The sequence below is a fragment of the Paenibacillus faecis genome (genome assembly GCF_008084145.1).
Taxonomy (GTDB): domain Bacteria; phylum Bacillota; class Bacilli; order Paenibacillales; family Paenibacillaceae; genus Fontibacillus; species Fontibacillus faecis.
This window is the reverse complement of the sequence record NZ_VSDO01000001.1, coordinates 510,840-568,510: the sequence shown is the minus strand read 5'-3', so window position 1 is coordinate 568,510 and position 57,671 is coordinate 510,840. Positions and strand designations below refer to the sequence as shown.

Annotated in this window: 43 protein-coding genes and 2 pseudogenes (1 of these 45 only partly in view); 39 read left to right on the top strand and 6 right to left on the bottom strand. The window is 51.5% G+C overall.

Annotated features, from left to right (window positions below; translation table 11 throughout):
* From FRY98_RS02620 to FRY98_RS02600, 5 genes are all read left to right on the top strand, one after another.
* Positions 1 to 535, top strand: partial view of an SIS domain-containing protein gene (locus tag FRY98_RS02620; RefSeq protein ID WP_148450194.1) — the 3' portion only. 440 nt of this gene lie to the left of the window's left edge; only the last 535 of its 975 coding nucleotides appear in the window; its start codon lies off the left edge, out of view; it ends in the stop codon at positions 533 to 535.
* A gap of 38 nt (positions 536 to 573) precedes the next feature.
* Positions 574 to 1,443: a fructoselysine 6-kinase gene (locus tag FRY98_RS02615; protein WP_148450193.1), complete on the top strand. Its 870-nt coding sequence runs from the start codon at positions 574 to 576 to the stop codon at positions 1,441 to 1,443.
* 126 nt (positions 1,444 to 1,569) lie between these two features.
* Positions 1,570 to 2,886: an anaerobic C4-dicarboxylate transporter family protein gene (locus FRY98_RS02610; protein ID WP_148450192.1), complete on the top strand. Its 1,317-nt coding sequence runs from the start codon at positions 1,570 to 1,572 to the stop codon at positions 2,884 to 2,886.
* Between the two features lie 44 nt (positions 2,887 to 2,930).
* Positions 2,931 to 3,761 (top strand): sugar phosphate isomerase/epimerase family protein, encoded by an 831-nt coding sequence (locus tag FRY98_RS02605; protein WP_148450191.1) that lies wholly within the window; start codon positions 2,931 to 2,933, stop codon positions 3,759 to 3,761.
* Between the two features lie 36 nt (positions 3,762 to 3,797).
* Positions 3,798 to 4,211: a cupin gene (locus tag FRY98_RS02600; protein WP_148450190.1), complete on the top strand. Its 414-nt coding sequence runs from the start codon at positions 3,798 to 3,800 to the stop codon at positions 4,209 to 4,211.
* Between the two features lie 52 nt (positions 4,212 to 4,263).
* Here the strand turns inward: FRY98_RS02600 and FRY98_RS02595 are convergent, their stop codons facing one another.
* On the bottom strand, positions 4,264 to 4,794 hold the full coding sequence (locus tag FRY98_RS02595; protein ID WP_148450189.1) for a helix-turn-helix transcriptional regulator: 531 nt from the start codon (positions 4,792 to 4,794) through the stop codon (positions 4,264 to 4,266).
* Between the two features lie 284 nt (positions 4,795 to 5,078).
* Between FRY98_RS02595 and FRY98_RS02590 the strand changes: the two genes are divergently transcribed.
* The 17 genes from FRY98_RS02590 (at position 5,079) to xynC (ending at position 31,883) form a co-directional block, all read left to right on the top strand.
* Positions 5,079 to 6,470 (top strand): ABC transporter substrate-binding protein, encoded by a 1,392-nt coding sequence (locus FRY98_RS02590; RefSeq protein ID WP_148450188.1) that lies wholly within the window; start codon positions 5,079 to 5,081, stop codon positions 6,468 to 6,470.
* A gap of 99 nt (positions 6,471 to 6,569) precedes the next feature.
* Positions 6,570 to 9,461, top strand: a complete 2,892-nt coding sequence (locus FRY98_RS02585) for an extracellular solute-binding protein (protein WP_148450187.1) — start codon at positions 6,570 to 6,572, stop codon at positions 9,459 to 9,461.
* A 20-nt stretch (positions 9,462 to 9,481) separates the two neighbouring features.
* Positions 9,482 to 10,441 carry a carbohydrate ABC transporter permease gene (locus FRY98_RS02580; protein WP_148450186.1) on the top strand — a complete coding sequence of 320 codons (960 nt, stop codon included), beginning with the start codon at positions 9,482 to 9,484 and terminating at the stop codon, positions 10,439 to 10,441.
* Between the two features lie 2 nt (positions 10,442 to 10,443).
* Positions 10,444 to 11,319, top strand: a complete 876-nt coding sequence (locus tag FRY98_RS02575) for a carbohydrate ABC transporter permease (RefSeq protein WP_148450185.1) — start codon at positions 10,444 to 10,446, stop codon at positions 11,317 to 11,319.
* Positions 11,320 to 11,337: 18 nt separating this feature from the next.
* Entirely contained in the window at positions 11,338 to 12,798 is a 1,461-nt protein-coding gene (locus FRY98_RS02570; RefSeq protein WP_148450184.1) for a hypothetical protein, read from the top strand.
* Positions 12,795 to 13,421 (top strand): Yip1 family protein, encoded by a 627-nt coding sequence (locus FRY98_RS02565; RefSeq protein ID WP_148450183.1) that lies wholly within the window; start codon positions 12,795 to 12,797, stop codon positions 13,419 to 13,421. Before FRY98_RS02570 ends, FRY98_RS02565 begins: the two co-directional genes overlap by 4 nt.
* Before the next feature lie 12 nt (positions 13,422 to 13,433).
* On the top strand, positions 13,434 to 15,992 hold the full coding sequence (locus FRY98_RS02560) for a DUF5696 domain-containing protein (protein WP_148450182.1): 2,559 nt from the start codon (positions 13,434 to 13,436) through the stop codon (positions 15,990 to 15,992).
* Entirely contained in the window at positions 15,989 to 16,906 is a 918-nt protein-coding gene (locus FRY98_RS02555; RefSeq protein ID WP_148450181.1) for a carbohydrate ABC transporter permease, read from the top strand. The genes FRY98_RS02560 and FRY98_RS02555 overlap by 4 nt, the downstream gene beginning before the upstream one ends.
* 15 nt (positions 16,907 to 16,921) lie before the next feature.
* Positions 16,922 to 17,866 (top strand): carbohydrate ABC transporter permease, encoded by a 945-nt coding sequence (locus tag FRY98_RS02550; protein ID WP_148450180.1) that lies wholly within the window; start codon positions 16,922 to 16,924, stop codon positions 17,864 to 17,866.
* Positions 17,867 to 18,033: 167 nt separating this feature from the next.
* Entirely contained in the window at positions 18,034 to 19,719 is a 1,686-nt protein-coding gene (locus FRY98_RS02545; protein WP_148450179.1) for an extracellular solute-binding protein, read from the top strand.
* Between the two features lie 87 nt (positions 19,720 to 19,806).
* A complete protein-coding gene (locus FRY98_RS02540; RefSeq protein ID WP_148450178.1) occupies positions 19,807 to 21,558 on the top strand; it encodes a sensor histidine kinase in 1,752 nt (583 codons plus the stop codon).
* Positions 21,551 to 23,185, top strand: a complete 1,635-nt coding sequence (locus tag FRY98_RS02535; RefSeq protein ID WP_148450177.1) for a helix-turn-helix domain-containing protein — start codon at positions 21,551 to 21,553, stop codon at positions 23,183 to 23,185. The genes FRY98_RS02540 and FRY98_RS02535 overlap by 8 nt, the downstream gene beginning before the upstream one ends.
* Positions 23,186 to 23,342: 157 nt before the next feature.
* Positions 23,343 to 25,016 carry a glycoside hydrolase family 43 protein gene (locus tag FRY98_RS02530; protein WP_148450176.1) on the top strand — a complete coding sequence of 558 codons (1,674 nt, stop codon included), beginning with the start codon at positions 23,343 to 23,345 and terminating at the stop codon, positions 25,014 to 25,016.
* A gap of 952 nt (positions 25,017 to 25,968) precedes the next feature.
* Positions 25,969 to 27,276 carry an endo-1,4-beta-xylanase gene (locus FRY98_RS02525; RefSeq protein ID WP_211373244.1) on the top strand — a complete coding sequence of 436 codons (1,308 nt, stop codon included), beginning with the start codon at positions 25,969 to 25,971 and terminating at the stop codon, positions 27,274 to 27,276.
* Between the two features lie 57 nt (positions 27,277 to 27,333).
* Positions 27,334 to 28,863, top strand: a complete 1,530-nt coding sequence (locus FRY98_RS02520) for a glycoside hydrolase family 43 protein (RefSeq protein ID WP_148450175.1) — start codon at positions 27,334 to 27,336, stop codon at positions 28,861 to 28,863.
* Between the two features lie 25 nt (positions 28,864 to 28,888).
* Complete coding sequence (locus FRY98_RS02515) at positions 28,889 to 30,592, top strand: RICIN domain-containing protein (protein WP_148450174.1); 1,704 nt, start codon at positions 28,889 to 28,891, stop codon at positions 30,590 to 30,592.
* 25 nt (positions 30,593 to 30,617) lie between these two features.
* The gene (gene xynC / locus FRY98_RS02510; protein WP_148450173.1) at positions 30,618 to 31,883 is read left to right on the top strand and encodes a glucuronoarabinoxylan endo-1,4-beta-xylanase XynC; all 1,266 of its coding nucleotides are present in this window, start codon (positions 30,618 to 30,620) and stop codon (positions 31,881 to 31,883) included.
* A 46-nt stretch (positions 31,884 to 31,929) separates the two neighbouring features.
* Here the strand turns inward: xynC and FRY98_RS02505 are convergent, their stop codons facing one another.
* Entirely contained in the window at positions 31,930 to 32,823 is an 894-nt protein-coding gene (locus tag FRY98_RS02505; RefSeq protein WP_148450172.1) for a helix-turn-helix transcriptional regulator, read from the bottom strand.
* Positions 32,824 to 32,944: 121 nt separating this feature from the next.
* Here FRY98_RS02505 and FRY98_RS02500 point away from each other — a divergent pair.
* The 5 genes and pseudogenes from FRY98_RS02500 to FRY98_RS02485 all read left to right on the top strand — a co-directional run.
* Positions 32,945 to 34,659: pseudogene (locus FRY98_RS02500) on the top strand (TIM-barrel domain-containing protein); the annotation flags it as partial.
* Positions 34,660 to 34,749: 90 nt separating this feature from the next.
* Entirely contained in the window at positions 34,750 to 35,403 is a 654-nt protein-coding gene (locus tag FRY98_RS29275; protein ID WP_338114593.1) for a DUF5110 domain-containing protein, read from the top strand.
* Complete coding sequence (locus FRY98_RS02495; protein WP_249043312.1) at positions 35,400 to 36,632, top strand: SGNH/GDSL hydrolase family protein; 1,233 nt, start codon at positions 35,400 to 35,402, stop codon at positions 36,630 to 36,632. The genes FRY98_RS29275 and FRY98_RS02495 overlap by 4 nt, the downstream gene beginning before the upstream one ends.
* 41 nt (positions 36,633 to 36,673) lie before the next feature.
* A complete protein-coding gene (locus FRY98_RS02490) occupies positions 36,674 to 37,450 on the top strand; it encodes an alpha/beta hydrolase (RefSeq protein ID WP_148450171.1) in 777 nt (258 codons plus the stop codon).
* Between the two features lie 36 nt (positions 37,451 to 37,486).
* Complete coding sequence (locus FRY98_RS02485) at positions 37,487 to 38,917, top strand: family 43 glycosylhydrolase (RefSeq protein WP_148450170.1); 1,431 nt, start codon at positions 37,487 to 37,489, stop codon at positions 38,915 to 38,917.
* An 87-nt stretch (positions 38,918 to 39,004) separates the two neighbouring features.
* Here the strand turns inward: FRY98_RS02485 and FRY98_RS02480 are convergent, their stop codons facing one another.
* Complete coding sequence (locus FRY98_RS02480) at positions 39,005 to 39,964, bottom strand: NmrA family NAD(P)-binding protein (RefSeq protein ID WP_148450169.1); 960 nt, start codon at positions 39,962 to 39,964, stop codon at positions 39,005 to 39,007.
* 123 nt (positions 39,965 to 40,087) lie between these two features.
* Between FRY98_RS02480 and FRY98_RS02475 the strand changes: the two genes are divergently transcribed.
* The 11 genes from FRY98_RS02475 (at position 40,088) to FRY98_RS02425 (ending at position 53,530) form a co-directional block, all read left to right on the top strand.
* The gene (locus FRY98_RS02475; protein WP_148450168.1) at positions 40,088 to 40,969 is read left to right on the top strand and encodes a LysR family transcriptional regulator; all 882 of its coding nucleotides are present in this window, start codon (positions 40,088 to 40,090) and stop codon (positions 40,967 to 40,969) included.
* 236 nt (positions 40,970 to 41,205) lie between these two features.
* Positions 41,206 to 42,189 carry an ABC transporter permease gene (locus FRY98_RS02470; RefSeq protein ID WP_148450167.1) on the top strand — a complete coding sequence of 328 codons (984 nt, stop codon included), beginning with the start codon at positions 41,206 to 41,208 and terminating at the stop codon, positions 42,187 to 42,189.
* Between the two features lie 18 nt (positions 42,190 to 42,207).
* Positions 42,208 to 43,095 (top strand): carbohydrate ABC transporter permease, encoded by an 888-nt coding sequence (locus tag FRY98_RS02465; RefSeq protein WP_148450166.1) that lies wholly within the window; start codon positions 42,208 to 42,210, stop codon positions 43,093 to 43,095.
* Positions 43,096 to 43,157: 62 nt separating this feature from the next.
* Positions 43,158 to 44,723, top strand: a complete 1,566-nt coding sequence (locus tag FRY98_RS02460; RefSeq protein ID WP_148450165.1) for an extracellular solute-binding protein — start codon at positions 43,158 to 43,160, stop codon at positions 44,721 to 44,723.
* Between the two features lie 103 nt (positions 44,724 to 44,826).
* The gene (locus tag FRY98_RS02455; protein WP_148450164.1) at positions 44,827 to 46,593 is read left to right on the top strand and encodes a sensor histidine kinase; all 1,767 of its coding nucleotides are present in this window, start codon (positions 44,827 to 44,829) and stop codon (positions 46,591 to 46,593) included.
* Positions 46,571 to 47,278, top strand: a complete 708-nt coding sequence (locus FRY98_RS02450) for a response regulator transcription factor (RefSeq protein WP_148450163.1) — start codon at positions 46,571 to 46,573, stop codon at positions 47,276 to 47,278. Before FRY98_RS02455 ends, FRY98_RS02450 begins: the two co-directional genes overlap by 23 nt.
* A gap of 20 nt (positions 47,279 to 47,298) precedes the next feature.
* Complete coding sequence (locus FRY98_RS02445) at positions 47,299 to 48,138, top strand: amidohydrolase family protein (protein WP_148450162.1); 840 nt, start codon at positions 47,299 to 47,301, stop codon at positions 48,136 to 48,138.
* 19 nt (positions 48,139 to 48,157) lie between these two features.
* Positions 48,158 to 49,123, top strand: a complete 966-nt coding sequence (locus FRY98_RS02440; RefSeq protein ID WP_148450161.1) for an aldo/keto reductase — start codon at positions 48,158 to 48,160, stop codon at positions 49,121 to 49,123.
* On the top strand, positions 49,120 to 50,139 hold the full coding sequence (locus FRY98_RS02435) for a zinc-binding alcohol dehydrogenase family protein (protein ID WP_148450160.1): 1,020 nt from the start codon (positions 49,120 to 49,122) through the stop codon (positions 50,137 to 50,139). Before FRY98_RS02440 ends, FRY98_RS02435 begins: the two co-directional genes overlap by 4 nt.
* 44 nt (positions 50,140 to 50,183) lie before the next feature.
* Positions 50,184 to 52,460, top strand: coding sequence for a glycoside hydrolase family 95 protein (locus FRY98_RS02430; protein ID WP_148450159.1), 2,277 nt, complete (start codon positions 50,184 to 50,186; stop codon positions 52,458 to 52,460).
* A gap of 116 nt (positions 52,461 to 52,576) precedes the next feature.
* Positions 52,577 to 53,530, top strand: coding sequence for an FUSC family protein (locus FRY98_RS02425; protein WP_148450158.1), 954 nt, complete (start codon positions 52,577 to 52,579; stop codon positions 53,528 to 53,530).
* Between the two features lie 20 nt (positions 53,531 to 53,550).
* Here FRY98_RS02425 and FRY98_RS02420 read toward each other — a convergent pair whose 3' ends face one another.
* The 3 genes from FRY98_RS02420 to FRY98_RS02410 all read right to left on the bottom strand — a co-directional run bounded on the left by FRY98_RS02420 (position 53,551) and on the right by FRY98_RS02410 (position 56,110).
* On the bottom strand, positions 53,551 to 54,600 hold the full coding sequence (locus tag FRY98_RS02420) for a LysM peptidoglycan-binding domain-containing protein (protein WP_148450157.1): 1,050 nt from the start codon (positions 54,598 to 54,600) through the stop codon (positions 53,551 to 53,553).
* Between the two features lie 89 nt (positions 54,601 to 54,689).
* On the bottom strand, positions 54,690 to 55,100 hold the full coding sequence (locus FRY98_RS02415; RefSeq protein WP_148450156.1) for a hypothetical protein: 411 nt from the start codon (positions 55,098 to 55,100) through the stop codon (positions 54,690 to 54,692).
* A gap of 80 nt (positions 55,101 to 55,180) precedes the next feature.
* Positions 55,181 to 56,110 carry a hypothetical protein gene (locus FRY98_RS02410; protein ID WP_148450155.1) on the bottom strand — a complete coding sequence of 310 codons (930 nt, stop codon included), beginning with the start codon at positions 56,108 to 56,110 and terminating at the stop codon, positions 55,181 to 55,183.
* A gap of 1,139 nt (positions 56,111 to 57,249) precedes the next feature.
* Here FRY98_RS02410 and FRY98_RS02405 point away from each other — a divergent pair.
* Positions 57,250 to 57,671, top strand: a pseudogene (locus FRY98_RS02405) (IS4 family transposase); the annotation flags it as partial.

The following is a 57,671-nucleotide window of genomic DNA, read 5'->3' as shown; positions in this document are numbered from 1 at the left end:
TGAGGGATACGAGCACTACAATTCATTCCTCGATGGAGTGGCCAAAATCGATCATATTGTTAAAAGCGCTTGCAAACATGTGGCCAAACGCGCTTTGACGTTCGCGAAGAATCACAAGGACGATAACGTGATTTATACGATGGCCAGCGGGGCCGGTTACGGGGCCGCTTATATGGAAAGCATCTGTATCTTTATGGAAATGCAGTGGATCAACTCCTCCAGCATTCATTCGGGTGAATTCTTCCACGGGCCATTCGAAATTACGGATGCGGAAATTCCGTTCGTCATTCAGATTTCCGAAGGAAGCACCCGGCCGCTGGATGAAAGAGCCCTGAAGTTCCTGAACCGGTATGCCAAGCGAGTGGAAGTCTTGGATGCCAAGGATTTGGGCCTTTCCACGATCGACGCTGCCGTGGTCGATTATTTCAACCATTCCCTGTTTAACAACGTTTACCCCGTTTACAATCAAGCTTTGGCGGCGGAAAGACAGCATCCGCTTACCACCCGCAGATATATGTGGAAGGTTGAATATTAAGTTTACCTACATTAGCAGCCTTAGAGGGGATTATTTTTATGGAACAATATAAGGTTATCGGGATCGGCGACAACGTAGTCGACAAGTATGTCCACCAGGGTGTGATGTATCCTGGCGGAAACGCCTTGAATTTTAGCGCCTATGCCCGCATGTGCGGAATGAACTCGTCTTATTTGGGGAAATTCGGCAACGATCAAGTCGCTCACTATATACAGCGTGTCTTGGATGAACTGGAGATTGAACATAGCCGTTGCCGGATATTCGAGGGAGAGAACGGATACGCGCGGGTAACGTTGGAAAACGGGGACCGTGTATTTCTGGGTTCGAACAAAGGCGGCATCGCGAAAGAAAAGCCCTGGAATTTTACGGAAGACGACCTCGATTACATTAAACAGTTCTCCGTGATCCATACCAGCCTGAACAGCTATATCGAGGAGGATCTGGCGACCTTAAAAACAAGCCATGTACCGGTCTCCTTTGACTTTTCGGTGCGTTGGAACGACGAGTACTTGGAGCGGGTATGCCGGTATGCGGACATTTCCTTCCTGTCCTGCAGCCATATAACGGAGAGCGAACGGGAACGAGAGATGAGGAAAGCTCAGGCGTTCGGCTCCAAATTGGTTATCGGTACGGTGGGAGAGAACGGTTCGTTCGCGCTTTACAAAGATCAATGGATCTACCAACCGGCTGTATTGACGGAAACGGTAGACACGATGGGTGCGGGCGATTCCTATTTAACCGCTTTTCTGATAGGGATGATCAGAAGCTCGGAAAACGGCACCCTATTCGCGGATTCGGATGAGGAGATGCTGCGAAAAATCAAAGCAAGCATGGAGCAAGGGGCCGCCTTTGCCGCGAAGATTTGCCGGATCAACGGCGCTTTCGGGCATGGAACGGCCATCCTGTAGAGCAACCCTCCGACTCAAAAAGAGACACCTTTAATCGGGGATTTGTAAGCGTATGCAGAGATAGCGCAGCAGATGCCGCGATAGTTTAGACAAGTCGGCAAAATCACATAAGGAGGGTGAACCTTCATGTTTTGGTTACAGCTGTTCATCATCATTTTGCTCATCTTCTTTGGCGCCAGAAAAGGCGACGTATTTATGGGCTTGCTCGGCGGCGTGGGCGTGGCTATATTTATATTCATCTTTCACGTCCAGCCGGCGGCCCCTCCCATCGATGTCATGTTGATTATTTTGGCGGTCGTACTGGCGGCCTCCGCGCTGCAATCTTCGGGCGGGCTTAATTTTCTCGTCCATCTTGCGGAAAAAATGCTAAGTAAGTCGCCTAAAAATATTACGATTATAGCTCCGATTATTTCCTGGTTATTTACGTTCATGTCGGGGACGGGACATGTCGTCTACAGTTTATTGCCGATTATCAACGAACTGGCCATCGATAACAAAATCAGGCCGGAGCGACCGATTTCGAACAGTATCATCGCGTCCCAGCAGGCCATCACCTGCTCGCCGGTATCGGCGGCGACCGCGGCCATGATCGGATTTATGGCTCCCCTTGGGGTGGGCTTGGGAACCATCTTGGCCATTGCCATACCGGCTACCTTACTGGGCGTTGTTGCAAGTGCGCTGCTGACGATTCGCAAGGGCAAGGAGTTGGCGGAAGATCCGGAATATTTGCGGAGGCTCGCGGAAGGATTAATTGTCAAACCGGAACAGAAGACCGAGAAACAAGCCGTACCAAGAGGAGCGAAAGTTTCGGTTGTCCTCTTTTTGCTGGGTGTTCTGGCGATTGTCATCATGGGTCTGTTTAACAACCTGCGTCCATCCTGGGTGCAAGGCGGCGAGACTACGATCTTATCGATGCCGAATACGATTGAAATTATTATGCTGGTTTGCGCCACGCTGATCATTATCTTTGGCCGTCCGGCGATTGAAACGATCCTTAACGGCCCCATCTTCAGGGCCGGGGCGCTGGCGATGGTTTGCGCTTTTGGACTCGCGTGGATGAGCAGCACCTTTATCAACGGCCAAACCGCCTTTATCCAAGAACATGTCGCTACGATCGTAAATAGTTATCCCTGGATGCTCGCCGTGATCATGTTTATTGTCGCCGCCCTGACGACAAGTCAAGGTGCCACGACATTGATTATGGTCCCGATCGCCATCGCGCTTGATCTACCTCCTTACATCATTATTGGAGCGTGGATGGCCGTCAATGCCAATTACTTTTTGCCGGTCGCATCGCAGTGCCTTGCCGCTATCTCGTTTGATACCGCGGGAACGACCAAAATCGGCAGGTTTGTGCTCAATCACAGCTTTATGATACCGGGATTAATCAACACCTTGACCTCCGTCATTGTTGCTACCTTAATTGGAAGCGTTTTAGTTTAGAAGTCAGTATATTTAGCAGGACAAAATAAGGAGGCGTTCGGACTATGGTACAACTCTCTCAAGTGGCAGCCGCGAACTATCATTACAAAAGGTATTCCCTGGATTACTTTTTGGACTCCGCTGTCAGGTTGGGCTTTCGGAATATCGAGTTATGGGCATCGGGACCGCATTTTCATCTGGACTATTTTTCGCTGGAAGATGTCAAACAGTTAAACAAAAAAATCAAGGAACGCGGGCTAAAGGTCATCTGTCTGACCCCCGAGCAGTTTGTTTATCCGATCAGCATCAGCCACCCCGATCCGGACTACCGCAAACAAAGCGTGGAGTTTTTCCGCCGGCATATTGAAGCGGCGTCGCTTCTGGAATGCGACCGAGTGCTGGTGACGACAGGCATCGCTTATTTGGACGCCGATGAGACGGAAACGTGGAAATGGATCCGGGAATCTTTGGGCGAAATCTGCAAAACGGCGGAAAAAGAAGGAGTCTACCTTCCCGTGGAGGCGTTTACCTCCTTTACCACGCACGTGTTTAACAGCGCGGCGCACATCGCACAGATGATCCAAGAAGTCGGGAGCCCCAATTTGAAAGGGCTGGCGGATACGGACGTTATGGCGACTACAGGCAAAGATACAATTCACGACTTCATCAGGGAGCTTGGGGATGATTTAAACCATGTGCATTTCGTCGACGGCAATCCCGGGGGACATCTGGTTCCGGGAGAAGGCAAGCTCGACATGGCCGAGGCGTTAAAGGCGCTGAACGATATCGATTACAAGGGATATCTGGGCCTGGAACTGCTGGATCGAAGATACATTTTGGATCCGGAAAAAGCGATGCGGGATTCCTTGACCTGGTTTGAAAAGCACTTATCCTAATACCTATCTGCGAAACGCGAAAGGAATGGTAAGCCGATGAAGGCGGATATATTTATTCATGAAGGCGAAGGCATCAAATGCGTGTACAAAAATGACAAATGGCTGGTTTGCATCAAAAACTGGAAACCGGATAATGATATCGACGGCATTTATCGTCTCGAAGTCCATCGCGAAACCGATGAACAGTTCATTTTGATCCGGGGCAAAGCGATTCTGCTGGCAGCGGATCGAAAGGACGATCGGTTCGACATTGAACTGATCGAGATGGAACCGGGGAAGGTCTACAACATCCCTCAGGATACCTGGTTTTATACGATTATGCAAAAGGACACGGTGATGACGTATGTCCAAGACGCCAACACCACAAACGAAAACAGCGAATACTGCAACATGAGCGAAGCCGAGTTGGCTTTTGTCAGAACAAAGGCTCATGAAATATTGAATAAGTAAGATCGAGCTCAAAAGAGACGTTCGTTGCCGGAACGTCTCTTTTTGGCGTGTTTTAAGAGGCGGCCATCTTTCGATATTCGTTCGCGCTTACGCCGGTATATGTTTTAAACCGCTTATAGAACCAGTCGAGTTCTGTATAACCCACTCTTTTCGCAATTTCGTAAACCTTCAAGTCCGTTTGCTCAAGCAATATTTTTGCCCTTTCCATGCGCTGCATAAACAAGTATTCGTTAAAACTCATGTTTTCCTGGTGTTTAAATTTTTGGCCAAGGTAGGAACAGTTGAAATGAAATTTTCTCGATATTTCTTTTAACGTGATGTTGGTATGCAGCATTTTATCGACATATTCCTTTACTTTGTGAATCACGTTCTCGCCATGATGCTGTTTCGTTTCCGCCCCTTCCATTTGTGTACCGTTCGTGTTGATGATGACGAGCGAATAGGAGTTCTCCGCGAGCATACGCAGCAAGGCGTTGCGATCATTGCCGCACGTGTCAGGAACCCCCGGCATACTCCAATCCAGAAGGCGATCGATGTCGCTTTCGGCATAGCGGCTCAAATGGATGTACAGCACCTTAAACATAATGAATCCCTCCCAGTTCAAAACATTGTGCAAAACATTAGCAAGAAAAAAGAATACGCTTACATTATGTTTGCCGGCTTCTCTTTCCACAATGTGCTTTTTTTTGTATTGCTAGCCGTTCTTTACCTTTTATCCCTCCTGGATCAAGGATGCGGCGGAACTTACGCGCTACCTAGCTTTACACAGGTGGAACAACTCCATTTCCTCGGGTTGTTGAGCGTTCAATGTAAGCGCTAAACTTTGGATGGCGATGGCAAATTATCAACCTTTAGGGGGGATTACAGATGCGAGTTCGTGGATTCATGGTTCTGTTATTAGGATTGGCACTGCTGCTTACAGCCTGCAGCGGAGGTCCAGGAAACCCAAGCGGCGGTACCCAAGAAACGGTAAAATCGGAGACGAATGGGGGCACCGACAAGGGCACGGCGAAGGGAGCGGGCGAGACGGAAAACAGCGGCGGGGAGGAAGTCTACAGAACGCCGGAAATGGATTTTGATTTGGGCGGCAAGACGATCAAAATCGTCTCTTGGTGGGATATGACGATTCCGGAGGATACCCCCGACAATATTGAGCGCAAGAAGAACCTTGAAGACCTGATGAAAAAGCATAATTTTAAAGTGGAGTACGTGGCCATCGACTACGGCGAATATCAGCAGAAAGTTACCGCGTCGCTGCTCGCCGGCGAGCCGATCGGCGATATCGTTCGCCTTGGCAAAACCTACACGGTACCTGCCCTGGTTAAACAGGATCTGCTCTGGCCGATCGACGAATACACCAAAAATCCCGTCGCCTTTAATCAAAAGGTTACGAACGAATATTACACGTATAAAGGCAGGGGGTACGGGTTTACCGAAAACCAGGCAAACCTGGTTCAAGGCATCTTTTACAATCGTACACTTATGAACCAGCTTGGCTTAAAGCCGCTGCAAGATTACGTGAACGAAGATAACTGGAATTGGGATACATTCATACAAGTGGCTAAAGAAGCCAACAAGGATACGAACAACGATGGCAAGCTGGACACATGGGGGCTCGCAAACTCCTCGCTTATGGATCAAGCCTTGTATTCCAACAATACAAGTCTGACCAAAGAAGACAAGCAAAATCTGGATGATCCTGCAACATTGGATGCACTTCGTTTCGTTTCCCGTATTGCTACCGAGAAAATCGCAAGACCGACCGAGGGCGGTGACTGGACGGAACCCGGCCAATTTTTCCGCCAAGGCAATACGTTAATGTACGCCGGTGCCCTCCATGAGATGAGCGGCATGCAGACGGATTTGCCGGATTACGATATCGGGTTCGTGCCTTTCCCCAAAGGGCCGAATGCAACGGAATACCACTCCGCCGAAGCTCTCTTCCAGGCGTTGACCATTCCGAAAGCGGTCGGAAATCCGGAACAGTTGCTTTATATCTGGGAGAAAATCAACGACATTGATTCTGTATACGATTATCCGGACCAAGGTTGGTACGAAACGTTGTTCTCGAGCGAAGACGACTTGAACAACGCCAAAATGGTGGCGCCCAACATGATTATCCTTGACCATCATACATTCCCGAATTTGAAGTATTACGATTTCGTCGGGGAGCTGAATGAGGGGATATCTGTTTCCACCGTTGTTGAGAAGTATAAGTCAACGTTCCAAGCGGCCATCGACGAAGTATATGGTCCTTGACCTTGACGATGTGCGCCCATGAACCGATCGTCCCTGCGCAGCTCATGGCTGCGGCAGGGGCGGTCATTGGATGGATTAACCGTGTGGGAGGGTGAGCAATTGAACATTCGAAAAAAGCGTTTCCGCGGCGCCATCCTTGTCATCGTTCTGTTTTTTTTGTCTCTTTGGGCCTTCTCCGCTTCGAAGCCTTCAAACCAAGGCTTCGTTCAAGCCGAAGCCGACTTTAAAGCGATCACGGATACGGAAGGACAGGGCGGTTATAAGCAATACTTGGATGCTTATGGATCGGCAAGCCGACCGGACCGCATCGTTCGCATCGAAGGCGAGTCCTATGCGGAAACCGACGGCGAGGGCTTCCAAATCGCGGAGAATTTCCCCGGCCTTGAAGGAAAGGCCGTGATCACGCCGGAGACGGGCTCGATCTCATGGGATGTGAACGTGGATGAACCGGGATTATATCATGTACGGGTCCGCTACTACCCGATCGAGGGGAAAAGTTCGGCGATCGAAAGACAGTTTTCCATCAACGGGGAAGTTCCCTTTAAAGGCGCCGATATCGTCCTTTTTGACAGGGTATGGGGAAATCGGGACGAAGCCATCCGGCGGGATAACCGCGGAAACGATTTGCGTCCAAGACAGATCGAGAAACCGATTTGGCAGCTTGCGTCGCTCTCGGATCGGTATGGCTACTATGACGAGCCGTATTCCTTTTATTTTGAGAAAGGCAAGCAAAGGCTGACGCTAACGTCCTTGCGGGAGCCGATGGCCATTGATTATATCGAGCTGTACCAGGATCATGCCTTGAAAACGTACGAGGAGCTGGCGAATGAATATGAGTCCGAGGGCTTGGAACCGACCCGGGGCGAGTACATTCTGATCCAAGCGGAGGACGCCAAACGGAAATCGTCGCCGACCTTGTATCCAACCTCCGACAGATCCAGCCCGACCGTGGTGCCGTACGATGTTTCCAAAATCAGAATCAACGCGATCGGAGGCGTCAATTGGAAGCTGCCGGGGCAATGGATCGAATGGGAGTTCGATGTGGAAGAGGACGGTTTATACCGAATCGCTTTAAAGCAAAAACAGGACCAGCTCCGTGGCGTGTTCGCCATCCGAAGCCTGATGATCGACGGGGAGTTTCCCTTTCAGGAAATGAAGCGAATCCGCTTTCATTACGATCGTGACTGGCAGATGAATGTGCTGGGCGAGGAAGAACCTTATCTTTTCCATTTCAGCAAAGGCACGCATCGGATCCGAATGATGGTGTCTCTCGGCGAGATTGCGCCGCTCCTGCAAACGATCGAATCCAGCGTGCTGGAATTGAATGAGATGTACCGCAAAATATTGATGATCACTTCCAATACGCCGGATCCGTTCCGCGATTATCAATTGGAGAAGCGGATTCCGGATATGGTGGAGGTGTTCGCCAAGCAGGCCGAAATCATTCAAAGCGTGGCCGATTACCTGGAAGCGGCGACGGGTGAGCGAAGCGACAAGGTGGCCGTCCTGCATTCGATGGTGCACCAGCTGAACGAGCTCGCCGAAAACCCCGAAACCGTCGCCAAGCGTCTGGATACGTATAAGGTGAACGTAGGCGGCCTGGGAACCTGGATGCTGCAGATGAAGGAACAGCCCATCTCGCTCGATTATCTTGTCATTCACTCGCCGGATCGCAAGCTGCCGAAACCCGACGCATCGTTTCTCGAGGCCGCGGGCCATGAGCTTGGCGCTTACGTGGCTTCGTACACGGAAGATTATGACACGATCGGCAATGCCGGCGACGAAGAAGACGCCCTTACGGTTTGGGTCACGACCGGACGCGATCAGGCGCAAGTACTGAAAGCGTTGATCGACGACACGTTTACGCCGGATTCGGGCATTCCGGTGCATCTCCGGCTTGTTCCGGGAAATATCCTGCTGCCGGCCACGCTTGCCGGGGAAGGTCCGGACGTCGCCATGCAAATCGGCGAGGACGTGCCGGTCAACTACGCGATGAGGGGCGCTGCGGCCGATTTGACGAAATTCGACGATTTCGAGCAGGTGGTCACAAGGTTCCGCGACAGCGGGCTGGAGCCTTACAAATATAACGGCGGGGTGTACGCCTTGCCGGAGCAGCAAACCTTCCCGATGTTGTTCTATCGCAAAGATATTTTGGAGGAACTGGGTTTAAAGCCGCCGGCGACCTGGCAAGAAATCTATGACATGATTTCCGTGCTGCAGAAGCACAACATGGAATTTTATTTGCCGCTGGAAGCCACCAATGCAAGCCTGGTCCCGAATGCGACGTTTGCGATGCTGCTGTATCAGAACGGAGGACAGTTCTACCGCGATAACGGCACGAAAAGTGCGCTCGACTCCGACATCTCCATGGAAGCCTTCAAGAAGTGGACGCAGTTCTATACCAACTACAAGTTCCCGCTCCAAGCGGATTTCCCGAACAGGTTCCGGACCGGGGAAATGCCGATCGGGATTGCGGATTATACGACGTACAACATGCTGACGGTCATGGCTCCCGAGATTAAGGGACTTTGGGATTTCATATTGGTGCCGGGCACCGAACGCGAAGACGGCACCGTAAACCACGAAGTTGCCAGCCATACGACCGCGGTCATGCTGCTTCAGAATTCGAAGAACAAAGAGGGCGCCTGGGAATTTATGAAATGGTGGACCGGCAAAGAGACGCAAATGGCGTACGGGCGAGAGATGGAAGGCTTGATGGGTGAGGCGGCCCGCTATCCGACGGCAAACCTCGAAGCGCTGGAGGAGCTGCCTTGGCCGGTGAAGGATTATCGGAATTTGGATAATCAATGGCGGTGGGTACGAGGCATCCCGCAGGTCCCCGGAGGATACTTCACGGGCAGGCATTTGGACAATGCGTTTAGAAAAGTGGTGAATGCCAGCGAAAATCCGCGTGAAGCCCTATCCGATTATATTTTGTACATTAACGATGAAATCGAGATCAAGCGGAAGGAGTTCAACTTGCCATATTAACAGGGGAGGTGCGGTAGGCGATGCAAGGAGAACCGGGAATTCAAACCGTAAAGAACTCCAAAGCGAGTGTGCAGAAGAACAGCCGCTTTGTCTCCTTCATGAATGAGTTGAAACGGAGCAAGCACTACTATTTGCTGATGAGTCCGTATATGATTATTTTCTTTCTGTTTACGGTCATTCCGGTGGTCTTTTCCTTTGCCCTAAGTTTCTTTTACTTTAATATGCTGGAATTTCCGAGGTTCGTCGGCTGGCAAAACTATTCTCGACTGTTTCTGAATGACGATATCTTTATGATCGCCTTGAAAAACACCCTGATGTTTGCGGTCATTACCGGTCCCGTCAGTTATATCGCCTGCTTTGTATTCGCATGGATCATCAATGAACTGTCGCCCAAAGTGCGGGCGTTCATGACGTTGGTCTTTTATGCGCCTTCCATATCGGGAAACGTTTATTTCATTTGGCTGATCATCTTTTCCGGTGACAGCTACGGGTATTTAAACGGGTTTCTTATGAAAGCCGGCTTTATCTTGGAACCGATTCAATGGCTGCTGAATGAAGGCTACATCTTATGGATCGTCATGATCGTACAGCTTTGGCTCAGCCTGGGCACCAGCTTCCTGGCGTTTATCGCCGGTTTGCAAACGATCGACAAGTCGCTGATCGAAGCCGGAGCGATGGACGGCATCAAAAATCGTTGGCAGGAGCTTTGGTATATTACACTGCCGTCCATGAGGCCGCAGCTGATGTTCGGGGCCGTCATGCAGATCACAACCGCCTTTGCGGTTGCGGATATCTCCATCGCGCTCGCCGGGTTTCCGAGCGTGAACTATGCGGCGCATACGATCGTTACCCATCTGATGGACTTCGGCACGATCCGCTTTGAACTCGGCTACGCCTCGGCTATTGCGACGTTCCTGTTCATGCTGATGGTAGGGACCAACAAGTTGACGCAAAAAATGTTGAGAAAGATAGGTGAGTGACGTTGACTGCGAAAATCATCCGAACGCTGCGGATCCCGAGAACGCTGAACCGCTCTTTGACCGTCAGCATTTTGCTGTTTGCGCTGCTCGCCTTGTTCGGAGCTTTCATGGCGCTGCCTTTGATCTATGCAGTGAACAACGCCTTCAAACCGCTGGACGAATTGTTCATTTTCCCTCCGCGGTTTTTCGTAAACAATCCGACGATGGATAATTTTCTGGATTTGCTGGTGTTAATGGGGAATTCCTGGGTACCTTTATCGCGTTATTTCGCAAACACGTTATGGATCACTATCATTGGCACGGCCGGACATATCCTGCTCGCGTCCGCAGCGGCCTATCCGCTGGCCAAATATCGGTTTCCCGGCTCGAAAGCGCTGTTCTCCATCGTGGTCCTCGCCTTGATGTTTTCGCCCCATGTAACGGCGATCCCCAACTATATGGTCATGTCTTGGCTGGGTTGGATCAATACGCATGCTTCCATCATCGTGCCTTCCTTGGCTTTTCCCCTCGGGCTGTTCCTGATGAAGCAGTTTATGGAGCAAATTCCCGACGCGCTGCTCGAAGCGGCCAAAATCGACGGGGCCAGCGAGTATCGGATCTACTGGTCCGTCGTGATGCCGAACGTGAAGCCTGCCTGGCTGACGCTGATGATTTTGCAATTTCCGGCGCTTTGGGGCAGCGATGGCGGCAATTTTATATACAGCGAGCATCTGAAGACTTTGCATTTTGCGCTGGGACAGATCACGCAAGGAGGAATCGCAAGAGCCGGCGTCGGCGCGGCCGTTGCTTTGCTCTTGATGATCGTTCCCATCACGCTCTTTATCATCTCCCAGAGCAGCGTCATGCAGACGATGGCCACTTCAGGGATGAAGGACTAGAAAGGAGGTCTGACCCGATTGACAAACAGCTTGCGCCAACTGAAAACGCCTCTCCTGATCCTGTTCTGCTGCTTATTGGGGTTTGTCGCAGGAACGGGAAACGTCAGCGCCGAGGGCGCCACGGACTCCTACAATTATTCCTATTGGGGCGATGCCGTGGCAGCGCCGGCCGCTTATGCGGCGACAGAGTTGTTAACCGGCCCGGATTTGGGGACGAAGCCGTTCAAAGAACCGAGCGATATGCACGTTACCGGCGCTAACTACGTTTATGTGCTGGATTCCGGCAACAACCGGATTGTTGTGCTGGACGACGAATTCAAGCTGGTATCCACGGTGGAATCCTTCACGAGGGAAGGCCAGCCGGACGGTTTCCTTAATCCGCAAGGGATATTCGTCAGCGATGACGGAGATGTGCTCGTAGCGGATACGGGCCATCAGAGGGTGGTACATTTGGATTCCGATTTCCGATTGGTTAAGATTATCGATTCTCCGGACTCCGAATTGCTGAAGGATTCGTTTAAATTTGAACCTGTGCGCGTTGTGATGGATCAAGCCAAGCGGATCTATGTTATGGCTGGCGGCGTGTTTGACGGATTCATGGAATTTAACGCCGACGGCCATTTCACTTCCTTCATCGGCGCAAATCGTGTTCACATCGACCCGGTTGAGTATTTCTGGAAGCAGATCTCGACCAAGGCCCAGCGCAGCCAGATGGTCGTGTTTACGCCCACGGAGTTTACGAATCTGGATATCGACCCGGAAGGATTCATTTATGCCACTAATGGGGACCAGTGGGGGGATAACATTAAGAAGCTTAACGCCCGGGGCAGCGATATTTTAAGAAGAACAGGGTATTCCGATCCGCAGGGCGACATTCTTTACATCAGCAGCGAAGGTCCTTCCAAGTTGACCGACATCGATGTTACCGACAGCGAGATTTATTCCGTTCTCGATAGCAAGCGAGGGCGGGTGTTCACTTACAACGGGGACGGTCATCTGATGTACGTATTCGGCGGGCTGGGGAACCAATTGGGTCAGTTTCATACACCGGCCGCCCTCGATCGAATCGGCGAGGATTTTCTTGTGCTGGATAAAGCGCTTGGCGAAATTACCGTCTTTCGAACGACCGAGTACGGACGGACGCTGAATGAAGCGGTCAAAAGCTATTATCGCGGCGAGGAAGAAACCGCTTTTAAGTTGTTTAATCGAACGATCGCCATGAATGCCAATCTGGAATTCGCCTATGCGGGGATCGGAAAAGCCTTGCTTCGTCAAGGCGATTATAAGGACGCCATGAAGCATTTTAATCGCAGTTTGGATCAGAAGAACTATTCCAAGGCATTCCTGCTATACCGCAAGGAAGTCATGCGGGAACATTTTCCGGTGATCATGACGATGCTGTTCTTGGTCGGAATCGGTATATTTGCCGCGACAAGGCTTCGGAAAGTGAAAGGACGAAGAAAGGGGGCTTCCGCATGAGCAGGGACTGGATTCGATTCCCCCTAAATCTCATGGTTCATCCCTTTGAGGGCTACTGGGACCTGAAATACGATCGCAACCAGAAATTCACGTTAATCATTTCGTTTTGCGTATTGTTTCTGGTGGCCGTTACCAATATTTTGGGGAGCCAGTACAGCGGTTTTCTAGTCCATGTGTACAATCCCGAGACTATGAACAGCCTTATGGAAATTGCATATGTGATCGTGCCGGTGTTGTTCTGGTGCGTGGCCAATTGGTCGCTTACGACCTTAATGGACGGAGAAGGCAAGTTCGTCGAAATTTTTACCTCGACCTGCTTCGCGCTCCTTCCGCTCGTGATCATTCAATTTCCATGGATATGGCTCAGCAATCTCGTTTCGCTGCAAGAGACCGCCTTCTATTATTTTTCCAACTCCGTTGCGGTTCTCTGGTTCGTTTATCTGCTGTTTGTCGGCAATATGACCGTGCATCAGTTTTCCCCGTCCAAAACGATCGGAATTATGATGCTGACCCTGGTCGCCATGGGATTCATGGCTTTTATCAGTTTGCTGTTTTTCAGCCTGGTCCAACAGATTGTGGCCTTTATCTCCGTCATCTATCAAGAATTGGTCATGAGAAATTAAGGAGGAGGAAAGATGGGCAATTTCGCTAGAACCGTGCTGCTTGCTGCCAGTGTACTGACAGCGCTGATGATGGCCGGCTGTACGGTTAAAGGACCCGAAGAGGCGACAGGCGGCGAAGGCAACAGGCTCACCGAAACCTTTAGTCCGGGAGCAGCCCTGAAGTCATCTTTCGTTAATCCGAGCGTCAAAGGAATGAAAGGCATCGCCGAGAACGATCTGCTTCAGTTGCTGGCGGACGATCAGACGGGGGCGATCGCCGTCGTGCATAAGGCGAGCGGGGAAGTTTGGCACAGCAACCCCCCGGGCCGTGAGTCGGATCCGCTGGCTACAGGCGTGAACAAGAGCTTGTTGTCCTCTCAGTTGAAGCTTGATTTTTATAACAGTTTCGGACAGATAAATTCCGTCAATTCGCACGCCGATAGCGTAAACTACAAGCAAATTGGCATGGAGGAAATCGCAAATGGCGTTCGCGTAAACTACCGGTTCGGCTCGGACAAGAAAACGATCGACGATCTGCCCCAGAAGATCAGCAAGTCCCGCTTTGAACAGAACCTGTTAACCAAGCTGGACAGCGCCGGCCAGCGAACGCTAAAAATCGCGTACACCGAAGATGTCGAACAGGGGGTGTATGTCCGGTCTGACGGTACGCTCAAAGGCCTTCAGCTTGAACGGGCGCTTAAAGCCTTTGAAGCTGCCGGATATACCGAGGAAGATTTGCTGGTCGATATCAAGGAAAACCATCTGGATCAAACCAAACCGGAACCGCGCGTGTTTCATGCTTCGATGGAATATACGCTGGACGGCGACAGCCTGCTCGCCAAGATTCCGGCTTCCAGCATCGATTTTCCCGCTGAATATCCGGTGAACACGATATCGTTCCTGAGCTTCTTCGGTGCCGGAGGACCGGAAGAAAAGGGCTCGATTCTCGTTCCGGACGGATCGGGGGCGCTGATTCATTTTAATAACGGCAAGACCGGATATCCACCCTACCAGCAGCCGGTTTACGGGACAGATCGGGCCCTGAGCCGGATCGAATCGGCGGAAAGCGGCGAGGAAGTCAGGCTGCCGGTGTTCGGCATTATCCGTGAAGGCGGGGCATTTCTCGGCATCATCGAAGAAGGCGCCCCGGTCGCGACGATCCAGGCCGACGTCAGCGGTAGACTGAACAGCTATAACTACGTCTATCCGACGTTCACGGTGATCAACAAAGGCGACTTAAGCTTGGATGCGAACGGCCAGCAGCGCTCGATTCCAAAATTTCAGGAAGAGCCGATGCAAAGCGATTTTTCGGTCCGATATGCGTTCGTGGGCAAGCAGTCGGCTTCCTATCCAGGACTCGCCGCCTACTACAGGAGTTATTTGGAGCGACATGGCGGCCTCCCCGAAATCGCCGAGAGGAAGGGGGAGAATACACCTTTTTATCTCCAGCTTGTCGGCGGCATCAGTAAGAAAAAGCACTTTGCGGGAATTCCGTATCAAGCGCTGGAACCGCTGACCACGTTTGAACAGGCGGAGCGTATCTTAACGGAATTAAAGGAACGAGGCGTTCACGACATCAAATTGAAATATAGCGGCTGGTTCAACAAGGGGCTGGATCACGAAGTTCCGGCCGGTATTTCGGTGGACGCTAAGATCGGGGGAGAGAAGGGGCTTCGGCAGCTCGTATCCTATACTAACAAGAACGGGATATCGCTATATCCGGATGTCGCCATCCTCACCGCGTTGTCCGGTTCGGGGTTCAACGAAGCGAAGGAGGCGGCCAGAACGCTGCGAGGCGTTCCCGCCGAGATTTATCCTTTGAACCCCGCGTTAAATCGGAGGGATCGTAGCGGGTCACCGTCCTATGTCGTATCCCCGCGGCTTATAGGCGACTACACGGCAGCTTTTCTGAAGGACTTCGGGAAATATGATGCGCTCGGCGTTTCGCTCTCCGATTTGGCCGCCGAATTGGACAGCGATTTTCGCAAAAATCGCCAAATTGACCGTACAGCGTCCGAGCAGTTGTCTCTCGATGCGCTGAACCAGATTTCCGGTGCCGACCTCCAGGTCATGGCTGACGGTGGAAACGCTTATGCGCTGCCTTTCTTAAGCGATATCACCCATGCGCCTATGTCAAGCAGCGGCTTTAAGATCGAAGACGCGGAAATTCCGTTCTTTCAAATGGTCGTGCGCGGGAGTATCGACTATACCGGAGCGCCGTACAACCTGACCTCTTACACCGACGCAAACCGATATATTTTGCGGTGCTTGGAGTACGGTTCGGGGGTGTACTTCGCATGGATCTATGAACCCAATCACAAAGTGAAGGGTACGGAGTATGACGATCTGTTCTCCGCGAATTACGAGTTCTGGATGGATCAAGCCGTCGATATTTACGGGGAAGTGAACGCCTTCCTGCAAAAGGTTCGCCACGAGCGCATCATCGGACATGAGGAATTGAGCGACCGCGTGTTCAAGACGGTTTACGAAAGCGGCGCTTACGTTATCGTCAATTACAATCGCGTCCCGGTGACGGTGGACGACGTTACGATTGAAGCCGAAAGCTATTATACGGGTGGTGAAGCGTCATGAAATCCTTAACGCGGCGATTTGGGGCGAAGCCAAGAAACTATGGGAAACAGAAGGCTTTATGGGGCATCGCCTATGTGACGCCTTGGCTGGTCGGCTTTATCTTTTTTTTCCTGATTCCCTTGCTGTCTTCCCTGATCTACAGTTTCAGCGAGGTAACCGCGAATTCCCAAGGAATCAGCATTTCGCTCAAGGGGTTAACGAATTACGTAGCGGCATTTACGGTCAACACCAGTTTTAACCGATTGCTGACCGAGGCGATTGTCGATATGGTGGTGAACGTACCCCTCATCGTTATTTTCAGCTTGTTTCTGGCTGTCGTCCTGAACCAAAAATTTCTAGGCCGTTCCTTTGCCAGAGCGATCTTCTTCCTGCCTGTTATCCTTGCTTCCGGGGTGATTCTGACCCTGGAAAGCGGCAGCCTCGTTCAGGCTGTCAATGCGCAAAATGCCGGTTCCAGCGGGCTGATCAACGCATTGGGAAGTTTTGAACTTGAACGGCTGATGCTTCAAGCCGGCGTGAGCGAGACGATCGTAAACTATTTGACCGGAGCTGTGGATCGGATCTATGAAATCGTGAGTCAATCCGGAGTGCAGATCCTCATCTTCCTGGCCGCCATACAGACGATATCGCCGCAATTGTATGAAGCGTCCAAGATGGAGGGAGCCACGGGGTATGAGGCCTTCTGGAAAATCACGTTTCCGATGGTTAGCCCGATGATCCTGGTCAATATGATTTATACGATTATCGACTCGTTCTCGCGAAATGAACTGACGGACTTGATCCGAACGACGGGCTTCGTTCAATTCGATTTCGGCCTGAGTTCCGCCATGGCTTGGATTTATTTCGCCGCCATCTCCCTCATCCTGTTGATAAGTACGTACTTTGTGTCCAGCAAGGTCTTTTATCATGAATAGAAGAAGGTGAAAGCAATGTCGGTTTCCCGATGGTTGTCGCTTGAGAATTGGAAAAGAGGCTTTTGGTCCTTGATCCGGTTCACCTTGATTTTTGGACTGTCCTTCGTCATTCTGTATCCGATTCTGCAAAAGATTTCAACGGCGTTCAAAGACAAGAGGGATCTCTACTCACCGGTCGTCGTCTGGATTCCGGAAAATTTCACGATGAGTAATTTCCTGGACGCTATCCGAATTATGGATTATTGGCCAACGCTGTTTAACACCTTCGTGCTATCGGCCATGACGACTCTTCTGACCGCAGCCTCCTGTGCTCTGGCCGGTTACGGTTTTGCGCGGCTGAAGTTCAAGGGAAGCGGGCTTTTGTTTGCTTGCGTCATCCTTACGATCCTGGTACCGCCCACGACGATCCTTATTCCCATTTATTTAAACCTGAAAGAGTTTACGCTGTTGGGCCTGATACCGCTGATCACCGGCAAGTCCGTCAATTTGTTGAACAGCTATTGGCCGTTCATCCTGACTTCGCTGACGGCCAATTCGCTCAAAGCCGGTTTGTATATCTTTATCTTCCGACAATTTTTCCGCGGGATTCCGAAGGAAGTAGAGGAAGCGGCCTATATTGACGGCGCCGGCATAGGAACTACGTTTACCCGCATCATGATGCCAAACGCAATCCCTGCCATCCTGACCACGGCGTTGTTCTCCTTTGTCTGGCAGTGGAACGACAGCTTCTACACGACGACTTACCTGACATCAAGCAAGGTCATGTCCACGCAGCTCTCGTCGCTGCCGTACAACCTGTCCATTATGCTCGGCGGAGATCCGTCGAAGGCGGATCCCTTTTATTTGAGCATGGTGCAGGATACGGGGATTTTACTGGCCATCCTCCCTTTAATTATCATCTATTTGTTCGTGCAACGTTATTTCGTAGAGAGCATCGAGCGTACCGGCATCGTAGGTTGACATTTCATGATGATGACCGCCGCCCCGTGTCTGGGGGATGGCGGTTTTTTGCGCGCATGCGGCGTCCAACAAGTAAATGACGGGATGGGAAGTAAAAAAATGGCTATTGTGGGCCTTGGTGGATAAAGTATAATAATACAATTAATCGATAGAAAGGGTGTTATCTGTTGCGGATCATCGTAAAGAACTTGTCCAAGGTCGTGTTAAGTACTTTACTGTTAGGTTCAACAATGGCGTCTTGTCACCAAAGCAGCGGTATCGTCCATCATCGGGAGCCGGAAACACAGGGGGAGGGCGTATACAGCGATAAGTCATTAAGCGAATTTTATCCGCCGATCGAGGTTGAGTTTGTAAGAGAAATCGACGATGGTTTGGAAGATATGCTGAAGGCATTGCCCGATGAAACGCTGGAGGACAACCGTTGGATCCGGTTGTACGAACAAGTTCTGGGCATTCAAATCAAATACAAATGGGCTGTGAGAAGCGAACAGTACCACAAGAAGCTGGATATTATGCTGGCTTCAGGAGACATCGCCGATATCGTTAAGGTGAATGCCCAACAGCTGAGGCAACTTAGCCATGCCGGTCTGATTCAGGATCTGACGAAGGTTTACAAGGAATATGCTTCACCGTTGACACAACAAGTTCATCGCCAAGAAGGAAGCGGCACCCTGGAATCCGGCATGATCGACGGCAAGCTGATGGGCATACCGGAGACCGATTCCTCTGTCGAAAAGGCGATGTTCTTGTGGCTTCGAACGGATTGGCTGGATCGACTGGGATTACAGCCTCCGAAAACGATCGATGACGTCTTGGAAGTTTCGAAAGCGTTTACAGAACGGGATCCCGACGGGAATGGTCAACAGGACACTTTTGGAATCGCGGCTACCCAGTATTTGTGGGACCCCGTCATGGGCTTAACCGGATTCATGGCCGGATATGGAGCTTACCCGAACATATGGCTTGAAGACGAGAGCGGCAAACTCGTATACGGAGGCGTTCAGCCCGAAGTAAAACAGGCGCTCAAAACGCTTCAAGAGATGTATCGTAACCATGAAATCGACAGTGAATTCATTTTTAAAAACGGCAGCAAAGCAAAACAGCTCGTTGCCGATGGGAAGATCGGCATGGCTTACGGTGAGCAATGGGGATCGTTCTTGCTTCAATCCAGCCGAAACGGCGATCCGGATGCCGAATGGCAAGCTTACCCCATCGTTACCGACTCCGGGAAGGCGGCGAAGGTTCCCCTTAAATTCACCACAAGTTATTTTTACGCCGTAAGGAAGGACTTCGCTTACCCCGAGGCGATTCTTAAAATGTTCAATCTGCATCTTGAAAAAAATTGGGGCAAAACGGCCGAGTACGAGACTTACTACAACAATGTTATGCCCGTGTGGGGATTGTCTCCAGTGACTCCTTTCCCGGCTGATAAAAACCTCAAGGCATACCGGCAAATCGTCGAAGCGCGTCGTGAGGATACGACGTCACAGTTACAAGGGGAGCCCGGATTTATACAGGACCGGATCGATCGGTATTTAAATAGGGAAGAGGACAGCGAATCCGGCTGGGGATGGGAAAAGATCTATGGGGCTTCCGGTGCGATGAGTATCCTGGACCATTACGAAAAAAACAATCAATTGTTGTTCGATGCTTTTGCCGGCGCACCGACCGAAACCATGATCGAAAGACAAACCTTGCTGGACAATCTTCAGCATGATTACTTCGTTAATATCATACTTGGCGAACCCATAGAACAATTCGACCGGTTTGTCGAGGAATGGAATCGGCTTGGCGGTGCGGATATTACGGCCGAGGTGAATCAATGGCAAAAGGACAAGAAAAGCCGTCCGTAAAAACATGAGCCGCACAAGCGCGATTGGCTTCAAAGGCCGGCAGGCGGTTAATCATCACGCATATTCACACGCATCGGAGGAGTTGAATTGCTTAAGTTACCCGTGAATTCCATTCGTAATACCATCTTTATCCGGTTGATAGCTACCTATCTCTTCGTCATTCTTCCGCTCATCATTCTCGGTATTTATCTGTATAACTGGAGTTATCGATACGCTAGCCAAGAAATATCCAAAAATTCGCAAGCGCAACTGTCGGCTTACCTGGACGGGTTGAACCGGGAAATCGAATGGTTGGAAATTCAGCAATACGACATTTTGCAGGATGGGGAACTGAACAAAATGGCGCTGACATGGGAGATGATGAGCACGGTCGAAAGAAAAGAAAGCCTCCATTACTTGCTGCCGCGGCTGGTATCCATCAAAAACAGCAGCGTCTATATAAAAGACGTATTCGTTCATATCCGCGGCATGGATAAAACGATTTCGGCCATGACCGGGATGAATGCATTCGACTCGGAACGTTATAACCACGTCTATGCGGGAAAGGACCGCGGCAATCCGAGACTCTTGCAGATCGACGATACTCTCCAGCTTGTGGCGGCCAAATACGGAGCTAGAAAAGGAGAAGAGTCACTCCTGATCGTCCAGATCGAGCTGGATTCGAGCAAACTAAAGGAATCCCTGACGCAAATCAGCGTATATCCGGAAAGCGGGGCTTTTATCGTCTCCGAGCCGTCCGGATTTGCTCTAGCCAGCCACGAGGAGGCGGATCGTTTAATGAGAGGGGCCATGCAGACCATCCAAAATACGAATCGTCAGATTCTAAGTATCGGCACAGGCAGGTACCTGATCGATAAGGCGTATTCCGACAAATTGAACTTATCCGTGTTTTCCTACTTGCCCACCGGGGCGGTGAAGCGGCCGCTAAGTAAATTCTATGTCTGGGCCTGGCTGTTTGCAGGAACGACGCTCTTAGCCATCGCCATCTATGCCGTATCGACATACAGGCTGGTTCATAAACCGCTGCTCCTGCTTGTCCAAAGCTTCAGAAAAATGGAAGATGGCTTGTTTAATTTTCGAATTCGACACGGACAAAAGGATGAGTTCGGATATTTGTACGATCGATTCAATCAGATGCTCATCAAACTTCAGCATTTGATTGATCAGGATTTCAGGCATAAGCTCATGATGCAAAGGGCGGAGCTGAAACAGCTCCAATCCCAGATTAATCCCCACTTTTTATATAACAGTTTCTTCATCTTGAGCTCCCTGGCCAAAACGGGGGATGTCACGCAAATCGAGTTGTTCACGAACATGCTGGGAGAATATTTCAGGTTCATTACCCGCAATGGCGCAGACAATGTTCCATTGCTGGAAGAAACGAGGCATTCCCGGATTTATACAGAGATTCAAAAGCTCAGATTTTCAAGGCGAATCCGCGTTCAATTCGGCGATCTGCCGAAGGAAATGGAGACGATCAAGGTGCCGCGACTGATCATCCAGCCTATTATTGAAAACGCTTATGAGCACAGCCTCGAAAAAATGCAGGATGAAGGCTTGCTGCGTGTGACGTTTCATTTGGATGAAGACGAAGCTTCCATCGTGATTGAAGAAAATGGAAACGGGCTGACGAATAACGAAATCGAAACGCTCAACAAGCGGCTTGAACAGACGTCGGAATCCGCTGAATCCCCTGAAGTGACGGGCCTTATCAACATTCATCGGCGAATTGTCCTGACCTATGGGGAAAGCAGCGGGTTAGTTCTGTCAAGAAGTCCGTTGAATGGACTGCGGGTCCAGATTCGAATCAGGCTGACGGAGGGGAATGGACATGTATAGACTGCTGGTCGTCGATGATGAAGAGATTATTACGAACAGTTTGTACGAAGTATTTCATCAATGGATGCCCGATAAGCTTGATGTTTGCCGGGCATATTCCGGCAAGGAAGCGCTGAATTGGATGTCGCGCACGAGAATAGACATCGTTCTGACGGACATACGTATGCCCGGCATGAGCGGATTGGAAATGACGGGGAGCATCCGGGCTCTTTGGCCAAGGTGCAGAATTGTCTTTCTGACCGGTTACAGTGATTTTGATTACGCCTATCAAGCGATTCAGATGCCAAATGTTCGCTATTTGCTGAAGACGGAAGGCTTCGATAAGGTCATGGAGGTCGTGAAGGAAGTTATCCATGAAATCGAGAGCGGCAACCGCATCAATGAATGGTTGGAGCATTCCCGCATGCGGATTGAAGCGCTGGAATGGATGGAGCAGGGGGAATACTTCCGGCAATTCGTAGCGGACAGCAGCGTGCTTGGAGCGGATAACGATGCGATGAATGACGATTTCCGAACCTTGAACATCGGGCTGGATCCGAAACTCCCTGTACTGCTGGCACTTGGGCGCGTTGCTTATTCAGCGGGCAAAGCCTATGCGGAAAAGAAAAATGACCATCGATCGGTAAGGTTGATATGGGATTCTTTTATGGAGGAGCATGTTCGCAGCATCGGCGTCGTGGACAGACACGGGGATTTATTATGGATGCTTCAGCCGCGGTCCGAGAACCCATCCGGTGATCGTCTTGTTCTTTATTTGGAAGGGACGCTCGAACTTATCCAGGAGGCCTGCCTGGATTCTTTGGGGCTTGTCGTATCGTTCACCATAAGCGGTTTCCCTTGCCGGTGGGAGGATGTGACACCTCAATATGAACGGCTGCGAAGGCTGCAGCAGTTAAAGCTGGGGGACGGGATTCCGATGATTCTGAAGGATCAAGTCGACTCCGCCAAATCGCCGCACTGCAAGGAAGGAGTGGAGACGAGTCACAGGGCGGCTATCCTGGAATCGCATTTAGAGGCCGGAAGGGAGAACGAATTCATGAATGAATTGGAGCGGTTGTCGGCAATCGTGCTGAACGGAGACGACCTTCATCAGCACGCTGCCCAAGCCTATTATTCTATTGCTCTTCTGCTGTATGCGAAGCTGACCCGGCTAGGGCTTCAGGGTCCGACAGGAGAACGTGGAATGGAATGGGGAAAGCTGTTGGACTTGGAAGGTCATGATTCCATGAAAGAAGCTTTTCGGTATTTGAGGCGAACGGCCGAAGACATCTTCGATTTCAAGCGAATGGATGAACGAGGCAAAACGGCGCATGTCATTGATCGGGTGTGCCAATATATCGAGGAGCATCTGGATCAAGACATAACCCTCGTGCATCTTGCCGAACGTTATTATTTCAATCCGTCCTATCTCTCGCGTTTGTTCAAGCAAGAACGGGGAATCAACATCTCCGAATACATCGAAAAGTGCCGAATACGAAGAGCCAAGGAGCTGCTTAGGGAAGGGGATTTGAAGGTAAGGGACGTGGCGCCTCTAGTCGGATACGATGCCGCCCATTCCTTTACCCGCTTCTTCAAGAAGGCGACGGGTTTAACGCCGCAGGAGTACCGGGACAATCTCGTAAAATAGCCCGGCAAGCCATCATTTGCCCGGTGTTTTCAGTATGGAATGTCGGGTTGTTGCCTTGCTTGGCTAAAGGTACACTTTTTAACGAGCGTTCCGGAACGTTGACCCGCTATAGGAATGACAGGTCACCAAGTAACGATGGAGGAGGGCATGCTCAGGGATGGAGCCCGGAAAGCCGTTACTGGTCATATCTACTTTGTTTGCTTTCGTTAGCATAATCTTTGTTTTGGCAAACCTAGCGAATCGCGGCCAAGACGATTTAAAAATGTTAAACCGGGAGTTGAGTGACAAGATGAGCGATGAAATCAAAGTCAAAGCGGGCAAAACGGGAACTGAAAGGATGGACCGGGGAAGCGGCGATTATGATGCGAGCCGGGATGCGGACAGCACCCGCGGCGAGGCGTATGCGGCCGCCATCGGCAAGATCCCTCCGAACGGGAATCCGGTCGTCTCCCATAAATTCGGCGCGGATCCCTATGTGCTGGCAGTGGACGGACGTGTTTATCTTTATAACACGTACGACGCATTGGAGTATGACGGTGAGGGGAATGTCAAGGACAACAGCTACGGAACGATCAACAGGCTGTCCGTCATCTCTTCCGCGGATCTGATCAACTGGACCGATCACGGCGCCATCCAGGTCGCAGGACCGGCCGGCGCTGCCGCATGGGCAACCCAATCATGGGCCCCGGCCGTAGCGCACAAGGTGATTGACGGGGAGGACCGCTTCTTTCTGTATTTTGCCAACAACGCCAGCGGCATCGGCGTGCTGACGAGCGACAGCCCCGTCGGCCCGTGGACGGATCCCATAGGAAAGCCGCTGATCACAAGGAACACGCCGGGCGTGAAAGGCGTCACATGGCTGTTTGATCCCGCCGTACTCGTTGACGACGACGGTAAAGCTTATATCTACTTTGGCGGCGGCATTCCGGAAGGCAAAGCCGAAATGCCGGATACGGCCCGCGTCATGCGGCTTGGCGACGATATGGTCAGCGTGATCGGCGAAGCTGTCACGATTCCGGCTCCTTATATGTTCGAGGATTCAGGCATTAACAAATTTAACGGAAGGTACTATTATACCTACTGCTCCAACTTTTCGGAAGGAATGCGCCCGGAGAACAGTCCCCCTCCCGGCGAGATCGCTTATATGGTCAGCGAGCATCCGATGGGCCCCTGGACGTATCAAGGGACCATTTTGAAAAATCCGGGGCATTTCTTCGGGGTCGGAGGAAATAATCATCACGCCATTTTTCAGTTTCAACAAAACTGGTATATTGCCTATCATGCCCAAACGTTGGCGAAGTCCATGGGGATTCCCAAAGGCTATCGCTCAACCCATCTGAACCGCGTTCATTTCGAGCCGGACGGTACCCTCAGGGAGATTGCCGCAGACATGGAAGGCGTGAAAGGGACTCAGCCGTTCAATCCTTTCCAACGTACGGAGGCGGTGACGATGGCATGGAATGCCGGAATTCAAGTCAATCCGTCTTCTGTTGTTGAAGACGAGCAGGGCAGTCCAACCCTGGCGGTCACGGACATCCACGACCGGGATTGGATCGCAGTGGCCAATGCTGATCTCGGAAAAGGAGCATCCGTGTTTACGGCTTGGGTCTCGGGAATAGAAGGGGGAGGGCGATTGGAGCTTCGACTGGATTGTCCGGATGGAGAACGGATAGGCACAGTGAACGTACCGCCTGCATCTGCTGCGAAACAACGTATGGAAATTTCCATTGAGGTTTCGGGCGCATCCGGCATACGTCATCTCTACTTCGTGTTTACCGGGGAGCGGGATCAGAAGCTATTTGATTTCGAAGCATGGCAATTTTATCGGTGATTGCTTCCTACTCAGCGGAGACCGGTTTCCCTTTGAAAGCCAGGTTGGTGAATTGTGATAAGAGCCTTTTTACGCCTGATTTTGTCAAATTTGGCTTAACTCTGCAAATTTGGCTTAGCTCTGGGAAATAACGACTTTTTAAGGCTCTATTTTAGGAAAAAGCGGGTCAAATCGTGATTATTTGGCCCCACACCGTTGCAGGAAATAAGGCCTTTTTGGCACTAGCGTTGCATTAAACCTGACATGGTGCTGCCCACCCCGCAATCTCACTTACCGCACATTATGATAGCGGCATTTTGGGCTGCTATTTCGCCCAGATATGCTTTTTCGGGAAAAATAGCGGCTAAAAAGGGCCTTATTTCTCTGGTGCGAGTACAGAAATCAGGTTTTGGCCCGATTTTTTTCAAAATAAGGCCCTAAATGACCTCTATTTCACACCAAAGGGCCGGATTCGACAAAATAGCGCCGTAAAAGGCGCTATCCACCTGCCCGGTTTCAAAGGGAGGCGGTTACGGCCATTAGATCCCTCGAGTTAATGCAATGCTAGTGCCTTTTTGGCCCGCTATTTTCTCGGTAAAGGCAAATTAGGCCGGAATAACGGCCCAAATGGCCGCTATTGTAGCGGCAGCGAGCGCTTAGAGAAATTGTGGTTGGGCATGCAAAATTAAGCACGCTACGCCATGGCGAAGAGTTTTAGAACTCCCACTACGATGGCTGATGGGGCACTAGGCACTTTGATCACCGCGGGCCTCATATGATTTGGTTATCTGTAAGCGAGGGAATACATTCTCCATTTTCTAACTTTGGCAACCTGAGATCGGACAGGTGAAATACCCTAAATTTGACAGGTTGTTCCAAAATAATGTAAGCGCTAATATAGAGTTGTAACCATTCGGGCCGGTGCCATACCGGAACCCTCATCTTTTGCTCGAAGTGGAAAGGAGGTCAGGCTTTGCTTCGTATGCCGAAGGGGGGCCGATGGGCGGCAACGGCAGTGGCAGCAGCGGCGGTAGTGTCCTTTGTCCTGCTTTTGATCGTGTCCTATATGGGCAGTCGTGACAAGCAGGTTGCTGGAAGTCAGAAGCCAAATATACAGGAGGTGGGAGTCGTGGAGCTAAGGGGGAACTCTGAAGCGACGAACGGGAAGTCGAAATCCGAATCTCCAGCCCTGATTAACAAATTCGCACCAACTGAGCCGCGGGCACAGACGTCCGGAAGGCGGGATATTCCCTCGCTTCTTATGCTCTTTGAGGAGGACTTTCCGATCGGCGCGGCGGTTGAACCGAATCAGATCAACAGCCCATCGGCGGAATTGCTGAAGAAGCATGTCCGTTGGCTGGTGGCGGAGAACGCCATGAAGCCGGAGGCGATGCAGCCAACGGAGGGCCACTTTCAGTGGACGAATGCGGATCGAATCGTAGAATTTGCCAAGGAGAACAACATGCGGGTTCGTTTCCATACGCTGGTTTGGCATAATCAAACTGGTGCGTGGTTCTTCCGAGATGCGGAAGGCAAGCCGATGGTGAATGAGACGGACCCCAAGCGTCGCGAGGCGAACAAAAAATTGCTGCTGGAACGCCTGGATACCCACGTCAGGACGATCGTCGGCCGATATAAGGACGAGATTACGTCTTGGGACGTGGTGAATGAAGTCATTGAACCGGGGGATCCGGACGGGATGCGCGCTAGCGAATGGTATAAAATAGCCGGTACCGATTACATCGCAACGGCATTTCGAGCCGCCCGGGAAGCCGGGGGACCCGAAGCGAAACTTTATATTAACGATTACGGTACGGATAACCCCGTGAAAAGAGACCGTTTGTTTTTGCTAGTGAAAGAATTGCTGGAACAAGGTGTTCCGATCGACGGGGTCGGACATCAGACGCATATTGACATCTATGGTCCATCGGTGGATTCCATCATCGCCTCGATGCGGAAATTCGCGGACCTCGGCCTCGACAATCTCGTCACCGAGCTCGATATGAGCATTTATGCCTGGAACGATCGCAGCGACTACGGCCAAGTGCCCCCGCAAGAAATCCTGAGCCTGCAAGCCGATCGGTACGGCGAGCTGTTTAAGGCTTTCCGTCGAAACAAGGACATTCTTGGCGGCGTCATCTTTTGGGGCATCGCCGACGATCATACCTGGCTTCATGGTTTTCCGGTCGCACGCACCAATGCGCCTATGCTGTTCGATCAACAGCATCAGCCCAAACCGGCGTTCTGGGCCGTTGTGGAGGCGGCGAAGGCTGAGTTATAAACGGGCGTATCCGGATATTTCTATCTGTCGCCATGGATTGAAAGGAGAATTCATCAGATGAACAAGACGCAGATTACGAACCCGATCATTTGGGCGGATGTGCCGGATGTGGATGTCATCCGTGTAGGGGACGCCTACTACATGGTCAGTACGAGCATGCATTCGATGCCGGGCTGCCCGATCATGAGGTCCGAGGATTTGATGCATTGGGAAATCGTTAGTTACGCATACGATACGCTCGAAGACAACGAGGCCCATCGTCTGGAAGGCGGCAAAAATATATACGGGCAAGGCGCTTGGGCGGCCAGCCTGCGCCATCATCAGGGCAAATTCTATGTTTGTTTCTCTAGCAACGATACCAGGAAATTTTACGTGTACCGTACGGACAATATCGTGCAGGGGTCGTGGCAGAGATCCGTCATCGACGGACTGCGGCATGATCCGGGCCTGCTCTTCGCTGATGACCGGGTGTTCGTGATCTACGGCAACGGGGATATTTACATCACCGAGTTGACCGGGGATGCCACGGCCCTTAAGCCGAACGGAATCAACCAGCGGCTGTTCGAAACGGAAGCGGAAGGTATCGGTCTGCGCTGCGAAGGTTGCCATGCCTACCGCATCAACGGTTACTATTATCTGCTGTTTATCGAATGGCCGAAGCCCGGTGTCGGTAACGGCCGGCGCAGACAAATCTGTTACCGGTCACGGGAACTGCTCGGCCCTTATGAACGAAGAATCGTATTGGACGACGATCTCGGCTACCGCAACAAGGGAATCGCCCAAGGTGGACTGTTCGATACGCCGGATGGCAAGTGGTACGCGATGCTGTTCCAGGATCATGATGCCGTCGGGAGAATCCCGTGCTTGGTGCCGGTGGTTTGGGAGGAGGATTGGCCCGTGTTCGGCATGGAAGGCAAGGTGCCGGAACGGTTTGAAGTCGACTTGCCGCAAGCCGAGGCGAAGCCGCTCGTGATCAGCGATGAATTCGAATATGCATCGGATAAGCTGGCTTTGAATTGGCAGTGGAACCACAACCCGGATCATCGGCTATGGTCGGTGACCAAACGCCCCGGTTTCCTAAGACTGACGACGGGCAGCTTGGCTGCAGGCGTGCTTCAGGCGCGAAATACGCTGACACAGCGTACGGAAGGGCCGGCATGCTCGGGGAGTGTCTTATTGGACACGGGGCGGATGAATCCCGGCGATCATGCGGGGCTTGTTGCCCTGCAAAGCCAATTCGGCACCGTCGGCGTTAAAGTTGCGGAGAACGGCGACAAGTTCATCTCGATGAGTGTGAACGATGGAAATGGCGAAGAAATGGAGCTGGAAAGGGTTTCTTTTCGCGGCAGGGATGTATATTTGAAGATCGACTTTGATTTTGAGAACAGCAAAGATGTGGCTATCTTTTATTATTCCGTCGACGGGACGGAATGGTTGCCGATCGGAGGGGAGCTGCGCATGCGCTATACCTTGGATCACTTTATGGGTTATCGCATCGGGCTTTATTATTATGCGTCCAGGCAAATCGGCGGTCATGCCGACTTCGATTTTTTCCGTTACGAAAAAGCCGAGCGATCAGTGACGTAACCAAAATGAGAGGAGTTGATCGATTATGAAAAGAACCGGATGGACGCTCAAGCTGTTATTGGCGGTGCTGCTCCTGTTGCCGGCAACGCAGGGACTCCATCATGGCGCGGCCGATGCATGGTCGGGCATGCCGATGTCCAAGCTTCACGTCAGCGGCAACCAACTGGTAAACAGCGAGGGGCAGCCCGTTGTCCTGAGCGGATGGCACCAGCCCGGTGGCTCGTACTGGACTTATCAGGGAAGCAATTACTACCTGAACCGGAATGGGGGGAATCGTCATGCTGCCATTTTGGAGTATTTAAAGGATATTACCGACACATTCTCCGATCCCTCTCCGAAGTACGGCAACAATCACGGCTGGTATATGAACCAGGTTAGGCTCTTTATCGACCGCGAAGACATGGGCGACGTGGCGGCCGGAACGTATAATTTTGCGGGCTTGCAGTCCTTTACGAAGAATGTCGTAGTGCCTTATATCCAGTATGCCAAGACCAAAGGAATCTACGTTACGCTAGGCCTCGACTTCACACTCCAGGATAATCGGGCCACGACGCAGGCCAATCTCGAGAAATTCAATCAAATCTGGGGATATCTTGCCTCGCAACCGGCGATCAAAAGCGCGGACAACGTTATGTTCGAGATCATTAATGAACCGGTTCTGTCCTATGCGAACGGACGTTGGGGAGGCAACCCTTCCGATCCTGATTTCCCGGCGTTTTGGGACTCGCTGCGCCATTTTCAAAATTCCATCATTTCCACGATCCGCAGTCAAGGGGCGGATAACGTGATATGGGCCGCCGGCCTAGGATGGGATCAATATTATCAGCTATGCGCCACCCGTCCGTTAACCGATCCGCTGAACAACATCGGATACGCTGTCCATTGGTACCCGGGCTACGGAGCAAAGGATAACGCTTCGATACTTCAGCAGCAATGGGATACCAGCATCAAGCCTTGCGCAGACAACTATCCGATCAATATTACGGAAACGACCTGGTTTAAACGGCTGCCGGGTGACTCGGAGTACTGGGAACTGTTCAACGGATCGAGCGAAGGTTTCGGCAAAAACACCAAAGCCATATTTACGGCAGCCGGAAACGTCAGCATCGCGGTCCACATGAACGGTTTTCTCCTTCAGCCGGGGGCAAGAAGCACGTTTGCCGATCCGACGGCAGGGCTGCTCTACGACGGCGATCCGGCACGGGACGGCATGGCCCGCTTTATCTTCGAATGGTACTATGAACGTGCGCAGCTTCATCCGTGGAACGGGATGTGGAACGGGATTACGTCGGGGGAAACCTATAAAATCGTGAATCGCGCCTCGGGCAAGGTGATCGACGTCCCCGGCGGTCAAAACAGTAATTCACTGCAGCTGCAGCAATGGCCAGACAATAACGCTACGGCGCAGCGATGGATTGCCGATGATATGGGAGCATACAACAATCTGTACCGGCTTCGCAGCGTCAGCTCGAGCGACGGCAAGGTGATGGATGTTAGAAACGGTTCGAAAAACAACGGGGAAGCGATACAGCTCATGGAGGATTACGGAAATTCGGCGCAGCGATTCCGCCTGATCAAGCTCAGCAACGGATATTGGAGCATCCTTAACGCGAACAGCAATAAAGCCGTCGAAGTGGCGGGGGGGTCGTCCGCCGACGGGGCGAAGCTCCAGCAGAACCCTTATCGCGGGGATTTGCATCAGCAATGGCAGTTGATCCTTGTGAATTGACGAAAATTCAAGGAGGAGCAGTCTCATGAATTTACGGTTTAAGAAATCCATATACGCATGTTTGGCCCTTGTCATGGCATTGTCCATCCTGGGGGCACCTGGAAAAATTGCCGCAGCCAGCGACGCCATCGTAAATATTTCGGCGGAAAAACAAGTGATTCGTGGTTTCGGGGGGATCAACCATCCGGTCTGGATCGGGGATTTGACGGCGGCACAAAGAGAAACCGCCTTCGGGAACGGAAATAACCAACTGGGTTTCTCGATTTTGAGAATCTATGTACACGAAGACCGAAATCAATGGTACCGGGAAGTGGAAACGGCCAAACGAGCGATTGCCCTCGGAGCCATCGTATTCGCATCGCCATGGAATCCGCCCGCCGACATGGTCGAGACCTTCAACCGAAACGGCGATCCGTCGGCAAAGCGGCTCCGTTATGACAAGTATGCCGCGTATGCCCAGCATCTTAACGACTTCGTGACGTATATGAGAAACAACGGCGTGAATCTGTATGCGATTTCCGTCCAGAACGAGCCCGATTATGCCCATGACTGGACGTGGTGGACGCCGCAGGAAATGCTTCGTTTCATGAAAGAAAATGCCGGATCGATTAATACGAGAGTGATCGCGCCGGAATCGTTCCAGTATCTGAAAAATATGTCGGACCCGATACTAAACGATCCGCAGGCGCTAGCCAATATGGATATTCTTGGCGCTCATCTGTACGGGACCCAGGTCAGCAATTTCGCTTATCCTTTGTTCAAACAAAAAGGAGCGGGCAAAGATCTCTGGATGACGGAGGTATACTATCCGAACAGTGACAACAACTCGGCGGATCGTTGGCCCGAAGCCCTGGATGTGTCCTACCATATCCACAATGCGATGGTAGAGGGAGATTTTCAAGCTTACGTATGGTGGTATATCCGCAGATCGTACGGTCCGATGAAAGAGGACGGCACGATCAGCAAACGCGGTTACGCTATGGCGCATTTCTCCAAATTCGTCCGTCCCGGGTATGTCCGGGTTGAAGCGACGAAAAATCCGGAAACGAACGTTTATGTATCCGCCTATAAAGGTAATAAGAAGCTTGTTATCGTTGCCGTCAACAAAAATAACTCCGGGGTAAATCAGAACTTTGTCCTGCCCAATGCATCGGTTTCGAAAATCTCCAGATGGATCACTAGCGGCAGCAGCAATCTTCAGCCGGGAACGGAGCTTACGATGACGGGTGGAAATTTCTGGGCTCATCTCCCGGCTCAAAGCGTGACCACCTTTGTCGCTGATCTTGGCTAAGCTTCGGGTAACGCAAGGGGCCTAGGAAGGTAAGGGATTCAAACCGTTAAAGACCGGTAGAATAGTAGGCCTTGTATTCGGACGGCGTCATGTTCATATAGAACTTAAACCACTTGGAAAAGTAGCTGGCATGCTGATATCCGGACTCCAGCGCGGCTTCCAAAACATTGTACGATCCGGTGCGCAGCAGGTTGGCGGCTTGATTGATTCGAATGAAATTCAAGTATTCCATCGGCCGCATCCCGGTTTGCGTTTTGAAGAACTTGCAAAAATGGGAGCGGCTGAGGGACACCACGGCCGCCAATTGATCCAAATCCAGCTTGTCCCGGGCGTGTTCTTCCATATAAGCGAGCAGTTTCTTTATCTGCTGGTTCGCCTCGCGTGCGGGGCGTTTTCCCTGGTCTTCATTTCTCTTTATCAGTCCGTATTGGCAAATATCCGCAATCAGCAGGAACAACAGGCCTTTTATACTCATCTCATAGCCAGGTGAGCGCTGCTTGTAGCGAATCAGAAGCTGCCGGACATGGTCCAGCAGTACGGGAGGCGTCCCCACCGATGTGGATAACAAGGCGGGGAGCCTCGCTTTTTCCAGCAAAATCGGACCCAAGAACAGCTCCTCGATTCGATCCGCTTGGAATGAAGACAACCAGGATAATTTGAATACGATGGAGTAATAGCAGATCACTACACCCTGATCGTTAATTCCCGAATGCAGCTCCCCCGGATGAACGATCAGCGCTTCTCCCGCCGAGACGGCAAACCTCCGGTCTTCGATGCGGAATTCGGCCTTTCCTTCAGCCAGATAAATGATTTCCATTTCGCTATGCCAATGGACGGGAAGGATGGAATAGGCGTCGGCCGGGTGCTCCACCTTGTAAATATCCAGCGGGAATTCGGGAACACCGTGCAGCTTGTCCTCCCGGTAACGATGCTCAAACATAATGCCCTCCCACAAAACCGTAATATAGTGATCAAGAAACGTAATTATCTGCTAGATATTACGAAAACAACAATAATATCATTATATTAATTCAAATCCATCGGGAAGGGGAGCGGTAATTTTGGAGCTGGTTCAATATCAGATCGAATCGAACGGCGTTAAGTTGGACACCTCCGATGGGATCATCCATATCGCTTTTTGCGCGGCGGGCATCGTAAGAATTCGTTACACCTTGGATTCGGAGTTTGGCAGCAAACGGAGCCTAGTAGTTGTGGAGCATCAGGAGAGGAAGGATGTTCCATGGACGGTTACGGAACGATCCGGGGATCTGGAACTGACCACCGATGTGCTCACGATTCGGGTGGACAAATCGACCTGCGCTTTCAGCTATTGGGATGCGAGCGGCGGACTGTTGGCGAAAGAACCGTCCAGAGGAGGCAAGACGCTTGAGCTCACCGACGTTTACCGGACGATCTTCGACGTTTCCAAGGATTCTGTTGAGAATAATCTCGGAGCGGATGGGCTTCGGGCAAGAGTTGAAGGCATGAACCGCATTTTCGATAGGCGGGCCTATCATACCAAGCTGGAGTTCGAGTGGCAGCCCGGGGAGGCACTGTACGGGCTTGGCTCGCATGAAGAAGGGATGATGAACCTTCGGGGCAAACATCAATACTTGTACCAGCAAAATATGAAAGCGGTTGTACCCGTGCTGTTGTCCACGCGCGGCTACGGAATTTTGGTGGACTCCTGTTCGAATCTAAGCTTTCACGACGACTCCTTTGGTTCGTACATCTGGACCGATGTTGACGACGAGATGGATTATTATTTTATTTACGGTCCGGAATTCGATCGGATTGTAGCCGGCATTCGCTTTTTAACGGGCGAAGCGCCGATGCTGCCGAAGTGGGCTTACGGCTATGTGCAGTCGAAAGAAAGATACGTGTCCCAGGAGGAATTGATCGCTATCGTACAGGAGTATCGGGAGCGCAAACTGCCGCTGGATTGCATTGTATTGGACTGGCAGTCGTGGGAAGGCGAACTGTGGGGACAAAAGACTCTGGATTCACGGCGTTTTCCGGACCCCTCGGGTATGATGCGCAAGTTGCATGAAATGAACGCCAAATTGATGGTATCGATCTGGCCGACCATGAGAAAAGGGGGTGACAATCATCGCGAAATGAGCGAGTCCGGTTTTCTGCTCGGAAACCAGCCACATACGACCCTTTCAAGGAGGAAGCTCGCCGATTGTATTGGAAGCAAGCGGATGACGGACTGTTTTCTCATGGTATAGACGCGTGGTGGTGCGACTGTACAGAGCCGTTCGAAGCGGACTGGAAAGGAGCGGTGAAGCCGGAGCCCGAATTGCGAATGCTGACCAACACGGCCGAATCCAAGCTTTATCTTGACCCGGAGTATATCAATGCCTATTCGCTGCTGCATTCCAAAGGTATCTATGAAGGACAACGATCCGTAACCGCCAGTAAACGGGTTGTGAATCTGACGCGTTCCGCTTTTGCCGGGCAGCATCGCTACGGCACGATTACATGGTCGGGTGATATATCGGCCAATTGGGAGACGCTCAGAAAGCAAATTGCGGACGGTCTTAACTTTTGCATGACGGGGTCTCCTTACTGGACGCTTGATATAGGAGCGTTTTTCGTTCACAATAAGCCGGACCTTTGGTTTTGGAACGGGGATTTTAACGAGGGAGTTGCGGACCTGGGGTACCGCGAGCTTTATGTCCGCTGGTTCCAATGGGGAGCATTTCTGCCCATGTTCCGTTCGCACGGTACGGATACGCCTAGGGAAGTTTGGCGATTCGGCGAGCCGTTTTACGACACATTGGTGAAGTATTTGAAGCTCCGATACAGGCTGATACCTTACATCTATTCACTTGCGGGGGCGGTCGCGCATCAAAGCTATACGATGTTTCGGGCGCTGGCTTTTGATTACCGGGAAGATACGCGTGTGCACAACATCGATGATCAGTTTATGTTCGGCCCGGCGTTCCTTGTCGCGCCTGTCACAACGGCGATGTACTACGGTCCCGGCTCCTGCAAGTTGCATAACGTCAGTAAGTTTCGCAATGTCTATTTGCCGGCCGGTGAATGGTACGAATATTGGAGCGACGAACGAATCGAGGGCGGCAAGACGATCGAGGCGAAAGCCGATTTGGAGACGCTTCCGCTCTATGTCCGCGCCGGCTCGATTATTCCTGTCGGACCGGATCTCCAATTCGCCGACGAACTGCCGAGCGCGCCCATACGCCTGAAAGTATACCCCGGCAAGGATGCCGAATTCACACTTTATGAAGATGAAGGGGATACCTACAATTACGAGACCGGTTCGTACTCCTTGATTGAGATGCACTGGTGCGAAGCTGAGCGCACCCTAACGATAGGGAGACGGAGCGGCAGTTTCGACGGTATGCCTGACGAAAGAGAATTCTTGGTTGAAATCGCCGGCAAAGCTGGTCAATGCATCGTTTTTTACCGGGGTGACCCTGTGGTCGTGAGAGAAGATCAAGTTGAAAACGCTGTACTATTTCTAGACTCTTCGATGGGAAAGGAGGATGGATGATGACCGGACCTTCATCGGATGCCGTTGATGGAACAGGAGCTGAGACGGCGCCTCAGGAATCGGCTTATCGCAAGATGATCGCGAAATCGCTTTTAAATCAAGGCAACAACCAAAGATTGAAGAGGGCCATCGAGAAAGCGAAAAGAGGCGAGCAAGTTGCGATCGCTTATATCGGGGGTTCAATTACGCAGGGGGCGGGTGCGGAGCCGCTGCCGACGAATTGTTACGCTTACCGGTCGTACCAGCTCTTTAAGCGAATGTTCGCGCCCGCCGACGGCAGCTCCATTCACCTGGTCAAAGCAGGGCTGGGAGGTACACCGTCGGAACTCGGGGTCGTCCGTTATGATCGAGATGTGACCAGGGACGGTGCGGTAAAGCCGGATATCGTCGTCGTGGAGTTTGCCGTCAACGATGCGGACGACGAGACCGAAGGGAATTGTTACGAAAGTCTGGTGCTTAAAGCCCTTGGCGCCGACAACAAGCCCGCGGTGATCCTGCTGTTCAGTGTGTTTGAAAACGACTGGAATCTCCAAGGCCGGCTCGCCCCTGTCGGTTGGCATTATCAGCTTCCGATGGTCAGTATAAAAGACGCCGTCGTGGAGCAGTTTCTATGGACCCGTGAGCAGGGCAACATCGTGTCCAAGGAGGAATTTTTCGCCGATATGTATCACCCTACTAATCGGGGACACGAGATTATGGCCGATTGTCTGGGGCATTTATTCGATGTAACCGACCGGGCAGTCTCGGACGAGGAGGATATATCCATCCACAAGCCACCGGCCATTGGCAACGACTTTATCGATATACGGCTGCTGGACCGACTAAATGGCCCAAGTATCGCACGAATAAATGAGGGGAGCTTTCGGGAGACCGATGCCGTGCTGCAGTTGGCGGAAATGGACGATCATTCCTTGGGGACACCTCAATTCCCCAATAACTGGATGCACACGGCCGAAGCAGGGGATGCTCCGTTCAGGATGACCCTGAGGAGCAAACGGCTCATTTTGGTTTACAAGGATTCGGGGGACGCGGAATTTGGCAGCGCAAACATAGGGGTGGACGGGAAAATGGTAAGGGTAGCCGATCCGCATCAAGTGAACTGGACTCACTGCCATGCCGTGATCCTATACAATGAGCGGGAGTCCGCCGAACACACGGTGGAGATTGCAATGGCGGACGGACAACAGAATAAGCGGTTTACAATCTTGGGATTTGGCTATTCGCCGTAATGAATTCATTTTTGAAGGAAAATACGAAAGGAGAGAATGGAATGGGAACGACAGCTCCGGAAGGCTTCGATCGGTACCGGGAAAATATTGCCCGCGGAAATGTGGAGATGGTGGAGTATTTCTCCGAAACGGTAGGGAATTCCCGAAAAACGCGGATATATACGCCCCCAGGATATTCCCCAAACCATACTTATAACGTATTGTACCTTTTGCACGGTATTGGAGGGGACGAAAACGAATGGTTCAACCATGGGCAGCCCCAGATCATCCTGGATAACCTCTACGCCGACGGCATGCTGGAGCCTATGATCGTCGTGTTTCCCAACGGCCGAGCGATGCCGGACGACCGTCCCGTTGGAGATATTTTCGACCCCGAGAAGATTCGGGCGTTCGAAAGATTCGAATCCGACCTGCTCCAGGATCTGATCCCGTGGATCGAGTCGAAATACTCGGTATCGCCAGACCGGGAGAGCCGTGCGATCGCAGGCTTGTCCATGGGCGGCGGGCAGTCCTTGAACATCGGCTCGAACCATCTCGACCGGTTTGCCTGGATCGGAGCCTTTTCCCCGGCGCCTAATACCAAAACTCCCGATCGGCTATTTCCCGATCCGCAGGAAGCCGCGGCCCTTCTCCGACTGCTGTGGCTTTCTTGCGGAGATCAGGATGATCTCAAGCATATCAGCGAACGGACGCATGCTTATTTGGCGGAGCACGGTGTACCTCACATATGGTTTGAGGAAAGCGGAGGCCACGATTGGTTCGTGTGGAAAAACGATCTGTATCATTTTTCCCAACGGTTATTCAAAGCTGCAAAATGAGAAGAGTGCCGCAGTTGATGAGGAGGACGTCGTGAAATGAAACAGCAAGGATTAAATCCCTACCTGCCGTCATGGGAATATGTACCTGACGGAGAACCCTATGTTTTTAACGGCAGGGTTTATGTGTACGGCTCGCACGATCGTTTCAACGGAGACGTGTTTTGTATTAACGATTATGTGTGCTGGTCGGCACCCGTGGAGGATTTGGGCGACTGGCGATATGAAGGTGTGATTTACAAGAAAACGGATGACCCGCTTAATCCGGACGGCAGCATGTGCCTTTATGCGCCTGACGTTACCGTCGGTCCGGATGGACGGTATTATCTCTACTATGTTCTCGATAAGGTTTCTATCGTTTCGGTAGCCGTCTGCGATACACCGGCCGGCAAATATGAATTTTACGGTTACGTCAGGTATGCGGACGGCACACGTCTGGGAGAAAGAGAAGGCGACGAGCCCCAGTTTGATCCGGGCGTGTTGACGGAAGGAGAGAAAACCTATCTGTATACCGGTTTCTGTGCAGTCGGAGACCAATCCAGACACGGGGCCATGGCCACGGTGCTGGGTCCCGATATGCTGACGATCGTGGAAGAACCGGTATTTGTCGCGCCGAGCGAACCATACAGCAAGGGCAGCGGGTTTGAAGGACATGAGTTTTTTGAGGCTCCTTCCATCAGGAAGAAAGGCGATACCTATTATCTTATCTATTCCTCGATCGCCATGCATGAATTGTGCTATGCCACCAGCAAATTTCCGACGAAAGGATTTGTCTACCGGGGGATTGTCGTAAGTAACAACGATCTTTATATTGATTCCTACAAGCCGGCGGGCAAACCTATGTATTACGGCGGGAATAATCATGGAAGCATCGTCCAAATCAACGGGAATTGGTTTGTTTTTTACCATAGACATACCAACGGCACAGCTTTCAGTCGGCAAGGCTGTCTCGAACCGATCACTTTCAGGGAGGACGGAAGGATTCCACAGGTGGAGATGACCTCCTGCGGTCCGAATGGCGGGCCGCTTGCGGGGCGCGGGGAATATCCCGCTTACTTGGCATGTAATCTGTTTTGCAAAGACGAGGCGCTGTATACCGGCGGTTTCGGCTCGGGGGCGTGGCTGGATAGCCGATTCCCGAAAATAACCCAGGATGGAAAAGACGGGGATGAAGAAATCGGGTACATCGCCAATATGACGGATTCCGCTACGGCCGGTTACAAGTATTTTGACTGCCGTGGAATCAGGAAGGTTAAAATCAAGGTACGCGGTTACTGCCAAGGGGTCTTTGAGGTTAAAACGTCATGGGACGGCCCGGCTCTCGGAAGTATACCGGTCCAATTTTCGAATATCTGGACGGAATATGCTGCCGATGTCGTCATTCCGGACGGTATACAAGCGCTTTATTTTACTTATAGAGGTTCGGGAGGCGCAAGTCTGTCCTCATTTACATTACTTGGAGATGAATAGGAACACCAATTCAAATTCAAAAAGCGGTCTCCGTTCGCAGGGATGCGAAGAGGCCGCTTTTTGTTCTTTTTCCATCTGACCGAGTTTCTATTTCATATCGCGCCAGTTTTGGATATTGTTCTCCCAAATATATTTATATTTATCGATAATATCTCTTGCCGTTTTTGGCTTTTGTCCAGTTAAAGTTTCAATGGCATCGGAATGAACGTTTAATAGCCCTTCTTTAATGCTGGCATCGGTTGTCACGAGATCATCGCCGCAGAATGGGACAGGCGAGCGGGAGAAGTCTCCGGTAATTTCTCTGGGAATGTGCAGTTTCTCCAGGTGCTCGTAATATTGCTCCGCATTCACAGGGACATACTCCAGGTCCTTGCCGGAAACCTCTTTGATAAGATTGCACAGATCCCTTACGGAAACGGATTCTGATCCAACGATGTTGTAAGCTTTGTTGTCTTCGCCTTTTCCGAGCAGGGCTGCGGCTGCGGCCCGTGCGCAGTCATCTTTGTGGACGAGAGTAGCCCGCTCTTCACCGGCTGTGCTCAACCACTTATTGCCGGACATGAGGGCCAACATCGTATACATGGTCAGATAGTTTTCCAGATATAAGTTATTTCGCATTGCATTATAGGCAACGCCTGTCGACTTTAAGTAGTTTTCAGTCGCAGTATGGTCCGGAGTTACAAAAACATGAGCGTAATTGGGATCTGTCGCACCGATAAAAGAACTGTAGGTGATGTGTGAAACCCCTGCTTTGATTGCCGTATCAATCGCATTTTTGTGCTGTTGGACTCTTTTGCCTACTTCAAGCCCAGAGACGATATAGATACGATCCCCATCTTTGAAAGCCCGTTCCATGGACGGAATGTCATCATAATCGATTTCGAAGATTTGAACGCCCGCACCTTCCCAACGTTGAACCGTATCTTTGGGAATTCTGTCTTTCTTCATACATGTGAAGGTTAAATTTCGACCATCCACTTCCGCGAGCACCGTTTCCGCTACACGGCTTGCTAGTTGACCGTCTACGCCGGTTACAATATAACGCATTTTCATTCCTTCTCTCTAGTGATTATTTTCACAATTAAAGAGTAGCACAGGTTGACACTGGTGTGAAATTACCCTATGTTATGAGTTATAAAAAGGATTTATATATTAAAAAGGGTGTTACAAGTGAATATACAGCAACTCAAATGTTTTGTTTCTCTGGCTGAAACACTGAATTTTTCGACAACGGCTGAGAAATTAAATTTGACCCAGCCCGCTGTAAGCCATAATATTAAAAGTTTAGAAAATGATCTGGGAATCACTTTGTTTGTCCGCAACAAAAGAACCGTAAATCTGACGATCGCCGGGCATAGCTTCTACGAAGATTTGGAAGGACTTCTATTCCGGTTGGACCAATCCATTAAGAAAGCACAACGGCTTTCGGAGAAATATGAAAGTACTTTGATCATCGGATACACGGAGACTGTTTTTGAGAAGAATTTCTTGCCGGACCTTATTAAGCGGTTTAAGGAACAATATCCGCAGATCCAAATCCAGTTAAAAAAGTCTAATTTGACAAGAGAGAAAGAAGACCTTTTGAACCAAAAGTTTGATATCGTCTTTACTACAGAAGATAATTTGGGAAAGGATACTGATTTTTGTTTTTACCCCGTGCATCGAGGGTCTTATGGTTGTATACTGCCCCCGAATCATCCTTTTGCGAAGGAAAGAGAGTTGTCCGTCGAACAATTAAATCATGAATCGCTCGTTTTGTTTGATGATCACCAATCCCCCCCAACCCTAAAAAGGCTGCATAGGCAAATCATTGAGAATTGTCCGGATTCCGTCTATACCTACGGAGATACCATTAATACCGTACATACCATGATAAAGAGCGATCTTGGCATTTCGGTTCTGCCGGACTTTGTGATTGGAGAGGATAGCGAGATCGTCTTCGTTCCTTTAAGCCACACTGAAGAAGTGATCTACGGGATCGCCTGCCTTAGAAGCGAAGAGCGCTTGGAAGTAAAACGCTGGATCTCAAATATTAGAGAGTTATTCACTTAAATCGAACCTGAACCGGGCAAGGGGAATCCTTGCTGTGGCTTCAGGTTTTTTAGGCTTCTCTTTGTCCGGCAACGAGGCGGGCTATTGAAAAAATGACAACGCTTTCTTAAAAATGTTGGCTTACGGCGATAAAGTCCGGGAGGATAGACTAGTTGTAAAGCCCCTGCTTCCGAAGTAAGTTTCGCACGAAGCTTATTCGGGAAGCAACGCTCACAAAACTTTGAGGAGGAGCGCATATGGAACTGGATACACCGCTGACGAGCCCTGCGGCTCAGGGTGGCCGGCGGAGCCAACTGTGGAAGCGGTTCAAAAAGCAAAAGGTACTGCATGCATTTGTCGGACTCGGCATGATTTTTCTGCTGGTTTTTTCGTACACGCCGATGTTTGGGATTTTGATGGCATTTAAAGATTACAGCATTTCAAACGGCATTCAGGGGATCTTTACCAGCGAATGGGTGGGCCTGAGGTATTTCGATGAGTTCATCCACGATTATCAGTTCGCCACGATTGTCCGCAACACGCTGGTCTTGAGCTTTCTGAAGGTCATCTTCGCCTTCCCCGCGCCGATCCTGCTCGCGATCATGCTGAACGAAGTGAAGAACATGGCGTTCAAGCGGTTCGTTCAGACGATCAGCTATTTGCCGCATTTTATTTCCTGGGTTGTCGTTGTCGGCGTCTCCTACGCTTTTCTGTCCGCGGACGTCGGCATGGTGAACAGAGCTCTTGTCGAAGCCGGATTGATCGACAAACCGCTCAATATTTTGACGAGTCCCGATTACTTCTGGGGGCTTGCCGTCGGAAGCGCGATTTGGAAGGAAATGGGCTGGTGGACAATCATCTTCCTGGCGGCCATTACGGGAATCAATCCCTCGCTTTACGAAGCGGCCGAGATTGACGGCGCAGGCAGACTGGCGCGCATCCGTTATATCACGCTCCCGGGGATGAAAGGAACCATCGTCGTTGTGCTGGTCCTGACGATCGGCAGCATTCTCGGCGGCGGGCTGGTCGGTTCGAACTTCGAGCAGGCCTATCTGTTCGGCAACAGCATCAACAATCCGACATCGGAGATCGTCCAGACCTACGCGTTCAAAGTCGGCCTGAGCGACGGACGTTTTTCTTATGCTGCGGCGATCGATCTAATACAGTCCGTCATCTCGGTGGTGTTGATTTTCTCCAGCAACTTCATCGCCAAGCGAGTTTCGGGGTCAAGCTTATTCTAGAAAAAAGGAGGGTTGGGGGTGCTCAAAAGCCAAAAACAGAAGGATTTTCTTTTTGACAGCGTGATTTACATCGTATTGTTTATCATCATGCTCACCATGTTGTACCCGTTCTATTATGTGCTGATCGCCTCATTCAACAAAGGCTCCGATACGCTCCTGGGAGGCGTCTATTTATGGCCTCGAAGCGTTACTTTGGAGAATTATAAAATTTTTCTGGAAGATCCGAAATGGTATCGCGCCTTTTTGGTTACGGTTGCCCGGACGATAACGGGTACGGCACTGGGGCTTCTGCTGACGAGCCTGGTCGCTTACGCGCTTTCGCACCGCGATTTGTTGTTCAGCAAGACGTATTTTTCGATCATCGTTTTCGCGATGTACTTCTCCGGCGGTTTGATTCCTTATTACGTGGTGCTGCGCTCGATCGGATTGCTTAATTCATTTGCCGTATATATTGTGCCATCCATGCTCAATACGTTTTTTCTGCTGATCGCCATCTCGTTCTTTCGCGAAATCCCCGGCGAGATGAAGGAATCGGCGCATATGGACGGCGCCGGCGAACTCGTGATTTTTTTTCGGATTATCCTTCCGGTTTCAACGCCGGTACTCGCCACCATGGCATTGTTCATGGGCGTCGGCCAATGGAATTCATGGCTGGACTCCGCTTATTTCGTACAGTCGGAAAACTTGAGAACGCTTACTTACCGCATGATGGAAGTGATCAACAAGAGCAACTCGCCAATGGATGCCATTGCCGTTGCGAACAGCGCTTCGGCCTCGGCAGGGGTTACGAGCTTCTCGCTGCAGGTCACGTCGATGGTCGTCTCCATCGTTCCGATCATTTGCGTTTATCCGTTTTTGCAAAAATATTTTGTGCATGGAATCATGCTGGGCTCTGTGAAAGGGTAGAAAATCATTTCCATTTTTAAGCGCTTACATTAAAATAACCATATACCATTGGAGGGGTTCCATTGAAAACAGTTCATAGCTACAAGCTGCTCTCGGCGGCGTTGGCGGTGGTGCTTGCGTTCACGCTGCTGTCCGCCTGCGGCGGCAACGGTAAAGGCGAAGGCGCAACCGCGAAGCAGGGCGGCGAGTCGCCGGAGAAATCCGGAGGCGTGAAGGAGTTATCGCTATTCATTGATGCGCCATGGTACCCGGTAAAAGAATGGAAAGGACCGGTAGCCGAAAAAATTACGGAGAAAACGGGGGTCAAGCTCAATGTTACCGTCGCGACGGACGATAAGCAGTTGCCGCTGATGATTGCCTCCGGAGATCTGCCGGACCTCGTCTTCACGTATTCCAATATCAATCGGTTGTCGGACGCGAAGCTGTCCTATCCCTGGAATGAATTGATCGAGAAATATGCTCCGGATTTCAAAATCGATCCGACAAGAATAGCGATCCATACGATGGACGACGGCAACTTCTATACGGTTCGGAATTCATTCGCTACGCAGGAGGAAATGGCTCAACATAAATATTCGATCGGCAGCGACGGCAATCCCGGCATCGCGGTGCGGGAAGACATTCTGAAGGAGCTCGGCAATCCGCCGATTCAATCGCTCGACGATTTCACGAAAGTGCTCGGCCTGGTCAAGGAGAAGTATCCCGATATGGTCCCGCTGATCATGGACAAAGAATGGATTGAGCAGTACTTTTTGCAGCAGTTCGGCACCGAAGCCCTCCTGGACGGCTGGTATGAACGGGACGGAAAAGTGGATTACTCCATCAGACAGCCGAAGATGTTGGATTTCTTCAAATTTATGAACAGCTTATATCGCAACGGATACATTCTGGCGGAAAATTTCGCATTCGCCAACGACCAGATCGACGACCAGTACGTGACAAGCGGCAAAGCGTTCGCCCACGGCTATACCGTGACCGCGGCGGACTCGGATAACATCAAAATCAAGAGCGGCGGAGGCTCATTTACGTTCAAAATGCTGCCCAGCGCCTTGTCGAAAGACGCGAAAGTCGTGAGCACGGGGCTCGGATTTGCCGGCACGTTCATTACCAAGAAAAACAAGGATTCGGAGGCGTCAATCAAGTTCATTCAATACCTGGCGAGCGACGAAGGCAAAAAACTGACTATGTTTGGCGTCGAGGGCGAGCATTGGACATGGAACGAGGCGGGTTATCCGGATCTGAAATACAATCCGACCGATGCCGACTTCATCAACGGCAATGGGATTAAATGGTGGTACCTGTACAACGACGGAGTCACGGAAGGCATGCTGTCCTATGTTCCCGGCACGCAGAAGACACAGGCCCTGATGGAGACAAAGGCCATTACGACCTACAAACCGGCGATCGGTTTGATCCAGACACAGCCCGATTCCAAAGAAAAGACGCTCAAAACCAAGATCGACGAAATGATCAAGAATGAGAAGGTTAAAATTTACCTGGCGAATTCCGAAGAGGAGGCCGTCGCGAAATACGAGAATATGATAAAGACCGCCGAGAATATGGGCTTGCAAGAGCTTGTCGATTGGGCGAACGAGACTTATCAGAAGAAGAAGGATTTGTTCGAGTAAGCGAGAGGCCGCCGCAGCCGGTAGGGACGTCAGTCTCTACCGGGTTTTGCTTGCTCATGGCACGGTTGGAGGAAATAAATCGGCAGCGGGAGGAATCGTTACCGTGAGCATTGTACGCAAAATCATTTTAGGCTATGTCATCCTGATTTTTATTCCGGTCGTCACGTTCGGTTATTACTACTATGTACAAATCTACGCCAACCTGACCCAGCAATTCGTGGAGAGCCGGCAAAAAATACTGGAACAGGCCAAGGCAAACATGAAGGCGGACCTGACCCGAATCGACTCCATCCATCGCTTGCTGCAATATAACCCGTATGTCACGGATTATTTAGGCGGCATTTATGAATCCGACTCGGACAGCATTTACGCGTACAATCGGTATATCAGTCCTATAATTACACAGTCTCTGTACGCCAATCCGGAAATTGAAATGTTCAGGATCTATACAACAAAGGAGCGCGTGCTTCAAATCACCGACCGGTTTATCGATATATCGGCTCTGGACCCTCAGAGCAAGGAGATCGCCGGTTTGCTCAAGCCCGGTCAAGGGGGATGGGGTGTGCCCGAACCGGGAGCCCGGGAACCGGGACTCGTTTTTTATCAGAACATTTACAACCCGGATTTTACTGAGGTCATCGGGCTCCTCGAACTCCGCGTGAGCGGTGGTCTCATTCGAAAATTTTACAACGCGGCAGGCGGGGAAGGAAACTGGAACGCTTTCCTGTTACCGAAGCAAGGAGGTTTGCCGGCGGCGGAAGGCGCGATTGCCGGGATGGACGACGAAACGTGGAAACAGCTCGGCTCGAACGATACGAAAGCCTATTTCATCAACCGGAAAACGATCGTAAATCAGCTCTACATCGAGGAGCTCGACGTCCGGGTCGTCGTCACCGGAAAAGTAAACGAAGTGTTTCACGCGGTTAAACGCAAGGAAATTATTCTGATTTCGACCATCGCCCTTCTACTGGGGGCCTTGTCGCTTGCTTATTATACGCTCGCGTCGACCATTACGAAACGCATCCTTCGGCTGGCCAGGCATATGCGCAACCTGAGCGATGATAACATGAAACAGTACATCAGCAAGTACGACAGGCCGAACCGTCAGGATGAGATCGGGTTTCTGACCATGACTTACAATTCGATGATCCGGCGTATGGATGAGTTGATCAACAACGTCCACCGGGCCGAGCTGCGAAATAAAGAAGCGGCCTATAAAGTGCTGCAGGCCCAAATTAAACCGCATTTTCTTTACAACACGCTTGAGACCATCCGAATGTTGGCGGAGTCCAACAACGATAAAGAGGTAGCCGACATTTCCTATTGGTTCGGAAAGCTGATGCGCTACAGCCTGTCTTCCAAGGAGGATCAGACGGTGCTTGCCAGGGAGATCGAGACGGTCGTCTTCTATCTCAATATTCACAAAATGCGGCTTCAGAACAGGCTGAGTTACGAGATTGACATCGCCGTCGACGCGGAGCAGATCGCCTGTCCCCGGTTCATACTCCAGCCTTTGATCGAGAACAGCATCATCCATGGGGCGTCCGCAACGCTACGCCCTGTCCATATCAGGCTTCAGGCGTCTGAAACGGCCGACGAAATCCGAATCCGCGTTTCGGACAGCGGAATAGGCATTCCGGAAGACCGACTGCACAGGCTCCGTTCACGGCTGACGGAGGGAAGCGATGCCCATTCCGTCCAGGAGATGGAGGGGGGCGTAGGTCTGATTAACGTTAACGAGCGGGTTAAATCGTTTTTCGGCGGTGCTTCGCACCTGGCTCTCGATAGCGAGCAAGGCCGGGGAACATGTCTCACCATCATCATATCGAAGGGGCGGCGGGTCGACGATGAGATTATTGATTGTGGATGATGAGCCGATTATTCTTGGGGGATTGGTCAAGGTCATCAAGGACGCGGCTCCCCTCGGTACCGAGGTGCGCGAGGCAGGCAACGCTTTTGAAGCGCTTGAAGTCATGAAAGGTTATATGCCGGATGTTACGGTTACGGATCTCCACATGCCGGAGAAAAACGGATTCGAGCTGATGGAGGAGGCCAAAGGGAGCGGCTTGTGCGACCGGTTTATTATCCTGACGGGCTACGACGATTTCGAATACGTAAGGAGAGCATTGCGCTGGGGCGTGGTGGACTATTTGCTGAAACCGCTTGACAAAAATGAGATTGCCGGGCTGCTGACGCATATCGATCAGGAGCTTCCTACCGAAGCCGATTCGGAATGCGAACGGCACACGAAACGTATTCTGGCTTATATAGAAAATCATTATATGAACGATCTTTCGCTGGATCATCTCGCCGAATTGATGAAACTTCATCCGAATTACATCAGCAGCTTGTTCAAGAAAGTGACGGGCGACACGTTTGTGAATTATTTGAACGCATTCCGAATCAAGGAGGCGCAGAAACTGCTGGGGACGCACCGGCATCTTTCCGTAAGCGAGATCGGGCGGCGGGTTGGATTTGAGAATAAACATTATTTCACCAAAGTGTTTAAGAAGTATACGGGGATCACGCCGGGAGCATACCGGACGTCAGAATAAAATGAAACGGAGGCGTTTCGATGCGCATTGACGCTCACCAGCATTTCTGGAACATCGACAGGAACGATTACGGCTGGATCACGCCGGAAATGCCGGTGCTGTTCCGCGATTATGGGCCGTCCGACCTTGAACCGCATTTGCAAAAACACGGCATCGGCAAAACGATTTTGGTACAGGCAGCGCCAACGATGGAGGAAACCGAATTTATCCTTGAATTAAGCGAAACGGCCGACTTCGTCGCCGGTGTGGTCGGGTGGCTGGATCTTGAGAACCCATCCTACAAGAAACAGTATGAGCGGTTTTGCAAGCATCCGAAATTTCTCGGGTTCCGCGTGATGATCCAGGAGATGGAGGACCCAAACACCGTATTATCACCCGCCTATATAGAAGCGCTTTCATACTTTGCGGAACAGGAAGTGCCGGTTGATTTGCTAGTACTGGCGAATCAACTGCCGCAGCTTGTCCAATTGCTGGAGGTAATTCCCGGGCTTCGGGGCGTCGTCGACCATTTGGCGAAGCCGCCGATCGCTTCGGGGGTTCTGGAGCCGTGGAGGAGCCATATGGCGGAAATCGCCCGGTATCCGGGCATATACTGCAAGCTGTCCGGGATGGTGACGGAAGCCGATCATCAGGGTTGGAAAAAAGAAGATTTCACGGCGTACATTCATGAAACGCTTGATTTGTTCGGTCCCGAAAGGGTGATGTTCGGCAGCGATTGGCCCGTGTGTCTTCTGGCGGCAACTTATGATGAAGTCGTAGACATATTGCGGCAGGCATTGGAAGACCGGCTGCCGGCAGAAGCGATCGACGCTGTTTTCGGCGCCAACGCCGCGAAATTTTACAAATTGAATGAAATTTGAGATGGGAGGAACGTTTGCGATGAAATACAGAAAGTTGGGGAACACCGGGCTGAACGTGTCGGCGTTAAGCTTTGGGGCGTCTTCGCTGGGAGGCGTGTTCCGGGACGTTCGGAGGGATGAGGGGATACGTACGGTCCATACCGCCATCGACATGGGCATCAATCTGATAGACGTTTCGCCTTATTACGGCCTGACGAAGGCGGAAACCGTGCTGGGCGAAGCGCTGCGGGCGATTCCGAGGGACCGGTATATTCTGTCCACGAAAGCGGGGCGTTACGGGCAGGATGAATTTGATTTCTCGAAAAAGCGGGTGATTGACAGCGCGGAGGAAAGCATGCGGAGACTGGGGACGGATTATCTCGATATTTTGCTGCTGCACGACATCGAGTTCGGTTCGTTGGAGCAGGTGGTGGAGGAAGGGATTCCCGCGCTCGAACAGTTGAAAACATCCGGCAAAATCCGTTTCTTCGGCGTGTCCGGCTTGCCCTTGAAGATCTTCGAAGCGGTTTTGTCCCGTACCGCTCTGGATGTTATCTTATCGTACTGCCATTATTCGCTGAACGATACTACACTGCTTGGTCTTCTCCCGCTTTTGGAACGGCAGGGAACCGGTCTGATCAACGCGTCGCCGCTGTCCATGGGTTTGCTGAGCAACCGGGACGTGCCAGATTGGCATCCTGCGGGCGAGGACATCAAGGCCGCTTGCCGACGGGCCGCCGAACATTGCCGGAGCAAAGGAGCGGATATCGCGAAGCTGGCGGTTCAATTCTCCACGGCGGATGAACGTATACCGACGACGCTGGTCAGCACGGCAACTCCGGAAAATATCCGCAACAATATTTTGTGGCCGGAAGAACCGATGGACGAATCCTTGCTGCGGGAAGTACTGGACATCCTGAAGCCGGTCGATGGCGCAACATGGCCGAGCGGACGCCCGGAATGGGGCGGAGATCCGGCCGGGCGGATCGGGGGGCGGTTCCAATGAAAGGCATCATCTGTGAGGAAGTGGGGCGGTTCGCGTTTCGGGAGGATCTGCCCGAGCCGCAAATTCGCGAGGGCGAGGCGATCGTAAGGATTCGGCGAATCGGCATTTGCGGAACCGACCTGCACGCGTACCGGGGCAATCAGCCTTATTTTACCTACCCGCGCGTGCTCGGCCACGAACTGGCCGGTACGATCGAGCAGATCGGCGACAACCGGGAAGGGCTGCAGGCCGGCGACCCGGTCAGCGTTATCCCGTACATGCATTGCGGCCATTGCCGGGCCTGCCTGAGCGGGAAAACGAACTGCTGCCAGCATATGAAGGTGCTGGGCGTTCATACGGATGGTGGGATGCGTGAGCGAATCGCCGTGCCCATATCGAGCCTCATCAAGACGGAAGGACTGACGATGGATCAGGCGGCGATGCTGGAGCCGCTGGCGATCGGCGCGCACGCCGTCCGCCGTTCGGGGCTTGGCGCCGGGGATCGGGCGCTCATCATCGGCGCCGGGCCGATCGGGCTTGGCGTGATGGCGATGGCCAGCTATGCCGGCGCGAAGGTAATCGCGATGGATGTGAACGACGAGCGTTTGGACTTCTGCAAGGGCTGGGCTGGTGCCGAGCATACGGTCAGTGCGCTCCGGGAGCCGAAGAAACGGCTGGCCGAGTTGACGGACGGCAGCTTCCCGGCATTCGTCATCGACGCAACCGGCAACGTCTCGTCCATGGAAAACGCCTTTGGACTAGTCGGTCATGGCGGCTCTTTGACCTACGTCGGACTGGTGAAAAGCACGATCACCTTCAACGATCCCGATTTTCACGCGCGCGAAATGACGCTTCAGGGCAGCCGAAACGCCACGCGCGAGGATTTCGGGCGGGTGTATGCGGCCATAACGGACGGCTCTATCGACATCGGCCGCTACATTACCCACCGAAGCGCGTTAGAAGACATGATCGGGCAGTTCGACAGTTGGCTGAAGCCTGAATCGAAAGTGATCAAAGCATTGGTGGAACTGGATTAACCGCAAACCATTTTTACGACGATCCGGTGGAATGGAGGAGGAACATGAAGAGTATCGCTGGTAGGGAAAGGAAGCACCGATTATGGTACAGAAAGCCCGCGTCGGAATGGAACGAGGCTTTGCCGATCGGAAACGGCCGCCTGGGCGCGATGATCTTTGGCGGTACGGCCGAGGAGCGGCTGCAGCTTAACGAGGATTCCGTTTGGTACGGGGGTCCGCGCGATCGCAACAACGAGGAGGCACTGGTCCATTTGCCCGAACTGCGCAAGCTGATTATGGAGGGACGGCTGAGGGAGGCGGAGGAGCTGGCAGAGATGACGATGGCCGGACTGCCCGAAACGCAGCGGCACTATTTGCCGCTCGGCGATTTGCTGCTGTCGTTCGGCCAGCACGGGAATCCGGCCGAAGATTACGAGCGGGAGCTTGATTTGGAGCGCGGGATCTCCCGAGTCGTCTATCGAATCGGCGAGGTGCGATATACCCGCGAGCTGTTTGCCAGTTACCCGGATCAGACCCTCGTCATTCGGATTTCCGCCGACAAGGAGAAGGCGGTATCTTTTAAGGCCCGGTTTGATCGGCAGAATTGGAGATACCTGGAGAAGTCGGAGAAATGGGAACAAGGCGGGCTGGTGATGCGCGGAGAGTGCGGGGGCAAGGGCGGCGGTTCTTTTTGTGCCGTCTTGAGAGCGATTCCGGAAGGCGGCACCTGTCGGACCCTGGGCGAATATCTGCTGGTGGAAGGAGCGGATGCGGTCACGCTGCTGCTTGCCGCAGGAACGACGTTCCGCTATCCGGATCCGGAGCTTTCCTGCAAACGACGGTTGGATCAGCTGAGCCGGACGCCTTACGCCGAACTGCTGGCCCGGCATGTCGCGGACTACCGCCAGCTTTACGGGCGGGTCGGCCTGACGCTGCCGGAGAGCCCGGGCAAAGGCGCGCTGCCGACCGACGAAAGGCTGGAACTGCTCCGGAAGGGGGAAGAGGATGACGGACTGATCGCAACCTATTTTCAATTTGGCCGTTACCTGCTCATTTCCTCCAGCCGACCGGGCTCCTTGCCCGCGAATCTTCAAGGCATCTGGAACGACAGCTTTACCCCGCCCTGGGACAGCAAGTTTACGATTAATATTAACGCGCAAATGAATTATTGGCCGGCGGAGTCCTGCAATCTGGCGGAATGCCACGAGCCATTGTTCGATTTGATCGAACGGATGCGGGAGCCCGGGCGGGTCACGGCCAGCGTGATGTACGGCTGTCGAGGGTTCACGGCGCATCACAATACGGATATTTGGGCGGACACGGCGCCGCAGGATACATATCTTCCGGCATCCTTCTGGCCGATGGGCGCCGCCTGGTTGTGCCTGCATCTGTGGGAGCATTACCGGTTCAGCGAGGATCGTTCTTTTCTCGCGAAAGTGTATGAGACGATGAGGGAAGCGGCCTTGTTCCTGCTCGATTATTTGATCGAGGATGACGAAGGACGCCTGATTACTTGTCCGTCCGTCTCTCCGGAAAACAGCTACAAGCTGCCAAATGGCGAGACAGGGGTGCTCTGCGCCGGGGCTTCGATGGATTTTCAGATTATCCGAGCGTTGTTTGAGGCCTGCATCCGCAGTGCGGAAATCATCGGACGGGACGAGGACTTCCGCGGGGAACTAGCCGCCGCCCTAAATCGGCTGCCCCAACCGAGAATCGGCAAATACGGACAAATTCAGGAATGGATGGAGGATTACGAGGAGATGGAACCGGGGCACCGTCACATTTCCCACCTGTTTGCCCTTTACCCTGGCGAAGGCTTTAGTGTGGAGCGCGAGCCGGAGCTGGCCCAAGCCGCGCGGACGACGCTGGAACGCAGGCTGGCTAGCGGGGGCGGTCATACCGGCTGGAGCCGGGCATGGATTATCAATTTCTGGGCCAGACTGCAGGATGGGGGCAAGGCTTACGAGAACGTGAAGGCGCTGCTGGACCATTCCACGCTGCCCAACCTGTTCGACAACCACCCTCCGTTTCAAATCGACGGTAATTTCGGCGGGACGGCAGGGATTGCCGAAATGCTGCTGCAAAGTCACACCGGGGTAATCCGGCTGCTTCCCGCTTTGCCGGGCAGTTGGAGCGAGGGGAGCGTCACGGGACTTCGGGCGCGCGGGGGCTTTACCGTCGACTTCGCCTGGAAGGCCGGTTGTGTAACTGAAGCGGTGGTGACCTGCGCGGTTTCCGGCCCATGCCGCGTCGAAGCCCCCGGTCTTGGTACCTTTGAGTTTGAAGGAAGGGCAGGCCGTTCCTATACGTTCACCGAACCCCATAATATGGAGTTTTCGTGAAACTTCCCGATCATCGCCGCTGAACAGCCGTTCGGCGGCGATTTGTAGTTGAAGGGCTGAGACGACATCCGATATAATACGGGTCTGAGTTTGAATTTGGGTTGGGGTTGATATAGTTGAAGTGGATCATCGGTTTACGCAATATTAAGACAGGTCTGGCTATCTGTATTTGTATCCTGATATCGGCGTTGTTAAAGCTGGAGTACCCCTTTTACGCGGCGATCGCCACGATCATTTCGATGGAGAATTCGGTAACCAATTCGTTTACGGCGGGCAAATACCGGACGATGGGCACGGTCGTCGGGGCGATCGTCGGCGCCGGCTTCGCTTTTATCGAGCCGGGAAACGCGGTTTATTGCGCCATCGGCGTGATGATCGTGATCTACATTTGCAACCTGCTAAAATGGAACAAATCGGTTTCCATCGGCTGCATCGTTTTTCTTGCCATCATGCTGAATCTTCAACCAGGGGAGAGCCCGCTGTTCTATGGGATCAACCGGATTACGGATACCTTGATCGGGATCGCTGTCGCCGTGATCGTCAACTATGCCGTTTTTCCGCCCAAACATGAAGTCAGCCTGCACAAAGAACGCAAAGCGTTGGGCAGACGGATGGCCGATGTGTTCGGACAGATCGCCGGCCGCGGGGAACAGGTCGATCTCAAGAGACTTCGTTCCGAACTGGGTAACTTGGAGAAATATTACCGGCTGTGTAAAGACGAATTTCATCTAAAAAAAGACGTCGGTGACACGATGGAACAAATCGGCGAGGAAATTGAATCCTACCGGCATATTTACGAGCATTTGATTATTTTGCGGCGGATCGTGGACGAGCATGGCTTGAAGTTCGCGGCAAATACGGAAGTTAAAGCGAAGTCGATGGATTGCGGCCGTACCGTTCAAGCTCCAACCGCGGCCGAAGCGGAAGCGGGATATCCGGAAACAGACCTTGGGCGCAGGATAGCAATCGTCTACGATTACCACGTGAATTGGGTCTATAACAAAATGCAGGAGCTCGGACTGCCGGTCCCGCTTAAGCAAATGATCCGGCGGGTGGAAGTGCCGGAATAGAATGCTTATTTTACTTGTTTTTATTGGTGAAATGACGGGTCGGGAATCGGGAGGATTGTTCTCAACATGCCGTTAACCCGGGCAAGTTCGTCGTAGGCTTCCCGCATCGCCAGACTTATTTTGAAGTACAGCACCATATCCCCCATAAACAAAACGATCCGTTGTTCTGTTCGTTCTTCCACATCCGCAGACAAAAAGATCGCCGCCGTTTTGAAAAAAGGTTCACGGTCATCCGCTGCAATTTCTTTTACGGGTCCCAGCAAGCTCAATTCTTTCCTCAGAAACTCGCGCATGTCGTGAACGTTAAGGGTTTCGTAAAAAAGTCGGGTAATCGTTACCTGGGATTGTCCGTCATGGGAAACAAGATGATCTTGCCGGGGTTTAGTGGAAATTTGGGCCGTATATTCGGGCAGTACATAGAAGTAATAACCTTGACTGCTGCTCATATAATAGGCCGTTTCGATCAGCGAATATCCGGTATCGATGCCTTTGGATTGCGGGAGAGCGGCGTTCCAATAAGGCAGGGGGATACACAAGTTTTGTCCGGGAATAAGGGCCTGGGGCGGGATGCCGGGATTAGCCGACATGAGTCTGTCCGGAGTTACTTTGACCCACTGCGACAATTCGTAATAGGTGTCTCCTTTTTGCAAAGTATAGTTCCAAAAATGAAGGCCGCAACGGCTCCGGTTGGGACGAGCAGATCCGTTGTGGTGCACTGGCGATAGCTCATATGAAGGAATGCAGATGACTTGGCCGATCGTCAGTCGATCCGGGTTGAGAAAAGGGTTGGCCTGAATCAGATAGGGCAAAGGGACTTGGAAGAAACGGGCGATACGGTAAAGGGTGTCTCCGGGTTTAACGGTATACGTGAAGGAACCTGGGGGACAGGTCCCGGTAGGGATACAGAGCTGCTGTCCCACATATAGAACATTCGGATCCTGAATGGACGGATTATAGTACAGGATGTCCTCCCAGTACACATTAAATTTATCGACTAAAGCTAACAAGGTATCCCCCGGCTGAACGGTATAGGGCATTCCCCAGGGGCATTGACTGATTGGGCGATACATATAAACTCTCCTTCGTTGTCGGGATGAGTTATTATATTCGCCTATTTTATTTTGGTGAGATGGGGCGCCCCCGGAAGCCGCCGGAAGGACTACTTCAGAATAAAATCGATAGATTCCTCTATCTCCTGACCGACTTTGAAATACAGGGTGTATTCGCCAGAAGGCCATGCCAAGTTTTTCAATCTCAGGGGATAAGCCGCTAAATCCTCGGTAACGCGAATGTCCTCTTTTTGGAGTACGGTTGAATCGCCTTTTTTGGTGACGTAAAGCTGTGAGACACGCAGATTCTTTTTCTTGTCTCCATCCGGGAAAATGGCCAGCGCGGTGAGCACACCGTCATTTTTAAATTCCCTACCGTTATCACGCATCCTCGGGTATTCCTCGTTTACTTCTTTCCCTAATTGGAGGCCGTAATTTGAGCTTTGGCTTATCGCTTTAAACCCCGCGAACAGGCCGGCAAGCAGGACCATACCGGCGATGATGACCGCCGCGACAGTCAAAGTCTTTTTTTTACGAATTGGGATGCGCCTCCCCTACTGTCATATACCTTTATCCTAACATGCAAACCTGGAACAGGCACTCATCTACTCATCCGGATCATTTCTTTATAAGCGGGATAGTCATGAATCGCAATTCCGCCAAACCCGAAATGGTCCGCAAAAAAAGAAGATACTGTCCTTAACTGCTGATTCATATAGTCCCGGCCTCCGTGATAGTACGTAATTTCGTTCGGGATGCTGCCGCCGTTGGGGGGATTGGTCTCCGCGCCGATGTATACTTTTTTGCCCCTTTTGGCCGCATAATCGATTTCCGCCTGGGTGGCGCGAATTTGCCGGTCGGTTATGTTGCGGTATGCCATGATGGATACGGTGTCCACAATATCTATGACAAAATAGCTCAAAGGCTTTTTTTCTCCGCCGGTCTCAACAATGACCGGGTTTTCCCCTGTGGCGTACCACCACGGGATCGCCGCGTTGAATTCCAGGTTTTTGTCGTGCAGGGCAATTTGATTCGCGATTTTCTTTAGCACCTGAATAAATTGATAACTTACGGAGCCTCTTCTGGTTTTATATTCGGGGAGTGTATGGGGTTCGATATCATATTGAATACCGTCAAATTTCGTGGACGGGTGCGACGTATTAAACAGAAGAACTTGACGAAGCTCTTCCAAAGCCTCGCGGTGATGGGTTTCCAGCGCCCAGTTGGCTCTTCCGACGAGCGCGAAAACGCGAATCCCGCTGGCGTGCGCACGCCGAATCAGCTCCTCGTAAGCAGCGGGTTGATCCGGCAGCGTCCTTCGGGTGCCGATAAACAGTAAATTGATTTCATGATCTTTTAGAAAACTCAATAACTGGGTGATCTTGTTCGAATCCGCGGCCGCTTCATAAAAGTCCCATACCCATAAAGCTTTGGTACGCCCGCTGTCCGCGTTCGCCGTGCTGGCCGTGTACGGGATTGAGCTCATCAGCAAGCAAACGGAGAAAAACAGGAGGGTTGCCATTTTTTTCACTTGTTCTCTACTCCATTCTCTATATATTTTCTTAACCAAAAACCAGATTATCATAAAATTGGAATTTGTCGAAAGGTCTGTTTGGACTAATCTACTAGTTCAAATTTAGGGTGGAGTTCGTTAGAGCCAATGCTAGAATGGAAAGGTCTGGCAGGATACGAAAGGAGTGGACTTGGTGCAAGAAATGCGGTTGAAGCTAAAAAAGGTACTTGGAGTTATGGGATTTTTAAGCATATCGAGATTTATCCGGTAGTCGACGGGTTATTTGCGCGCAGATATAGCGATCAGATCGAACTTTACCGTTTTATCATAGGGAGAGACGACGTTTTTCGGCTATCCCAAATTGGACTAGTGCCTCATCAGGCATCGTAGTAGGGGGAAATGGGAATACGCTGTATTTAGTCCCACTGCGTTTAGGGTGCCTAGCTCTTTTCGGTAGTCTCTAACTCGAAAAAGATGCAAATCTGCAGGTATTTAAGCCGATCCACGGTGGAATGCGAGAAAAGATGCAAATATGCAGGCTTTTCTAGCGATTTTAGAGAAGTGAGTCGGTTTCGTCGGAAATTCCTGCAGAATCGCAGGAATTTTCAAATTTTGGCCCCGAACAAGAAAAAAAGATGCAGATATGCAGGAATTTGAAGTTATCAAGGTTGTATGGAGGGCTCGGCGTAGGCGGGCTCAATTCTGCATGCACCCACTACAAATTTCCTAGGTTCTCGCTGTCGCTGTAATAGCGGCCTTTTGGGCCATTATTCCGGCCCGATTCGCCTCCATCGAGAAAACAGCGGTCAAACGAAGGGTCTAATGGCCGTACCCGCCTCCCTTAGAAGCCGGGTGGGTGGATAAGGGCTTTTTGAGGCGTTATTTTGTCGAATTCGTCCTTTTTGTGAGAAATAGCGGTCTTTTGGGGCCTTATTTTAGGGAAAAGCAGGCCGAAAACCGATTTTTGGACTCGCACCAGAGAAATAAGGCCCTTTTTGGCACTAGCATTGCATTAAACCTAACACGATAAAATAAGATCTCAGTATTTACTAAATATGTTAAATATCATGTTATTTTCATGGATTAAAACAAAAAAAGCTCCTATTGTTGAGTTAGATGCGTTACCCATAACTCATCTCAACAAAAGGAGCCAACCCATGGGTAACATACACAATTTATCTGTGATTCGTCAATGCTTTTCTTATATTTCTGAAGAAAATTTTTGCTTACCAATTTCCGATTATCGTGTTCGTAAGCTTACAACCTTCAAAAGTATCAAGTTGATTTTGGCCTCCCAACTCGCTAAGTGGGATTCTTATGAGCAAATATCTCAAGCGCTTCGAACAAGCACAACATTGCAGGAAAGCCTGGAACTATCCAGCATCAGTGGCTCCCAAATCTCCAGGCGTTTAAAGACGATTCCTACCGAAATACTCGAAGGTCTATTCCTTGAACTCATCGGCAAGGTCAAGCAGAAAGCCCTCCCATCAGGGATCAAGGACAAACAGATTCGGATTATCGATTCGACTTGTCTAAAACTTCCGGCGACACTGGCCAGTTGGGCGTACGTAACCGTGAT

What these genes read in the sequence shown, in the direction of transcription:
- FRY98_RS29275 (WP_338114593.1), top strand. Translation starts at nt 34,750, where the DNA reads ATGTTTCGGGCGCTGGCTTTTGATTACCGGGAAGATACGCGTGTGCAC.
- xynC (WP_148450173.1), top strand. Translation starts at nt 30,618, where the DNA reads ATGAATTTACGGTTTAAGAAATCCATATACGCATGTTTGGCCCTTGTC.
- FRY98_RS02530 (WP_148450176.1), top strand. Translation starts at nt 23,343, where the DNA reads ATGGAGCCCGGAAAGCCGTTACTGGTCATATCTACTTTGTTTGCTTTC.
- FRY98_RS02605 (WP_148450191.1), top strand. Translation starts at nt 2,931, where the DNA reads ATGGTACAACTCTCTCAAGTGGCAGCCGCGAACTATCATTACAAAAGG.
- FRY98_RS02440 (WP_148450161.1), top strand. Translation starts at nt 48,158, where the DNA reads ATGAAATACAGAAAGTTGGGGAACACCGGGCTGAACGTGTCGGCGTTA.
- FRY98_RS02450 (WP_148450163.1), top strand. Translation starts at nt 46,571, where the DNA reads ATGAGATTATTGATTGTGGATGATGAGCCGATTATTCTTGGGGGATTG.
- FRY98_RS02495 (WP_249043312.1), top strand. Translation starts at nt 35,400, where the DNA reads ATGATGACCGGACCTTCATCGGATGCCGTTGATGGAACAGGAGCTGAG.
- FRY98_RS02560 (WP_148450182.1), top strand. Translation starts at nt 13,434, where the DNA reads ATGGGCAATTTCGCTAGAACCGTGCTGCTTGCTGCCAGTGTACTGACA.
- FRY98_RS02600 (WP_148450190.1), top strand. Translation starts at nt 3,798, where the DNA reads ATGAAGGCGGATATATTTATTCATGAAGGCGAAGGCATCAAATGCGTG.
- FRY98_RS02610 (WP_148450192.1), top strand. Translation starts at nt 1,570, where the DNA reads ATGTTTTGGTTACAGCTGTTCATCATCATTTTGCTCATCTTCTTTGGC.
- FRY98_RS02435 (WP_148450160.1), top strand. Translation starts at nt 49,120, where the DNA reads ATGAAAGGCATCATCTGTGAGGAAGTGGGGCGGTTCGCGTTTCGGGAG.
- FRY98_RS02470 (WP_148450167.1), top strand. Translation starts at nt 41,206, where the DNA reads ATGGAACTGGATACACCGCTGACGAGCCCTGCGGCTCAGGGTGGCCGG.
- FRY98_RS02480 (WP_148450169.1), bottom strand. Translation starts at nt 39,964, where the DNA reads ATGCGTTATATTGTAACCGGCGTAGACGGTCAACTAGCAAGCCGTGTA.
- FRY98_RS02555 (WP_148450181.1), top strand. Translation starts at nt 15,989, where the DNA reads ATGAAATCCTTAACGCGGCGATTTGGGGCGAAGCCAAGAAACTATGGG.
- FRY98_RS02420 (WP_148450157.1), bottom strand. Translation starts at nt 54,600, where the DNA reads ATGTATCGCCCAATCAGTCAATGCCCCTGGGGAATGCCCTATACCGTT.
- FRY98_RS02520 (WP_148450175.1), top strand. Translation starts at nt 27,334, where the DNA reads ATGAACAAGACGCAGATTACGAACCCGATCATTTGGGCGGATGTGCCG.
- FRY98_RS02565 (WP_148450183.1), top strand. Translation starts at nt 12,795, where the DNA reads ATGAGCAGGGACTGGATTCGATTCCCCCTAAATCTCATGGTTCATCCC.
- FRY98_RS02505 (WP_148450172.1), bottom strand. Translation starts at nt 32,823, where the DNA reads ATGTTTGAGCATCGTTACCGGGAGGACAAGCTGCACGGTGTTCCCGAA.
- FRY98_RS02595 (WP_148450189.1), bottom strand. Translation starts at nt 4,794, where the DNA reads ATGTTTAAGGTGCTGTACATCCATTTGAGCCGCTATGCCGAAAGCGAC.
- FRY98_RS02590 (WP_148450188.1), top strand. Translation starts at nt 5,079, where the DNA reads ATGCGAGTTCGTGGATTCATGGTTCTGTTATTAGGATTGGCACTGCTG.
- FRY98_RS02615 (WP_148450193.1), top strand. Translation starts at nt 574, where the DNA reads ATGGAACAATATAAGGTTATCGGGATCGGCGACAACGTAGTCGACAAG.
- FRY98_RS02485 (WP_148450170.1), top strand. Translation starts at nt 37,487, where the DNA reads ATGAAACAGCAAGGATTAAATCCCTACCTGCCGTCATGGGAATATGTA.
- FRY98_RS02535 (WP_148450177.1), top strand. Translation starts at nt 21,551, where the DNA reads ATGTATAGACTGCTGGTCGTCGATGATGAAGAGATTATTACGAACAGT.
- FRY98_RS02445 (WP_148450162.1), top strand. Translation starts at nt 47,299, where the DNA reads ATGCGCATTGACGCTCACCAGCATTTCTGGAACATCGACAGGAACGAT.
- FRY98_RS02580 (WP_148450186.1), top strand. Translation starts at nt 9,482, where the DNA reads ATGCAAGGAGAACCGGGAATTCAAACCGTAAAGAACTCCAAAGCGAGT.
- FRY98_RS02550 (WP_148450180.1), top strand. Translation starts at nt 16,922, where the DNA reads ATGTCGGTTTCCCGATGGTTGTCGCTTGAGAATTGGAAAAGAGGCTTT.
- FRY98_RS02430 (WP_148450159.1), top strand. Translation starts at nt 50,184, where the DNA reads ATGAAGAGTATCGCTGGTAGGGAAAGGAAGCACCGATTATGGTACAGA.
- FRY98_RS02515 (WP_148450174.1), top strand. Translation starts at nt 28,889, where the DNA reads ATGAAAAGAACCGGATGGACGCTCAAGCTGTTATTGGCGGTGCTGCTC.
- FRY98_RS02490 (WP_148450171.1), top strand. Translation starts at nt 36,674, where the DNA reads ATGGGAACGACAGCTCCGGAAGGCTTCGATCGGTACCGGGAAAATATT.